Origin of the sequence: Gordonia crocea (genome assembly GCF_009932435.1) — a bacterium.
Lineage (GTDB): Bacteria > Actinomycetota > Actinomycetes > Mycobacteriales > Mycobacteriaceae > Gordonia > Gordonia crocea.
Genome location: NZ_BJOU01000001.1, coordinates 1,356,147 through 1,413,195, shown reverse-complemented (window position 1 = coordinate 1,413,195; position 57,049 = coordinate 1,356,147). Strand labels below are relative to the sequence as shown.

Sequence of the window (57,049 nt, the reverse complement as noted above, 5' to 3'; positions counted from 1 at the left end):
CTACCTGGACGGCACCCTGACGTTCCGCCGCAGCTGCGCCCACGGCGTCTGCGGCTCGGACGCCATGCGCATCAACGGCGTCAACCGCCTCGCCTGCAAGCTCCTCATGAAGGATCTGCTGCCCAAGGACGCGTCGAAGGAGCTGACCATCACCGTCGAGCCGATCAAGGGCCTGCCGGTGGAGAAGGACCTCGTCGTCGACATGGAGCCCTTCTTCGACGCCTACCGCGCCGTGAAGCCGTTCCTCATCACCAGTGGCAACGAGCCCACCAAGGAGCGCATCCAGAGCCAGACCGACCGCGCCCGCTTCGACGACACCACCAAGTGCATCCTCTGTGCCTGCTGCACCACGAGCTGCCCGGTGTTCTGGAACGAGGGTTCGTACTACGGCCCGGCCGCGATCGTGAACGCGCACCGCTTCATCTTCGACAGTCGTGACGAGGGTGCCGTCGAGCGCCTCGACATCCTCAACGACATCGATGGCGTGTGGCGCTGCCGCACCACCTTCAACTGCACGGATGCCTGCCCCCGCGGCATCCAGGTCACCCAGGCGATCCAGGAGGTCAAGCGCGCGCTGATGTTCTCGCGCTGACCCCCGTCGCCGTTTCGGACAACGAACCCCGTCGATTCTCCTTCTCGACGGGGTTCGTCCGTATCCGGGTCCGGGATCCGTTTGCCTCCCCCGTGCGTCTAAGGGATATGACCGCACACTTCGCACACCGCGCACACCTCGCGCGCCGCTTCCCACCCGTCCTGCTCGCCCTCTCGCTGTTACCCCTCGCGCTGATCACAACCCCCGGCGCCGCCTCGGCGGCACCGGTGACCCCGTCGGCCACCACCGGGGACCGGATCGCCGTCACCTTCGTCTCCGACCGCCGCGACAACGGGCCGTCGACGTGGTTCGACGCCGCGGGCCGGCCGCGCAGCCAAGCGCAGACCGTGCTCATGCAGCCGCTCGCCGACGCCGGGTTGTGGACCGCCACGCTGACGCTCGTCGTCCGGGCCCCCGCGCACCAGATCACCGCGGCCTTCACGACGACGGGCACTTTCGCCCGTTGCGTCGTCGCGGTGAACGACGAGATCCTCGACACCCAAACCTCCCTGTCCCCGGGCGGACGGGTCGCATGCGCCGAGCCCGGCCGCGTCAGCCGAAAGTGAACGTGTAGACCGAAATCCCCGGGGACAGGGACAGTTCCACCGTCCGCGGCGCGGGCTTCCCGTCGACGATCGGGTAGAGCCGCGGCACCCCGTCCACGGCGATCACCCGATCCGCGCCGGCTCCGGTGTGCACCGTGACCGACCCGTGGCCCGACAGCACTGTGAAGACCTTGGCACCGCGGGTCTGCACCCGTACCCGCGCCCGGTCGGCGGCGGTGACTGCCTCGTCACGGACGTCGAACACCCCGTCGAGGCCGAAGGTGTCCACCGGCTGGACGGCGCCGAGGCGAAACCGCTGCTGCCGCCCTGCCACCAGATCCCCGTCGCCCCGGTACGAGGTTCGCCCGCGAGCGGCGCCCAGGTAGACCTCCGGGGTCACCGACGTTGACCGCTCCGGGTCCGCGCCGGCGGTCACCGGCGCCGGCAAGGCGACGGCGGGCGCGGATTCCCGCAGCAGGTCCCGGATGGCGGACTCCATCGCCGCGTACTGACCCTCGCCGAACGACATTGCGCGCACGGTACCGGTCGCATCGATGAGATACTTCGCCGGCCAGTACCGGTTGCGGTAGGCATTCCAGATGGCGAAGTCGTTGTCCTGCACCACGGGATAGCCGATTCCCTCGGCCTTGACCGCCGCAGCCACATTCGCCGGGTCGTGCTCGAAGGCGAACTCCGGGGTGTGCACCCCGATGACGGCCAAACCGGCATCACGGTAGGCGGCATCCCATCGCTTCACGTATGGGGCGTCGCGCTGGCAGTTGATACACGAGTACGTCCAGAAGTCGATCAGGACCACGCTGCCCCGCAGCCCGCTGATCGACCGGGGCCTGTCACCGGTGTTGAGCCAAGGACCGGCCGACGCCAATTCCGGTGCGGGCCCGCAGGTGCCCAGCCGCGCCTGGTGATCGGCACAGGAGGCCCACCCGGCGGGCGCCGGACCGCCGGGCGCCACTGCGTCGAGGACCGACTGCTGACGGGCGATGGCCCGCTCCGCGCTCGCGGTGTAGCCGGGAATCGCCCGTTGGAGGGCGGCCGGTGCGTTGACCGCGATAGCCACCGCCATGACGAGCAGGACCACCCCTCCCCCGACGCGGAACGCCCGCTGCCGCTGCCGGTACGCCGCGAGCCGCTTGGCCATCGACGTTCCCGCCATGGCGAAGAAGGCCAAAGAGACTGCCGCGCCGAGAGCAAAGGATGCGGTGAGCACCACCGTGCGCCAACCGATCTCGGCGGTCGCGCCGGCCACCGAGATGGCTGCCAGGACCGGGCCGGCGCACGGGACATATAGCGTGCCGAGCCCAATGCCCATCAGCAGGGGACCGAGGACGCCGCGTTTGTCCCCCGGCGTCCAGGCCGGGATCCGGGCGAACGGCTTCTCAACGATGTGCGCCACCTGCGGAAACACGAGGCTCAGGCCGACCAGCGCCAGCAAGACGATCCCGGCCCACCGGAGCAGGTCCGTCGGCAGGCCCAACAGTGACAGCAGCAAGGTGCCCAGGAGTGCAATCGAACCGAAGCTCACCACGATTCCGACGATGATCATCGCCGGACGCAGCCATACCGCACGCCCTTCCGCCCGCCCGGTGTCGCCGGTACCGCCCGCGACGAACACGATCGGGATCATCGGCAGGACACAGGGGGACACCCCGGTGATGAGCCCGCTGACCAATCCCAAGAGCACCAAGGTGAGCATCGCCGACTACCTCCGCCGCGTCTGCGCCGGGCACCGGTCGTGCCCCGCATCCGAGGGTGATTCGGTGCCGCGCCGCGGAAGGATTGGCCACGAACAGGATCGGTCGCCCGGGCCTGGCGTCGCCGGGGCGGTGGTTCAGTGCACCGGGAAGCGAACCACCATCGGCGACGTGGGTTGCACCGAGCCCGCGGCCGGTTCGACGGACAGCCCCACCGCGGTGGGCCGGTCCATGTCGGTCATCACCACCATTGACTTGTCTGCCCGGCCACCCGGCACCATCCCGGCGCTCTTGACCCGGTCGCCGACGGTGATCCACACCTGGTACATCATGTCCGGCGCAATCGGCGGCAGTCCCGCGGTGGCGACCACCGTCGCCCGCTGCGACGGCGCGTACATCGCCGCCACGTCACCGCTGCTCATCGAGGCGGTGGCCTTGGTCATATCCGGGGCGGCCATCACCGAGCTCACCACCGCCGATTGCGCGATCTGCGGGGTCCGGGGCGATTCACCGGGCTGCCCGCTGCGCCAAACGACCAACGAGCCGACCATGGCGACGAGTGCACATGCCGCAGCCAACCAGGCCATGCTCCGCCGCCGCAACCGGACCACTCGCGCTGCTTCCTGGGTGTGGGCGAGGTCGTCCACCGCCGCGAGCACCCGATCCCGCAGTCCGGGTGGAAGGGGCGCATCCGCCGGCGCCAACACCGCCGCGGTCGACTGGAGATCGTCGAGCTCGGCTCGACACAGGGCGCAGGTGCGCAGGTGCGCGTCGAACGCGGCCCGCTCGTCGGCGGGCAGCGCACTGAGCGCCGCGAGTTCTGGCACACCGTCGAACTCGTGATCCTTCTCGTCCGTCATGTCCTCACCCACCTCCCAAACAGGTCCGCAGCGCCCGCAGCCCGTCGCGGATGCGCGTCTTCACCGTCGCCGGGTTCGCCTCCAGGGAATCGGCCACTTCTCGGTACGTCAGGCCTCCGTAGTACGCGAGGTCGATGGCTTCCCGCTGGAGCGCGGTGAGGCCCTCGAGGCACCGCCGCACCTGATGCGACTCGTCGGCGTCGACGACTTCCTCGCTCACCCGGTCGTAGTCGGGAACCCGACGCGCGTGGTAGCCGACGTCACGATTGATGGCCGCCTGGTCGTGGCGCACGGCGTCGACGGCACGACGACGGGTCAGCGTCATGATCCAGGCCGCGGCGCTGCCCCGCGAGGGATCGAACTGATCGGCGTCGCGCCACACCTGCAACCAGGCCTCCTGCACCACTTCCTCGGCCCGGGCGACACTGACCACGACGCGCACCGCGACCCGATAGGTCTGGGGCCCGAGGTCGTCGAAGAGGGAGGCGAACGCCGCGCGGTCGCCCTGACCGACGGCGCTGAGCAGCGCCGCCCGCTGCGCCGCTGTGACCTCTCCCGCGGAGGCCGACCGCACTCCACCACTCATCCTCACCAACGTACTTCGTCGCCGAACCGGACGCGGATGGGTTGCGGTGCCAAACTGCCACCAATCCACCGTGGTGCCGGCGGCGAATACCCGTCGGGTGCAATCCCGCGCCCGACGAAACCGGAGGTCACCGATGAACACCCACCCGAAACCGCCCATCCGCATGATCGTCGCCGCCGCGCTCGGCGCCGTCGGCATCGCCCTGCTCGGTGCCTGTGACGACACCGATGACACCCCGCCGCCGATGTCCAACCCGTCCATGACCCAGCCGTCCATGACCCAGCCGGCAATGTCGTCACCGGCAATGTCGTCACCGGCGATGTCGTCACCGGCGGCAATGTCATCACCGGCAATGTCCCAACCCACGATGACCAAACCCCGGATGCCCCAGGGCATGTCGCATGGGGGTTCGATGGGCCGGTAGTCGCCCACCGGCGCGGCCCCCGGCCGATCACCGCGCCCGCTTGTTAGGGTGAGGCCGTGATTGTCTCGGGGGCCCGCCATCGGTTGTCGACGGCAGTGTCGCGCACCCTCGTCGTAGTCTGCGCGGGAGTGGTTGCGGCGAGCCCGTCGGCCCTGTTCACCGGTCCGGCGGCCTGGGCCGACCCGAACGGCCCCGGCCATGTCGCCGGCGTCCATCCGGCGACCCCGCCGACCGATCACTGCCCGCACAAGTCGTCGACGCCGCCCGCCGTCGACGCGTCGGAGGTCCCCCGACCGGGTGCGACCACTCCCCGACCGTTGCCCGTGCAGATACCGCCGATCGGCGGTCCGCGTCTGTCGTCGTGCGGGGTGATCGTCGCCGATGGCATGGGCCACCCGCCGGCCAAACTGACCTCCGCGTCGTGGCTCGTCGCCGACATGGGCACCGGCGATATCCTGGCGGCGAAGGATCCCCACGGCCGCTACCGCCCCGCGTCGACGATCAAGGTGCTGCTCGCCCTCGTCGCGCTGGACGAGTTGGACCTGAATGAGTCGGTCACCGTGCAGAAGGCCGAGTACGAGACCGAAGGCGACTCCTGCGGTACCGGTCCGCGCGGGCGCTACACCAACCGGGACATGCTCACCGGTCTGCTGATGGTGTCGGGCAACGATTGCGCCATGGTGGTGGCCCGTCAAATCGGCGGGGTCGACGCGGCACTGAGCAAGATGAACGACCGGGCGAGGGAACTGGGGGCGCTCGACACCCGCGCCGCCTCACCGTCGGGGCTGGACGCGCCGGGGATGTCGGTGTCCGCCTACGATCTCGCGCTGATTTTCCGAGCGGCGATGCGCAACGCCACCTTCCGCGAGATCATCGGCAAGCGCCAGTACCGCTTCCCCGGCTACCCGGCGCGCCCGGAGATCCCCGGCGACAAGGACCATCCGGCCTATGACATGTTCACCAGCAACAATCTGCTGGTCGAGGGCTACCCCGGGATGCTCGGCGGCAAGACCGGATACACCGACGATGCATTGAAGACCTACGTGGGCGCCGCGCGCGCCGGTTCTCGCGACGTGCTGATCGTCCAGCTGTACGGGCTCTCGACCGAGACGTCGTCGTACTGGACCCAGGCCAAGGACCTCTTCGCCTGGGGCGGCCGGGCGCCCTCCGGCGCATCCATCGGCAGCCTCAACGCCAAGCAGTCCGACGACCAGAACGACGCGGCCCCCTCGTCGACGCCGGCCTCATCGACGCCGCGCCGCACCCCCGTTGCGGGTCCCGCGCCGGCGGTGGCGGACTCCCACCCGGGGATCTTCGACAACAGCCTGGTCCTCGGCCTGATCGCGGCGATCGTCGTCGGTGGTCTGGGCTACGCGGGGATCCGCACCCTGTCCAAGCAGCGCTGACCGCCGACTGGGCCCTCATCCCCGCCGACTGGGCCCTCAATCTCGTCGACTGGGCCCTACACCCGCTCGTCTTCGTCGACGGTGGCGTCCTCCTCTTCGGATTCATCGCCGTCGAGGAGGTACTGCTCGTTGATCGGATCGGTGGCACACCACGCCGTCGCATAAAACATGATCCGGGCGACGATGTTGATGAACATCATCACGGTGATGATCGATCCGAACGCCGCCCCGGCCGGCCCGCGGCTGGTGGCGCCGATGATCATCCCGGCCACCACCTTGAGCACCTCGAAAGCGACGGCCGCCAGCAGACCGGCCTTCCACGCGTTGCGCAGCGGGAGGTTGACCAGGGGGACCTTGGCCAGCACCACGGTCAGCAGCGGCCAGGTGATGAGGATCGAGACGAGTGGCGCCAGCAGTTGGAACAGACTGACGGCCACCGGCGACCAATCCAGGTTGAGCCACACCAGGACTCGATCGGCCAGTCTCGACGACCCGGCCAGGCTCAATACCAACGCCACCGCGAACCAGAGTCCGAGCAGGGCGAACTGGCCGAGATCGAAGACCTTCGACAACACGGGGTTGCGGTCGACGTTGCCGCCCCAAATCGCGGTCATCGCCTGCCGCGCACCCGACATCCAATTGATCCCAGTCCAGGCGGCGAAGAGCAGGCCGAGCGTACCGACCGTCGACCGCGAACGGATCGCCGAATCCATCGCTTTGGCGAGGGTCTCGCCCAAACCGCCCGGCGCGGCGTCGACGATCGTGCGACGGATGTCGTCGAGCAACTCGGGCTGGCGTGACAGGATGAAACCGGCGACGGCAAACGCCACCATCAACACGGGGACCAGCGCCATCACCGTGCGGAAACTCATCGCCGCGGCGAAGGCACCGCCATAGTGCTCGTCGTGGCGCTCCTGTGTCGCGACGACGCGGTCCAAACGGGGATATCGCTCGCGCAGCGCGGCAAACCCCTCGGTGATGGCCGTGATGAGCGCGGACACCCGGTCGACGATGCCGCGCACGACGGCCACGACCGTGTCGACGACGACGGCGATCGGTGGGGGTAGCGAAGCCATGGGCCAATCGTCGCAGACGCTACGACGACGCGGGCGCGAGGAACCCGACCTTGTCGTAGACGTCGCTCAGGGTCGTCGCGGCGATGGCCCGGGCCTTGTGCGCACCGGCCGCGAGGATGGCATCGAGATGGTCCGTGTCGGCGAGCAGTTCGTCGACCTTGCCGCGCAGCGGGGTGACGAAGTCGCTGAGCACCTCGGCGGTCTCGACCTTGAGGTGGCCGTACTGCTTTCCCTCGTACGAGGCGACCAGCTCGTCGATCGACCGGCCGGTCAGCGCCGACTGGATGGTCAGCAGGTTTGAGACGCCGGGCTTGTTCTCCCGGTCGAAAGCGACGACGGAATCGCTGTCGGTGACGGCCGACCGGATCTTCTTCGCCGAGCGCTTCGGCTCGTCGAGCAGGTTGATGAGCCCGGCGTCGGAGTCGGCGGACTTGCTCATCTTCGCCGTCGGGTTCTGCAGGTCGTAGATCTTCGCGAACTCTTTGACGATGTACGCGTCGGGCACGGTGAAGGTCTCGCCGAAGCGGGTGTTGAACCGGTTGGCCAGGTCCCGGGTCAGTTCGAGGTGCTGGCGCTGGTCCTCGCCGACCGGTACCGAATCGACCTGGAAGGCAAGGATGTCGGCCGCCATCAGGATGGGATAGGTGAAGAGGCCGACGGCGGCCCCCTCGGTCCCCTGCCTGGCCGCCTTGTCCTTGAACTGCGTCATGCGGCTGGCCTCGCCGAAGCCCGTGATGCAGGACAGCACCCACGTCAGCTGGGCGATCTCGGGAACGTGCGACTGCACATAGATCGTCGACTTGGCCGGGTCGACGCCGAGTGCCAACAACTGGGCAACGCTGCGCCGAGTCCGATCCCGCAGGGCTGCCGGATCAGTGGGAACGGTGATCGCGTGCATGTCGGGGATGAAGTAGAAGGCGTCGTCGAAATCATCCTGCAGCGCCACCCACTGCTTCACCGCGCCCAGGTAGTTGCCGAGGTGGAAGGAGTCGCTGGTCGGCTGGATTCCTGACAGCACCCGCGCACGTCGGGCGGGTACTTGTGTGCGCTCGTCAGTCATGGCCTCCAGTCTTTCAGACGAGGAGACGAACATCAGAACGGGGCGCGCGGCGGGGTTGCCGAGCACAATTTCTGCGCCTGTCAGAGATCGCGGGTATACTGAACACCAGTTCGATAATTGGAGTGTTTACGCAGTTCAGAGGAGGTGGATCCGATGACCGATACGACCCCGGTGTTGCCGGATTCGCCGGTGGAGTTGCTGGCGTTGATCGAGGCCGCCCAACACCGACTGACCACCGCGGTCTGGGCCGCCGAAACCGAGGACGACCTGTTGGCCGCGGCACGCACCCTCGAACGCACCCGCTGCCGCACCGAAGCCATCGACGCCCAATTGTTCACCGAAATCAACGACCGCTGCGCCTACGCCCGCGACGGCTTCACCCACCCGATGACCTGGCTGGCCAAAGGCCTGCGGCTGGGACGGCCCGAGGCCAAGAAGCGCTATCGGCGGGCGGAGAAGATCGCCCGGCTGACCTCTCCGACCGGGCAGACTCTAGATCCGCGGTTCCCGGCCACCGCTACCGCCATTGCTGATGGGGCGATCAGCGGGGCTCATGTCGATGAGATCCGTGATGTTATGCGCCGCCTGCCCTGGCGCCTGGCCGCCGACGTGATCGAACAGGCCGAGATCAATCTGGCTGCGATGGCCGGGGAGTTGACCCCGCAGGAGCTGCGCAAGGCCGGGATCGCATTGTTGGCCTATCTGGATCCGGATGGGGCCTTGTCGGATGAAAAAGACCGGCGCCGCCAGCGTTCGCTGCACCTGGGGCCGCAGGATCAACAGTTGATGTCGAAACTGACCGCCAACCTCACCCCCGCACTGCGCGCCAAGTTCGAGTTGGTCCTGGCGAACTGGGCCGCACCGGGTATGAACAATCCCGCCGATGAGCCCGCCGAGCGGCTGCACGGGTCGATCGGCGACCATGATCCTGATGATCCGAAACTCGCTGAGGCTCGTCAGCGTGATCACCGCGATACCGAACAGCGCAACCACGACGCCTTCGAAGCACTGTGCGACTATGTGACCGGTCACGGCGGCCTGGGCCCGGCCAGAAAGATCCCCGGCCAAATGATCATCACCGCGAGCGTGGCCGATCTCAAGGCCGGTTGTGGTCACGCGATCACCACCACCGGCACCCTGATCCCGATCAGCGAACTCATCGAGGTAGCCGCGCACTTCGACCCGCAGCTGGTCGTGTTTCAAGACCACACCCGCGAAATCCTCTATCACGGGCGGGCCAAGCGCGCCGCCACCTTCGCCCAGCGCTGCGCCCTGTTCGCCCGCGACCGCGGCGACAGCAATCCCGACTCCGATGTGCCGTTCATTTTCAATGAAATGCATCATCTGCCCGACTGGGCCAAAGGCGGAGCCACCGATATCGACAAACTGACCCCCACCACCGGTAGGAACAATCGAGCCGTTGGAGACAAGCCGTTGCAATGGGAGACGATCTACCAACGCCACGGACCCCACACCGGGCGCGTCGCCTGGAGACTGCGCTGCCACAACGGCCAAGCCGGCACCAGCCGCATCAACCAAACCCACCACGCCGACGACCTGGCCCGCGACACCATCGCGCGCATCCGAACCCGCAGCGAGCCAGAACCCACAAGCGAGGCCGCGACCAGCGACAGCGACGCCGACCCACCCTTGTCGCCCATCGAAAACCGACTCTGCACCCGCCTCGGCTACACCACCCTCTGACACCCCTTGAGCTCCAGCCGGGATGGCCGCTGCTCTACTCGAAGACGGTGGTAACAGCGCTGTGGTCCGACCAGCGCAGGTTGTAGGCGGCCGGCCGGTGCACATGGGACGTCGACGCCCGACCCGCCAACCCCGGGGTCACCAGGTGGTAGTCGATCCGCCAGCCGGCGTCGTTGTCGAAGGATTTCCCCCGCCACGACCACCAGCTGTAGGGGCCGGGCACATCACCGACGAGGGAGCGCGTGACGTCGACCCAGCCGTCATCGAGCAACCCGGCCACCCACTCGCGCTCGTGCGGGAGGAAGCCGGGGCTGCGGCGGTTGGTCTTGAACGCTTTGATGTCGTTCTCGGCGGGCGCAATGTTCCAGTCGCCGCCGACGACCGCGTGGCGGTCCGATGCCAGCAGGCCCCGCAGATAGGTGCCGAACTCGTCGAGGAAGCGTTTCTTCTCGGCGAACTTACGGGCGTCGGTCTCGGTCGCGGTGGAGGTCTGGTCCGGATCCACCGCCCCCTTGGGCAGATACAGACTGCCGGCGGTCAGCCCACCGGCCAGATCGGGCAGGTCCACCTCGATGTAGCGGCCCAGTGCGTCGAACTCATCGCTGCCGAACCCGACGCGCACCGCCGCGGGCGCTACGCGGGTCAAGAGCCCCACGCCCGCGTGGCCCTTCACCGTCGACTCAGCCATGCTCAGGTGCCAGCCCTCGTCGAGGGCCGGCGCCAATGCTTCCTCGGCCTGCTCGAGCGAAGCCCGGATCTCTTGCAACGCAACGACATCCGAATCAAGCTCGGCCAGCCACGGAAGGATCCCGAGGTTCTCCTCGGAACGCGACTTGGCCGCCGCGCGAATACCGTTGACGTTGACCGTCGTTACCGAAATGCTCACCCGGCCACGGTAGCCGGTGGCAGCGGTCAGGCCTTGAGCGCCTTCGCCAGATTCTCGTCGAGGGTCGCGAGGAACTCCTCGGTGGTCTGGTAAGCCTGGTCGCCGCCGACGAGCAGGGCCAGGTCCTTGGTCATCTTGCCCGACTCGACGGACTTGATGATGACGTCCTCGAGGGTGTTGGCGAACTCGCGCACCTCGGGGGTGTTGTCGAGCTTGCCGCGATGGTCGAGGCCACGGGTCCAGGCGAAGATCGACGCGATCGGGTTGGTCGACGTCGGCTTGCCCTGCTGGTGCTGCCGGTAGTGGCGGGTCACGGTGCCGTGGGCGGCCTCGGCCTCACAGGTCTTGCCGTCCGGGGTGAGCAGGACGGAGGTCATCAGGCCCAGCGAGCCGTAGCCCTGCGCGACGGTGTCGGACTGCACGTCACCGTCGTAGTTCTTACACGCCCAGACATAGCCGCCCTCCCACTTCAGGCTGGAGGCCACCATGTCGTCGATCAGGCGGTGCTCGTAGTGCAGACCGGCGGCATCGAATTCGCTCTTGAACTCGGAGTCGAAAACCTGCTGGAAGATGTCCTTGAACGCACCGTCGTATGCCTTGAGGATGGTGTTCTTGGTCGACAGGTACACCGGGTAGTTGCGCTGCAGGCCGTAGTTGAACGAGGCGCGCGCGAAGTCCTCGATGGACTTGTTGAAGTTGTACATACCCATCACGACCCCGCCCTCTTCGGGGATCTTGACGATCTCGTGCTCGATCGGCTCGGAGCCGTCGTCGGGCGTGTAGGTGATGGTGACGGTGCCGGCGCCGGGCACCTTGAAGTCGGTGGCGCGGTACTGGTCGCCGAAGGCGTGACGGCCGACGACGACCGGCTTGGTCCAGCCCGGCACCAGGCGGGGCACGTTCGAGATGAGGATGGGCGCACGGAAGATGGTGCCGCCGAGGATGTTGCGGATCGTCCCGTTGGGCGAGCGCCACATCTTCTTCAGGCCGAACTCCTCAACGCGGGCCTCGTCGGGGGTGATCGTCGCACACTTCACGCCGACGCCGTGCTTCTGGATGGCGTGGGCGGCGTCGACGGTGACCTGGTCGTCCGTCGCGTCGCGGTGCTCGATGCCCAGGTCGTAGTAATCGAGGTTGACGTCGAGATAGGGGTGGATGAGCCGCTCTTTGATGAACTGCCAGATGATTCGAGTCATCTCGTCGCCGTCGAGCTCGACGACCGTTCCCTCGACCTTGATCTTGCCCATGTGGCTGGTGCCCTCCTCGGCATCGGGCGCAGGTTGTGTCTGCGATGTCTGGCGTCAGGTTCGGGGCGCGGGTTTCGCGACGCCGACCTGCATTAAGTCAAACCTAGTACGCCCGCGGTCTGTACCGCGCGGGTGAACAAACATAACGGCCGTACTGTTTGGATAGTCTACCCGGCGGCACTGTTGCGCCCATCACTGGCTCCCCTCCGTCTCCGGCCGCGTCGCGGCACGTTTCCCACCGCTTCTCCCCGAATCGTCGCGACCCGACGATTCGGCGCGATGACACCCACATTTCGCCCAGATGACGGACTTCGCACCGCCCCGACCTGCATCGATGAGAGACAACGGCCCCCTGCATCATTGCTGGAACTCCCACCCGGGGAGGCCCTGCACCCTGAGGAGGATCGACATGACTGACGGCCACGGACAAATAACGCTGCGCTTTCTCGCGGCCCCGACCGACACCGCGTCGCTGGGCGGAGCCGTGCGCGGCGGGCGCCTGCTCAACTGGATCGACAAGGCCGCCTACGCCTGTGCTGCGGCGTGGTCGGGCGGCTACTGCGTCACCGCCTACGTCGGCAACGTCCGGTTCTCCCGGCACGTCTCGGCCGGCGACCTGGTGGAGGTGGCCGCACGCGTCGTCTACACCGGATCGTCGAGCATGCATTTGATGTGCACCGTCTCCTCGGCCGACCCGTGCACCGGCGAGTTCCGCGAAGTCAGCGACTGCCTGGTCGTCTTCGTCGCCCTCGACGAGCAGCGCCGCCCCCGCCCGGTGCCGCAGTGGCGCCCGACGACGATGGGCCAGATCGCCGACGCCGAGGCCGCCATCGCCCGGATCGGCCTGCGCAAGCGGATCGAACGGGAACTCGCCTCGGCCACCTACAGTGCCGCCGGTACCGCCCCGCGCGCGACCATGAAGTTCCTCGCCGCCCCCACCGACGTCAACTGGGGCGGCAACGCCCACGGCGGCCGCATCATGGAGTGGATGGACGAGGCGGCCTACCTGTGCGCCGCTCAGTGGGCCGCGGGCGACTGCGTATCCGCCTATGTCGGCGGCGTGCGGTTCTACGCCCCGGTCCACATCGGCGACATGGTCCGCACCCGGTCTCGCCTGTTGCACACCGGTCGCCAAACCATGCACATCGGCGTGGAGATGAGCGCCGCCGACCCGCGCACCGGTGTCTTCCGCGAGACCGGCCACGCGATCGCCATCGTCGCGGCCATTGACGCCGCCGGCGATGCCACCGACGTCCGGCCGTGGCACCCCGTCGACGACGAGGACATCGCCCTCGACGCCCACGCCCGCGAACTCATCCGGCTACGACGCGAGGTCCCCCGCGCGCCGCTGCACGTGCACTAGTTCTGGGTGCTCGGCGTCGAACCCTGATTCTGGGCGCCGAACCCGAAGCCGCCCGAGTTGCCGGACGGCGACCACGACGGTCCGCCGGACCCGCCGCGGTTGCCCCCGCCGTTGCCGTACCGCGGACTGGAGTCGGTGTTACCCGACTGCGGCGAGGCACCCTCGCCGCCGGTGGGCGGCTCCCACGGCCGGGATTGCGGCGAGGACGGCTGCTGGTATCGCTGCTGGTATCGAGGAGTCGGCGGCTGGTACTGCTGGGCCGGCGGGCTCTGCGGCGTCGTCTGCCCCTGCTCGGCAGGTTGATTCTGCTGGGCCGGTTGATTCTGCTGGGCCGGTTGATTCTGCTGGGCTGTATTACCCTGCGTTCCGAACTGCTGCGCGGGCCACCGATGGGGCCGCACGCCGTCACCGGCGTTGGTAGCGGCCCCACTCGGCGACGTGAACGGCGCTCCCGCCGACGAAGTGCCTCGTCGCTTCGCAGCGAACCCGGAGAACGTAGTCGACTTCTGCCCAGTCGCCACGCTGTTGGACTCCGCCAGCTGATTCACCTTCGACGCGTCGACAGTGGCGATCGCGGACTTGAATACCGCCTCCTGTCCGGTTGTCGTGCCATTGCCCGTGACGTTCTGGGTCGTGATTGGCGCAGGGAAGACCGTGAACGGGTTCGACGATGCCGAATCGCCCGGGATGTGACCCAAATTCTGCACCGTGGTCACCCACGAACCCTGGAAGATGTCCGCTCCACCCACGAGCTGACTCACCCTGTTGCCCCAGTAGATCGTTCCGTTGATCGGCACCAGCAAGATGCTGGCGAGGCTGCGCGCAAGGCTGGTCGCACCGTTCACAAACTGCGTCGTATCGCCGGAGATCGCCGGCACGATTCCCCCGACCAGATCGACAAAGGTGAACGCATCCGGCAGGTACCCGCCGGCGTTGTAGGTGATGTAGGGCAATTGCGGCAGCGCGCTGTATACGAGGTTGATGATGGGCTGCACACTCGAGATCCCGATATCGGGAAGAACCGAGTTGGCATTCAGAACACTTTGCACCTTGCGGTAGTAGTCTGGAATATTCGCCGCATCGGCCTCGGACATCCCCAAGGCGACCGCGGCCCGCCGAACAAGTAGGGATACCGAGGATTCGCGTGAGACGACACATACCGTGCCACCGTTGTTGGCCGCTTCGCCGCAGACCGCCCCCTGAGTCTCAGTTCCCACTTGACCCCAGGATTCCGGGTCATCGGTCATCCAGCCGAGAATTGGGTAGTCGCCGTGTTTGAGGAAGTATCCGAGCAACGAATCGATCGCCCCCAGCGGATCCTTGACCGGATCGGCGAGATAACAGATGCCGTCGCCTTGGCTGCAGATTGATCTGACCTCGACATCGCCAAATCCGCCGTCCCGGGAACCGTTCATGGTCAGCCCGGGCACGACTCCGAGAAAGCTCAGTTCGATCCCACGCCCGTCGAATCCTGCCAACCGCTCCTGCCGAGGATCGGAGTACAGGGTGCCGGTGACTCCGTCGCTGCTGACGCCTTCGACACGACCGTTGCCGATATCGGACAGCACGTCACCGGCCACCCGGGCCCCCTGGGAGTAACCGACGATCTCCACTGGGGCCTCGCTGCAATCGCCCCCACCGCCGCGGTAGTCCTTCACAGCGTCCACTGTCGCCTGCTTGCCGATCTCGACATCGCGGTTGTAGCCGACGGAACCCGCAGGCCATAGCGTCGTCGGGTAGTTGACGATGATGACGTCTTTGCCGTCGTGCTCCGCCCGCGCGATCACCTGCCCCATCGCCGCGGCGTCCACATCGTTCGTGCCCGGTACGACGACCACGGCGCCGTTGGGAGAGCATGTCGCTCGCGCCGCACCCGGCGGGACGAGCAGCGCCGCAGCCAAGGCCACGCCCCCGGCAATCGCGAGCAGCGTCAGCATGCGACGAATCCGACCCGGCCTCGCAGCCGGTTTCGTCGGGTCCGTCTCCTGCGGTGCGCCCAACAACTGAGTCATGTCGATGCCTTCCGAACATGGCCCCCATCGAGGCCCCCAACCACGTCTGCGCGATCGCGACGACCGGCTGTGACATCGCAATCTGAAAAGAACTGTTGTCACCTTAAGGCAATGTGAGCCGTGTTACATCTTTTACCCAGCCGTTGCCCAGGCCACGCTTAACCCGCCGGGCTCGACGAGGCCCGCGGCGCGGGAGCCGTACCGAATCCGGCACCACCCTGACGCGCCGACGGTGACCCAAAGCGCGAGCCGAAACCGCCGCGACCGCCCGCCCCGGCACCGCCGTCGGAGTCCGGCGCACCCGACCACGGGGCTTCCCCGCCACCGCCTTTGTCCTGCCGCGGTGGGGTCTGCCCTGCTGGGGTCTGCCCTGTTGGGGTCTGCCACGGTGGGATCTGCGCCGACGAGGGCGGAGACTGCGGCTGCTGGTGGCGGTAATCCCATTGCCCGAACCGCTGCGCGGGCGTGTTTTGCTGCGCAGGTGAGTTCTGCTGCGCAGGCGTATTCGTGCTTCCCGCGGTCTGCGGCACGACAACACTTCGCTGCGCGAAGCCCTGTTGCCCAACCCCCTGTTGCCCAACCACCTGTTGCCCAATCCCCTGCTGCGCCGCCTGGACGCCCGCAAGCAGCGTGGCGGACTGACCATTCCCCGGCGGTTGGTACGGCGTGAACCCATCCCATCCGTCCGGCCACAGGGTCGGATAGTTGCTCAGATCCTCCCCCGGCACGAATCCGAGGCCGAGGGTCTGCGTCGGCAGATCCAGGCCGAGCTTGTTGCCCCAGTACACCGTCGCATTGACGGGGATCAGCATCAGGCTGATGGCGCTGCGCCCGATCGCATTCACCGCATTGCGCAATTGCGTCGAATTGCCGCCGGTGGCAATGGTGACGACCCCGCCGATCAGTTCGCCGGCGGTGAGGATGTCGGGGAGGTAGCCGCCGACGTTATAGGTGACGTACGGCAGCTGCGGGAGTGCGCCGTTGATGATGTCGAAGATCGGCTGGAGATCGGAGATGGTCGCGCCGGGAAGGACGTTGTTGAGGTTGAGGACGTTGCCGACCTTCCCATAAACGTCGGGGATCGCCGACGGATCCTCCATCCCCACGAGCTTCGCGATCTCTCGGATCGCCAGGGTCACCGACGACACGCGCTGGACGATGCACACCGTGCCGCCGTTGTTGGCCGCCTGCTCGCAGACGGTCTGGCCTTCGGCCCCCGAGGGCTGGGCACCGTCGACGGCCCACGACTCGTCGGCCATCCACCCCTTGAGGGGATAGTCGCCGTGCTTGAGCGCGTAACCGACCAGTGAGTCGAGTGCGCCGAGGGGGTCCTTGAGCGGATCGGCCAGATAGCAAATCCCATCCCCCTGGCTGCACAGCGATGTCACGTGGTCGTTCAGCACGCCGAAGCCACCCTCGCGCGAGCCGGACATCGTGATGCCGGGGATCACCCCGAGAAAACTGAGTTCGATGCCGCGGCCGAAGAATCCGCTGATGCCCTCCTGCCGCGGGTCGGAGTACAGCACGCCCTCGACATTCTCCGCGGACACCCCGTCGGCCCGGCCGTTCCCGATGTCCGACAGCGCGTCGCCGGCGATCCGGGCCCCCTGCGAATACCCGATGATCGTGACCTTGGCGTCCTCGCCGCACTTGCTGCGATATTCCTTGACCGCTTCGATCGTCGCCGTTTTGCCCAGCTGGGCGTCCTTGTCGTACCCCACGCCGCCGAGGGGCCAGAGATTGGTGGAATAGCCGACGCGCACCTGGTCGTAGTCCTTGTACTTGTCGCCGGTCACCAACGCGGTCATCGAGTTGTTCTCGCGGTCGTTGGTGCCCGGGACCATGATCACTGCCCCCGACGCCGAGCACTCGGCGGCATGGGCCCCGCCCGACGGGACCAGCAGCGACGCGCACAGCGCCAGACCCGAGGCGATTGCGGCAATCGTGAGCGCCGTGAGTCTCCGTCCGCGACGCTCCCGCACTCCCCCGCGCGATGCTTCAGTAGAAGTAATCCCCATCACAATCATCCCCCCGTGTGACTTGTACTACACGGTAGGTTACTCCAGAGTCAGATAGGAATGGAAGAGTCTTCTGACGCGGCTTCGGCCGGTCCCAGAATTAACCCGCGTTGATTCCAGACCCCTCAAGCGTCCGATTCGCTGTGTTATATCCTTGGGAACAGGTCCAGAGAATCAGCGCCAAGCCCCGGCTCGCTGATCGGCAACCCTCCAACCGCGGTGGGGTGCTCCGGGTGATGACCTGGTCGTGTGGAGACACCGCACGGCAAGCGCGGGTCCGACGGTCGGACCCAAGAACGGGGCAACCCGAACCGTCCGGAAGGTGATTGAAGAACCATGTCGCAAACCCCCGACGATCCCACCGCAGCCTGGAGCTTCGAAACCAAGCAGGTCCACGCAGGTCAGGGTGTTGATTCGGCCACAAACGCTCGGGCGTTGCCGATCTACCAGACCACGTCGTTCGTCTTCGACAACACCACGCACGCGGCCAACCTCTTCGGCCTCGCCGAGCCGGGCAACATCTACACCCGGATCATGAACCCGACGCAGGACGTCGTCGAGCAGCGCCTCGCGGCCCTCGAGGGCGGCGTCGCGGCACTGCTGCTGGCCTCCGGTCAGGCCGCCGAGACCTACGCGATCCAGAACATCGTCGAGCAGGGCGGCCACGTCGTTTCCAGCCCGCGCCTCTACGGCGGTACCTACAACCTCTTCCACTACACCCTGCCGAAGTTCGGCATCGAGGTGTCGTTCGTCGAGAACCCCGACGACCCTGAGTCCTGGCAGGCCGCGGTCCGCCCGAACACGCGCGCCTTCTTCGGCGAGACCATCTCCAACCCGAAGACCGAGATCCTCGACATCGAGGCCGTTGCCGAGGTCGCACACCGCAACGGTGTGCCGCTCATCGTCGACAACACCGTCGCGACACCGTACCTGCTCAACCCGCTCAAGCACGGCGCCGACATCGTCGTGCACTCCACCACCAAGTGGATCGGCGGACACGGCACCACCATCGGCGGCGTCTTGATCGACGGCGGCAACTTCGACTGGCGCGTCCAGCGCGACGGCCAGGACCTGTTCCCCGGCTTCACCCAGCCGGACCCGAGCTACAACGGCGTCGTGTTCGCCGACCTCGGCGCCCCCGCGTACGCGCTGAAGGCCCGCGTCCAGCTGCTGCGCGACACCGGTGCCGCGGCCTCGCCGTTCAACGCCTTCCTCACCGCCCAGGGCATCGAGACGCTGAGCCTGCGCGTCGAGCGGCACGTCGAGAACACGAAGAAGGTCGCCGACTTCCTCACCAAGCACCCGCAGGTGGAGACGGTGTACTACTCGGGACTCGATTCCTCGCCGTACGCCGAGTTGGCCAAGAAGCTGCTCCCCAAGGGCACCGGCTCGGTCATCAGCTTCGAGTTGGCCGGCGGCGTCGAAGCGGGTAAGAAGTTTGTCGACGCCCTGACCCTGCACAGCCATGTCGCCAACATCGGCGACGTCCGCTCGCTGGTCATCCACCCGGCGTCGACCACGCACAGCCAACTCTCCGGCGAGGAACAGCTCAGCGCCGGCGTCACCCCGGGCCTGGTCCGGCTGTCGGTGGGCATCGAGGGGATCGACGACATCCTCGCCGACCTGGAGCAGGGCTTCGCGGCGGCGAAGAGCTAGGAGAACACGATCAGCGAGGCCGAAGTGACCATCCTGCACAGCCGCCGACCCGTCGCGGAACCCGTTTCCGCGACGGCGTCGGCGGCTGCGCCGGTCTGGGCGCAGACCCCCGACGGCTCGCTGCACCAGGTTCCCGTCGGAGACATCGCCCTCGACAACGGGGAGACCATCCCCGACGTCACGATGGCGTTCTCGCGCTGGGGACAGCCCAACGCGGCCCGGGACAACATCGTCCTGGTCCTCCACGCACTGACGGCCGACACCTACATCACCGGCCCGGCCGACGACCACCACCCGGCTGCCGGATGGTGGGACGGCCTGATCGGCCCCGGCGCCGCCCTGGACACCGACGAGTGGTGCGTGATCGCGGCCAACGTCCTCGGCGGTTGCAACGGGTCCACCGGCCCGTCGTCGCCGGCCGCCGACGGCAAGCCGTGGGGCTCGCGCTTCCCGCAGATCACCGTGCTGGACCAGGTCCGCGCCGAAGCCGCACTCCTCGACGAGATCGGCGTGACCTCGATCGCCGCCGCCGTCGGCGGATCGATGGGCGGGGCCCGCGCGCTGGAGTGGGCGGTCACCTACCCCGAGCGCACCCGCGCGGCACTCGTCCTCGCCGTCGGCGCCCGCGCCACCGCCGATCAGATCGGCACACAGGCCACCCAGATCGCCGCAATCAAGGCCGACCCCGCCTGGCAGGGCGGCGACTACCACGGCACCGGCATCACGCCGACGACCGGCATGGGCGTCGCCCGTCGGATCGCCCACCTGACCTACCGGCACGAGCTCGAACTCGACAACCGGTTCGCGAATTCGCCTCAGGGACAAGAAGATCCGCTGCACCACGGTCGCTACGCCGTGCAGAGCTACCTCGACCACCAGGCCGACAAGATCGTCGCCCGCTTCGACCCCGCCTCCTACGTGGCGCTGACCGAGGTGCTGAGCAACCACGACGTGGGGCGCAACCGCGGCGGTGTCCGCGCCGCATTGGCCGCCTGCCAGACCCCGGTCATCGTCGGCGGTATCGACACCGACCGGCTCTACCCGCTGCGACTGCAGGAGGAGTTGGCGCAATTCCTCGGCAACTGCGTCGGCGGGCTACGCGTCGTCGAATCCGTCTACGGCCACGACGCCTTCCTCATCGAGTTCGACGCGATCGCCGATCTCCTGCGCCAGACGGTCGCACTCGCCCGCTGACCGCCCGCTGCGGGTAATCCTGCGCTCAGCGCGTCCCCAACGGGTCGATGGTGATCGCCATCCACAGCACGACGGTGGCCAGGGTCGTCAGCGCCGCCACGTCGAAGGCGCGGCCGCGCACCTGGAGCAGCCCCGCCCGACTCGCCGGCAGCAGCGCCCGCAGCACCGCCCCGAAGGCCAACGACCCGCCGAACAAGAACGCGCCGCGGCGCCAGCGGTCGACGAACACCAGGATGCCCGCGACCGTCATGCCGCCCAGCACCAGGAAGAACGGGATCTGCATGACGTACCAGCGGCGCACCCGCGCGCGCCGCAGGGTCTGCGCACGCTCGAGATTCGTCGGGAGGTCCGCCACCTCGGGCACCAGGACCGAGGTGGCCGGGTCGACGCGTCGCGTCACATTGCGCTGCGTCACGTTGTGCTGGGTGACGTCGTGTTCGGCCTCGCCGTCGGGTCCGGTCACCTCAGGCCTCCCGGGCCGCCAACTGGGCCTCGGCGCGCTCGACGATGTTGACCAGGAGGAAGGCGCGGGTCAGCGGACCCACACCGCCCGGGTTCGGCGACACCGCACCGGCCACCTCCCACACGTCGGGGTGGACGTCGCCGACGAGTTTCCCGTCGTCGCCGCGGCTCACCCCGACGTCGACGACCGCCGCCCCCGGTGCGACCATGTCGGGCTTGATCAGGTGTCCGACGCCGGCCGCGGCGACGATGATGTCGGCCCGCCGCGTCTCGGCGGCCAGGTCGCGGGTGCCGGTGTGGCACAACGTCACCGTGGCGTTCTCGCTGCGCCGGGTCAGCAGCAGTCCGATCGGACGGCCGATGGTGACCCCGCGGCCGACGACGACGACCTTCGCGCCGTCGATCGGGATGTCGTAGCGCCGCAGCAGGTGGACCACGCCGCGCGGGGTACACGGCAGCGTCGACTCCTCGCCCAGGACCAGGCGGCCCAGGTTGATCGGGTGCAGGCCGTCGGCGTCCTTCGCCGGGTCGATCCGCTCGAGCGCCGCGTTCTCGTCGAGGTGGCGCGGCAGCGGCAGTTGGACGATGTAGCCGGTACACGCCGGGTCGGCGTTGAGATCGTCGATCGCCGCGTTCAGCTGCTCGGTCGTGATGTCGGCCGGGAGGTCCCGACGGATCGAGGTGACCCCGATCTTCGCGCAGTCGGCGTGCTTGCCGCGGACATAAGACTGCGACCCCGGGTCGTCGCCGACGAGGATCGTGCCCAGGCCGGGTTCGATGCCGGCGGCCTTGAGCCGCTCGACCCGCGCTGCGAGGTCGGTGAAAATCTCATCGCGCGTGGCGATGCCGTCGAGTCGTGTCGCTGTCACCCCGCCATTCTTCCACGTCCCCTCTTCCGCGCCGCCCGGGTCGCCCCCGGCGCGGCGCTGCTAACCTGCGAGCCGTGTTCCGCATCCTGTTCGTCCAGCCGTGCATCCCACCCAACACCGGCAACGCCATCCGCCTGGCCGCCAATACCGGATCCGAGCTGCACCTCGTCGAACCGCTCGGGTTCGACCTGAGCGATGCGCAGGTCAAACGCGCTGGCCTGGACTATCACGAGATGGCGCACGTGACCGTCCACCGCGACCTCGACGCCGCCTGGGAGGCGTTGGACCCGACGACGGTGTACGCGTTCACCGCCCACGCCTCGCGCTTCTACACCGATGTGGCCTACTCCCCCGGTGACGTGTTGATGTTCGGCCCGGAGCCGACGGGTCTCTCCGACGAGATGCTCGCCGACCCGCATGTTACCGACCGGCTGCGCATCCCGATGCTCCCCGAGCGCCGATCGCACAACCTGGCCAACTCGGCGACCCTCGCGGTCTACGAGGCCTGGCGCCAACACGGGTTCGACGGGGCGGTCTAGCGGTTTCTCGCGGCCGCCGGCTCTCCGGTTAATCGATCGACGCCCGGCACCGGCGTCCGTATCGTGGTCGATCGCCGCCGACCGGCGGCACCGCCACGAACACAGGAAGAACCATGAACACCGCATTCCCCGTACCCCTGACCGGCGCCACCGCGTCGACGCTGCTGTGGGCCGACGAGACCTCCATCGAGGCCGCCGCGCTCGACCAGCTGCGCCGGGTGTCGCGTCTGCCGTGGGTGCACGGGGTCCGCGTCATGCCCGACGTCCACGTCGGCAAGGGCGCCACCGTCGGATCGGTCATCGCCATGCGCGAAGCAGTCTGTCCGGCCGCCGTCGGAGTCGACATCGGTTGCGGCATGGCCGCGGTGAAGACCGACGTGACCGCTGCCGACCTGCCCGACGACCTGTCCGGCATGCGCAGTGCGATCGAGGCGAAGGTGCCCGTCGGACGCCACGGCCACGACTCCCCGGTCAACCCGGACCGCCTGCAGGCGGGCGGCGGCTGGGAGTCGTTCTGGCGTCGCTTCGGCGATCTGCACCGCGGGGTGCGCCAGCTCGACGGCCGTGCGCAGAAGCAGATGGGTTCACTCGGCGGCGGCAACCACTTCATCGAGATCTGCCTCGACGACGACGGCGCCGTGTGGATCATGCTGCATTCCGGCTCGCGCAACATCGGCAAGACGCTGGCCGACCGCCACATGTCGGTGGCGGCGAAATTGCCGCACAACGCCGATCTGCCCGACCCCGATCTCGCCGTGTTCGTCGCCGGGACACCGGAGATGGACGCCTACCGGCGCGACCTCGAGTGGGCCCAGGAGTACGCGGCGCGCAACCGCCGCGTGATGCTCGCCCTGGTGTCCGCCGCGTTCCGGGGGAGCTTCGGGGGCCGCCAGGTGCGGTTCGACGAGCCGATCAGCTGCCACCACAACTACGTGGCGACCGAGCAGATCGGCGGCGTCGAGCTGCTGGTCACCCGTAAGGGCGCGATCCGCGCGGGTGACGGCGACCTCGGCCTGATCCCCGGATCGATGGGCACCGGTTCCTACGTCGTGCGCGGCCTGGGATCGGAGCAGTCCTTCTACTCCGCGTCGCACGGTGCGGGGCGTCGGATGAGCCGGTCCAAGGCGCGTCGGACGTTCACCGCCGACGACCTGGTGGCACAGACCGCCGGCGTCGAGTCCCGCAAGGACCTCGGCGTGGTCGACGAGATCCCGGCGGCCTACAAGGACATCGACTCGGTGATCGCGGCGCAGACCGACCTCGTCGAGGTGGTCGCTCATCTGCGCCAGGTGGTCTGCGTCAAGGGCTAGCCGACTGCCAGGCCAGAAGGACACCCAGGATGAAGGCGATGACGGGGTAGGTCACCCACATGGAGAACCGGCCGGTGAAGCAGGCGGCCAACCAGCCCCGCTGGTCGCGGTCGTCGTCGCTCATCGGCCGGCCATCGTGCCGCCGACGAACAACCCCGCGATGAAGGCGACCAGGCTCGGCAAACTGATGAGGAGATTCCACAGCCTCCAGCTGAGTTCGTACCACAGGCCTTGGACGGTCCGCTCCGCCCACGACGACCAGGTCCACGGCACCGCATGGCGGGGCTGGTACCGAATACCGCTGCGCCGCTTCTCATCGGGGTCCACACCGCGAACCTAGCAGCCTCGCGGCTAACACCAGTCGCGCGACCGGGTGCCGATCCGCAGGTCCAGCTTCTGCATCCGGTCCGCGACCACGGTGACGGCGCCCTCGGCGTTCTGCACCTTGCCGCGGATCACCAGAGCCGTTGCGGTGTGGGCCAACTCGCGGTACTTGCGCCACAGGCCCACCGAGCAGACGACGTTGACCATCCCGGTCTCGTCTTCGAGGTTGATGAAGGTGACGCCCGACGCGGTGGCCGGCCGCTGTCGGTGCGTCACCGCCCCGGCGACCAGCACGCGCGCCCCGTCGTCGACGGCGAGCAGTTGGTCGGCCGGCACCACCCCGAGTGCCTGCAACCGCGGGCGCAGGTACTGCGTCGGGTAGCTCGTCGGGGTGATGCCGGTCGCCCAGGCGTCGGCGGCGGCCAACTCCACCGTCGACAACCCGGGGAGTTCCGGGGCCGGGGATCCCGCGCGCAGCGGCAGGTGGTCGCGTCGGCGCCGCGACGCCTCCCCCGCCGCCCACAGTGCCTGCCGTCGACTCATCCCGAACGAGTCCAGCGCACCCGCGGTCGCCAGCGCCTCCCACTGCGCCTGGGTCAGTTCGACGCGCCCGGCCGCATCGTCGAAGTCGGCGAACGGTCCGTGCGCCGACCGTTCGGCGACGATCCGCTGCGCCGCCTCGTCGCCGATGCTGCGCACCCCGGCCAGTCCCAGCCGCACCTGTGTCCCGGACGCCTCCAGGGTGGCGTCCGGCAAGGACGCGTTCAGATCGGGCCGGTGAACCTCGACGCCGTGGCGCCGGGCGTCGGCCACCAGCGACTGCGGCGAGTAAAACCCCATCGGCTGCGCGCGCAGCAGGGCCGCACAGAAGGCGGCCGGGTGGTGCAGCTTGAACCAGGCCGAATAGAACACCAACGACGCAAAGCTCTGCGAATGGCTTTCCGGAAAGCCGAAATTGGCGAAGGCGGCCATCTTCTCGTAGATCCGTTCCGCCGCTTCGCCGGTGATCCCGTGCAACCGTTCCATCCCGTCGAAGAAGCGCTGCCGCAGCGCGGCCATCTTCTCCGGGGACCGCTTGGAGCCCATCGCCCGGCGCAGCTGGTCGGCCTCGGCCGCGCTGAACCCGGCGACGTCGACGGCCATCTGCATGAGCTGCTCCTGGAACAGCGGTACGCCCAGCGTCCGGGCCAGGGAGCGCTCCAGCGCCGGATGGTCGTAGCGCACCGGCTCCAGACCGTTGCGCCGTCGGATGTACGGGTGCACCGAGCCACCCTGGATCGGCCCCGGACGGATCAGGGCGACCTCGACGACCAGGTCGAAGAAGGTGCGCGGCTTCAACCGCGGCAGCGTCGCCATCTGGGCGCGCGACTCCACCTGGAACACCCCGACCGAGTCGGCGCGGCACAGCATGTCGTAGACCGCGGCCTCGGTCAGGTCGATACGCGCCAAGTCGACGGTGATCCCCTTGTGCTCGGCTACGAGGTCGATCGCGTAGTGCAGCGCCGAGAGCATCCCGAGGCCGAGCAGGTCGAACTTCACCAACCCGATGGCCGCACAGTCGTCCTTGTCCCACTGCAGCACGCTGCGGCCCGGCATCCGCGCCCACTCGGTGGGACAGACGTCGGCGATCGGCCGATCGCAGATCACCATTCCGCCGGAGTGGATGCCCAGGTGCCGGGGCAGGCCGCCGATCTGGGCGGCGAGGTCCACCACGTCGTCGGGGGCCTCGTCGGGCATCCGGCTCCACGCGTCCTGCTGGCCGGTGGCATATCCCAGGGCGCGCGCGGTGTCGCGCACCGCCGACCGCCGCCGGTAGGTGATGACGTTGGCGACCTGGGCGCTGTAGTCCCGCCCGTATCGGGCGTAGACGTATTGGATCGCCTCCTCGCGTCGGTCGGATTCGATATCGACGTCGATGTCGGGCGGGCCGTCGCGCTCCGGGGACAGGAACCGCTCGAAGAGCAACTGGTTGGCCACCGGGTCCACCGAGGTGATCCCGAGCGCGAAGCAGACCGCGGAGTTCGCGGCGCTGCCGCGGCCCTGGCACAGGATGTCGTTGCGCCGGCAGAACTCGACGATGTCGTGGACCACCAGGAAATAGCCCGGGAAGTCGAGTTGGGCGATGATCGCCAGTTCGTGCTCGATCTGCCGGTAGGCCTGCGGGTGCTGCGACGGGCTTCCGTAGCGCCGCGCCGCGCCGGCCATGGTCAGTTCCCGCAGCCAACTGATCTCGGTGTGCCCGGCCCCGACGTCGAACGGCGGCAGCGCCGGCGCGATGAGCCCCAGCTCGAAGGCGCAGTCGGCCGCCAGGTTCACCGCGTTGTCGAGCGCCTCGGGGTGCGCCCGCACCAGCCGGGCCATCTCGTCGCCGCTGCGCAGATGGGCGCCGCCGACGCCGGGCATCCAACCGTCGATCGTCTCGATGTCGGTCCGGGCCCGGATCGCGGCCAGGGCTATCGCCAGCCGCCGCCGGTCCGGTCCGGCGAAGTGTGCGCCGGTCGCCGCGACGACGGGTACCCCGGCACCGGCGGCGATGTCGGTCAAGAGCGCGTTGCGCTCATCGTCGTCGGGCTGGGCGGTGGAGGTGAGTTCGACGGCGACGTTGTCATGGCCGAAACGGTCGATCAGCTCCGCGAGCGCGCGGCGGGCGGCTTCGGGGCCACCGCGGTCGAGCGCGCGGCGCAGCGCCCCTTTGCGGCAGCCGGTGAGGATCAGCCACTGTCCGGCACACTCGGACAACTCGTCGAGGTCGTAGCTCAGCAGTCCCTTCTCCCCGCCGCGCATGTGCGCCGCGGCCATCACCCGCGACAGGCGCCGGTACCCCTCCGGTCCGCGGGCGAGGACCAGCAGGTGTTCCCCCGGCGGATCGGCGACGCCGGTCCGGGTCGGGGTGAACCCGGTGTCGTACCCCAGGGAGAGCTCGGCGCCGAACACCGTCGGGAGCCCGAACTCGCGCGCCGCCTCGGCGAAGCGCACCACCCCGTAGAAACCGTTGTGATCGGTGAGCGCGAGCGCCTTCAGGTCCAGCCGGACGGCCTCCTCAACCATCTCCTCGGGAGTCGACGCCCCGTCGAGGAAGCTGAACGCACTGTGGGCGTGGAGTTCGGCGAACGGGACCGCCGAACGGACCGGGCGCACCGTCTCGTCGGCGAGGTAGGACTCCCGTTTGCGCGACCATGCCGGCGAGTCGCCACCGTCGGGCACCCCCTCGTCGTCGATGTGCTGATCGTCGATGTGCTGATCGGGGATCTGCCGGCCGTACGGCGGGGGAAAAGTCTCCCCGGGCCGCCCATCCGATGGGCGCGGGCGCCCGGAGAGCACCCGCTCCATCTCCGCCCAACTCGGCGGTCCGTTATGCCATCCCACCGCCCGAGTATATCGAACATACGTTCGTCTCGCGCGGTTCCGCCTATCCGGCTACGCGCCCATCACCTCGGGGCGCGGCGAGACGGTGAACAGGCTGCCCGGCGTCACCAGGTAGCGCCATTCGACACCGTCGCAGCGAACCTCGACGCGGTAGTGCCCGGGCACGGTGCCGCGCGTCTTCGCCGCGGCCCGACCCGGCTGAAGCTCGGCGCGCAACGAGAGGTAGTCCGAACGGACGGCCTGTCCGACCGCGGGGTCGGTCAGCATGGCCGCGCAGGTGATCGGATTCTCGCGGTCGAGGTTGACGATGCGCAGGGTCACCGTCTCGTCTCCGTTGTCGATCGCATCCACGCGGACCCAGGAGGTGCCCAACGTCAACGCATTGGCCACCGGGCCGCCCATCGCCATCGGTATGGCGGCCGCTGCCGCCCCCACTGCGATGATGCCCATCGTCCTCACCGCCCCTCACCGGCCGGGGGCTGGGGGTTGATCCGCGTCCAATCACGCCGACGCGGAAGGCGCTTGCGGTGGTTCATCATCGTGCCTTCGTCGTTGCTGCAGGCTGTCGGGATACCGTCTGCAGATATCAGGATCGCCGCCGCCGACCGCCGGGACACGAGTAGCGGACTACCCGATCCCCCGTGCCGACGAGGCGCCACCCGGCCGGCACTACTCGTAGACCCCCTCCACCCGCCATTGGCCGTCCGCGTCGAAACGCAGGAGCAAGGCGCGGTCGTCGTCGAGCAGCACTTGGGCGCGGGCGATGACCGCATCACCGGACAGGCCACACGGCCACGGCCCGGCCCACCACTGCACCGCCCAATTGCGCGCCTGCGCCGCCACCGACACCGGTTCCCTGGTGAACGCTCCGCGCGCGGTCACCCCGACCGGCCGGCCGGCGACATCGCACACCCCGATCGGGGCGTCCACCAGCACGGCCGGGGTGGGCTCGGGCAGCCGCGACGGCCACGGCGCGGCGACCGGGCGCGCCGGCACCACCGCCTCCCCGGCCGGGACCAGGGTGATCTGCTCGGCCGGCCCCCGGCCGCCGCTGCGGACCGGGACCATCACCGCGTCGGCACCGAGCAGCCCCTGGACCCGCACCAGCGCCCGGCGGATCCGGTCGGCACGCGGGCCGTCGGGCGGCAGCCCCCGATCCCCGTCGGCCCCGGCCGGCAGTTCGTACTGCACCCCGGCCCCGGCGGAGACCTCCACCGGCTCCAGGACCAACTCGACGATCGGAGAGTCGGGCCCCTCCCCGGGCCCCACCGCCCCTTCGGTCAACCACCCCTCCAGTTGCCAGCGGACGCGATCGGCGGTCGCCTCCGGGGTCAACGGGAGTGCGCAACACCACGTCCGCGAGTTCTCTTGTCCGCGTTCGGTTCTCGCGTGCACCGCCAACCTGGTGCAGGACACGGCCGCCGCGGTGAGGCGTTCGTGCAGCCGGGCCGCGAGACGCCTGGCCAGAAAGGCCGCGGCATCGATCCGCTCGACCGGCGGGTCACAGGGGTGGACGACGACGAGTTCTGGCGGAGCAGGTGCCGCCGACGGGATACGACCGGGCCTCCCCGACGCCTGCCGATGCGCGACAACGGCATCGGCATCAAATCGAGAGCCCACGTCGGCGGCGGGCAGGGCGGCGAATGCGCCAATCGTGCGCAGCCCCAGCCGCCACAGCAGGTCCACCAAATCGCCCCGGGACTCCCCGCCCAGGCTCGGCTCGACGGCCAGTTCCCGGATCGACAGCCCGGCCAGGAACTCCACGTCGCCCCCCACCGGGACCAGCCGCTCCCGGCGGGCGGCCAGTACCGCGGTGAACATCTCGTCGGCGATGCCGATCTGCACCTCGACTCCGACGTCGGCAACCGCCTCCACCACCGCGGCCGCAAGGTTCTCCTCCGATCCGAAGTACCGCAGCCCAGATGCCGGGGCCGCCACCAAGCCGGGACGCAGGACCTCGGCGGCGGGCAGGATCGCCGCCACCGCCGTGACCACGGGTGCGAACAGCCGGCCGTCCCGATCGGGGTCGGCGGGGACGATGACCAGCTCCGGACAGGTCGACTGGGCCTGCCGCTTGCGCATGCCCCGCCGGACACCGGTGCGCCGCGCCGGCAATGAGCAGGCGACGACCCGGTTGGCCGCCAGGACGGCAATCGGTGTGGCGGGCGGCAGGTCCCGCTCGGCGGCGGCGGCCACGGCCGGCCAGTCCGGGGCCCACAGGGCGAGCGTGCGACGGGACATCAGAGCGTCCCTGCCCCGGCCCGGCTCCCCCGCCCGGCGGCGAGGACGGCACTGCGCGGCGGGCGGCTGCGGGAGCGCAGCGACACCGCGAGGTCCCACCCGTCGATCCGGCCGTAGCCGCACCGCCGGGCATCCGACGGACCCGCCGACGACGTGCGGTACCCACTCACCCGGGCGGCCAGATGGGCGGCGGCCCCCGGCCACTGCCCGCCGACGACGAGCAGCACCGCCGAGTTCCGGCGCGCCCGCGCGGCGAGGACCTTGGCGCGCGACGGCGGGACCGCCATCCCGCGCAGTTCCAGCACCACCAGATCCATCCCGTCGAGCAGGACGGTCGCGATCTGCAGCGGGTCTGCCCCCGGGTCGGAGACCAGCGCGATCCGGTCCAGATCCGCCCCCATCTCCGCGGCGGCGAGCATGCTGAGCCGCGGGAGGCCGACTACCGCGACCTGGGCACCCGCACCGCTACTCGCCGCGATCATCGACAACAGCAACGAGCCGGCCCCCGAGGCCGACACCACGCTGCCGCGCACCAGCCCGCCGTGGGGGAACAACCCGATCAGCGCCTCGGGTACCGCCAGGGTCCTCGACGTCGCACCGTCTTCCCCCGGTCCGACGTCGGGATCTACCCGGGGGGCCGCCCCGCCCGCCGTCGTCGAGACCCGTTCCATCGCCTGGCGCAACTGCGCGATCGTCGGGTCAATAGCCGCTTCACCCATGTCTTCTCCGACCGTTTCACCATGTCCGCCGGACTTGTTTCACCAGGCCGGCAGACCCGTTGTGAAGCCGGTCGGGAAGTTACCGGGCCTCGTCGAACATTCATTCGATATAAGGACTGTAGACCCAAGGTCGGACAACGCGCAACAGCAACCTTTTACCCAGGTCAGAGAGCTACGGCGCATTAAAACAGGGTGGGTTCGCCCAGTGCCGCACCCACCGGTGCCGACGCCCGCGCCATCGTCGGCTCGGCCGGCAGATCGGGCCCCGATTGCCCCACCAAACCGTGGTGAGCGACCAGCGGCCGCAGCCGCTGCGCCAGCTTTGCCGAATACTCCCCCGACACGTAGGCGCCCCGCCCGTACAGCGCCCGGTAGCGCTTGAGGAGTGCCGGATGTTCCTCGGCCACCCACTGCAGGAACCAGCCCCGCGTCGACGACCGCAGATGCATGGGGATCGCCGACACGCTCACCGCGCCGGCGTCGGCGATGTCGCCCAGCAACGCGTCGAGCTGCGCGGTGGAGTCGGTGAGAAACGGGATCACCGGGGCCACCATCACATGCGGGGCGAATCCCGCCTCGGCGAGGGCGCGGATCAACTCCAACCGCGCCCGCGGCGACGGGGCACCCGGGTCCAACTGTTTGGCCAGTTCCTCGTCGCCCATCGCCAGCGACACCGACAGGGACACATCCACCACGTCGGCAGCCTGGCGCAGCAGCGGCAGGTCGCGCTGCAGCAACGTGCCCTTGGTGAGGATCGAGAACGGGGTGCCCGACGACGCGAGCGCCCCGATCACCGGCGGCATCAACCGGTAACGCCCCTCGGCACGCTGGTACGGGTCGGTGTTGGTGCCCAACGCGACGACCTCGCGCCGCCAGGACCGTCGTCGCAACTCCTTGCGCAGCACGGCCGCGGCATTGAGTTTCACGATGATCTGCCGGTTGAAATCCTCGCCGGCGTCAAAGTCGAGATACTCGTGCGTCGGCCGCGCGAAACAGTACCGGCAGGCATGGGTGCATCCGCGAAAGGTGTTGACGCTGAACCGGAACGGCATGCCCGACGACACCGGGACCGGGTTGAGCAGCGATCGGCACAACACCTCGTGGAAGGTCACCCCGGCGAACTCCGGAGTGGTGACCGTGCGCACCAGGTCGGACCGACCCAATCCCGGCAAGCCGCCGTCGTCGGCCTCGACCGCTTGATCCGCCCACCGCATGGTCCAATGCGAACACATGTTCTAAGCCGTGTCAATCCGACCCGCCGCCGATCGGCCTACGCCGACCCCATGGCGGTTCCGTTCTCCAGCCGTGTCGGCGATCCGGTCTGGCGAGACCAGGCGGTGCAGTGGTCGGCCCGGCAGTTGGGCCGAGACATCGACGAGGTCGTCCAACCGCGGATCCGCCCTTGGTCGACGCACCTGCGGTTGAGCACCGGCACGGATCGGTGGTGGTTCAAGGCGAACTGCACGTCGCAGGCCTTCGAACCGGCCCTGCGCGCAGCGCTGCACGAACTCCTCCCCGACCGTTTCGACGAGCCCGTCGCCGTCGACCCCGAACGCGGCTGGCGCCTGACCGCCGATCGCGGGCCGACGTGGGGCGAGCAGACCGGGCCCGTCCCCGCCGGGTGGGCCGAGTTGATCGGCATGGCCGCGTCGATCCAACGCCGCCTCGTCGACCACGGCCCCAGGGTGACAGGCCTCGGCGTGCCCGACTGCTCGCCGCCCACCGTCGTGGCACGGTACGACCGCCTCACCGCCCTGTTGGCCGGACTGCACGACGACCACCCCGCGCATCTGCCGCCCGAATTGCACGACCGCCTGCGTGCCGCGCGCCCGACGGTGGCCGCCGCAGCAGACACGCTGGCCGCCTCGCCGCTGCCGGCCACGTGGCAGCACGGTGACCTCCATCCGCGCAACGTCTTCCACATCGGCGGGATGCCCACGCTTTTCGACCTGGGTGACTCCCAATGGGCGCATCCCGTGGAGATCCTCTGCGTGCCCCACGACTGGATCGGCCACCACGCCGGCGACATCGCCTGGGAACCCCTCTTCGAGGCCTATGCCGACGCGTGGGGGCAGCCGGTATCGGTCCTCGCCCGGGAGTGGGTCGCGGCCCGGCTCACCTGGGCGGTGAACCGGGCAATGACCTGGTGGGACTGTCTCGCGGAAGCCGACGACGACGAATGGCGCCGGTGGGGCGACGCACCGCTGACGCTGTTGGCACGGGTGGCACGGCCATGACCACCCCGCACGCCGCCCGCGGTTGACGGCCACTTCAAATCACCTCGGCCACAAGGGTCGACCCCGTCGCACCGCCACGCTTGACTGGGCGCACCGACCACGACCAAAGGATTTCCACCATGAGCCGGCAGCTCCACCTCGGAGGCTTCCTCATCGCCTCGCCCGTCACCCACTCGCACGCCGCGTGGCGCCACCCGGGTTCGGAGACCGACTACTTCGGCCCCGAGCACTACCACCGTGTCGGACGCATCCTCGAACGCGGCACCTTCGACTTCGCGTTCTTCGCCGACTTGTTGGCCGCCCCGGTTCGCTTCGGCGGCGACCAGAGCGAGCCGTTCCGTCGGGGCACGCAGGCCGCGGCCACCATCGACCCCAGCCTGGTCGCCGCGAGCATCGGTGCCGCGACGTCGCGCCTGGGCATCGCCGTCACCAAGTCGACGACCTACTTCCACCCCTACGAGCTGGCCCGCGTGTTCGGCTCGCTCGACCATCTGACCCGCGGCCGGATCGCCTGGAACATCGTGACCTCGCTCTCCCAGGCCGAAGCGCAGAACTTCGGCTTCGACAACCACCTCGACCACGACGAGCGCTACGCCCGCGCCGAGGAGTTCGTCTCGACCGCGGTGAAGCTCTGGTCGAGCTGGGACGTCGACGCGGTCCGGGCCGACAAGGAGTCCGGCGTGTGGGCCGACCCGGACAAGATCCACGCCGTCGACCACGTCGGCACGCACTACCGGACCCGCGGACCGCTCAACCAGCCCCGATCGCCGCAGCACCGGCCGGTGCTGATCCAGGCGGGCTCCTCCGACGTCGGCAAGAACTTCGCCGCACGCTGGGCCGAGGCCATCTTCGAAATCGACCCGACCCCGGAGGGGCGCCGCGCCTACTACGACGACGTCAAGTCCCGGGCCTCGAACTTCGGCCGCAATCCCGACCATGTGAAGATCTTCCCGTCGTTCATCCCGTTCATCGGCGAGACCGAATCGATCGCCCGCGAGAAGCAGGCCTTCCACAACGAGCTGGCCGACCCCATCTCCGGCCTGATCACCCTGTCGGTGCACACCGACCACGACTTCTCCCAGTACGACCTCGACGCGCCGGTCGAGGACATCACGGTGAGCGGGACGCAGGGCTTGTTCGACGTGGCCCGGCGGCTCTCCCAGCGCGACAGCCTCACGCTGCGCGACATCGGCAAGCTCTACGCCCAGGGCGTGCTGCTGCCGCAGTTCGTCGGCACCGCCGCCGATGTCGCCGACCAGATCGAGGAGTCGTTCCGCGGCGGTGAGGCCGACGGTTTCATCGTCTCCAGCGCCCAGTCGCCCGGCACGTTCAACGAGTTCGTCGACTACGTCGTGCCCGAGTTGCGCCGACGCGGGTTGTTCCGCACCGAGTACCAGGGGTCGACGCTGCGCGAGCACCTGGGCCTGGGCGACCCGCACGACGACCTGCCCGCCGACATCCGCGGTGAGACGCTGCGCGTGAGCGCGTAGCCGGCAGTCCGACCGGGGGTGTCGATCCGGCCTGGGGCCTGGCGCAGGATCGACACCCCCTTCGGGTCTCCCTATTGACAGTTTTCGGTGACCCGAAGTTACAATATTGAAGTGACGAAACTCCTGGTGGCGACGATGGCCGTCGCACTCGCTCTGACGGGCTGCTCGACGGCCTCGCGCGACGATGCGGCCCACGGAAAGCCGCTGGTCGTCACCACCTTCACGGTGCTCGCCGACATTGCCGCCAACGTGGCCGGCGACCGCCTGGCCGTCGAGTCGATCACCAAGTCCGGGGCCGAGATCCACGGATACGAACCGACGCCGGGCGACGTCCGGCGCGCGGCCGGGGCCGCCCTCGTCGTCAAGAACGGCCTCGGCCTGGACGCCTGGTTCGACCGGTTCACCGACGACTTGCACGCCCCGCACGTCGTCGCCTCCGACGGGATCACCCCCATTCCCATCGCCTCCGACGCCTATGCGGGCAAGCCCAATCCGCACGCCTGGATGAGCCCGCTCAACGTCGTGGTCTATGCCGACAACCTGGCCGCCGCCTTCACCCGCATCGACCCCGCCGGCGCGGCCGTCTTCCGCGCCAACGCCGAGGCCTACAAGCAGCGGCTGCGCGCCGTCGCCCACGACCTCGTCGACTCGCTGCACGCCCTGCCGGCCAACGAACGGGCCCTGGTCACCTGCGAGGGCGCCTTCTCCTACCTCACCCGCGACGCGGGTCTGGCCGAGCGCTACATCTGGCCGGTCAACGCCGAACAACAGGCGGTGCCCCGCCAGGTCGCCGCCACCATCGACTTCGTCCGCACCGAGCGGGTGCCCGCCGTCTTCTGCGAGTCGACCGTGTCGGACAAGGCGATGCGACGGGTCGCCGCCGCCTCGGGTGCCCGCTTCGGCGGCATCCTCTACGTCGACTCGCTGTCGCGCGCCGACGGGCCGGTGCCCACCTATCTCGATCTGATCCGGCACGACTCGCGCACCATCGTCGCCGGCCTCACCGGAAAGGCCGTCCAATGACCAGCGCCCTGCACGTCGACGATGTCACCGTCCGCTACGGCGACGTCCTCGCCCTGGATCGGGTCGGCTTCGACGTCGCGCCCGGTTCGGTCTGCGCGTTGATCGGGATGAACGGTTCGGGCAAGTCCACCCTGTTCAAGACGATCATCGGGATGATCACCCCGCGCTCGGGTGTGGTGACGATCAACGGCACGACGCCGGCCCTCGCGCGGCGGTCCGGCCTGGTCAGCTACGTCCCGCAGGCCGAACAGATCGACTGGGCCTTTCCCCTGTCGGTGCGCGAAGTCGTGATGACCGGGCGGTACGGCCGCCTCGGATTCACCAAACGCCCGCGCCGCGAGGACCGCATCGCCGTCGACGAGGCGTTGGACCGCGTCGAACTGGCCGACTTGCACGACCGGCAGATCGGCAACCTCTCCGGCGGTCAACGCAAACGCGCCTTCGTGGCCCGGGCGATCGCGCAGAACGCCTCGATCCTGCTGCTCGACGAACCGTTCGCTGGCGTCGACAAGCGCTCCGAGGCGGCGATCACCGCCCTGTTGCGCGAGGAAGCGTCCCGCGGCGCGACGGCACTCATCTCCACCCACGACCTGCACTCGGTGCCCCGCCTCGCCGACCAGGCGGTCCTGTTGCAGCGCCGCGTCCTCGCCGAGGGGGATCCCGCCGAGGTCGTCACCCCCGACAACCTCGTCCGGGCGTTCGGCCTGGACCCGCTCGACCTGCAGATCGGGGTCGGCCGGTGAACGCGGTGTTCGATTTCCTGGCCGAGCCCTTCCGGTTCGGATTCATGACCAACGCGCTGGCCGCGACGATGATCGCCTCGGTGGTGTGCGCGCTGCTCTCCTGCTGGCTGGTGCTCATCGGCTGGTCCCTGATGGGCGACGCTGTCTCCCACGCGGTGCTGCCCGGGGTGGTCCTCGCCTACATCGTCGGCGCACCGTTCGCCCTCGGCGCGGTGGTGTTCGGCTTCCTCGCCGTGGCCCTGATCGGCGCCGTGCGGGACCGGGGGCGGATCAAGGAGGACGCGGCCATCGGCGTCGTCTTCACCACGCTCTTCGCCCTCGGTCTGGTACTCATCTCGGTGACCCCCAGCCAAACCGACCTGAACCACATCATTTTCGGCAACCTGTTGGGCGTCTCCACCTCCGACCTCGTCCAGATCGCCGTGCTGGGCGCGGTCGTCGCCGCGGTTCTGATCCTCAAGCGGCGCGACTTCACCCTGTACGCCTTCGATCCGATGCACGCCTTCGCCCTCGGCGCCAATCCCCGACTCATCGGCGCCACGCTGCTGGGCCTGCTGGCCCTGACCGCGGTGACCGCGCTGCAGGTCGTCGGGATCGTGCTCGTGGTCGCCATGCTCATCATCCCGGGCGCCACCGCCTACCTGCTCACCGACCGTTTCCGCCGAATGCTGGTGATCGCGCCCGTGCTGGCCGCCGCCTGCGGCGTCGTCGGGCTGTACGTCTCCTTCTACGCCGACACCTCGCTGGGCGGGATGGTCGTACTGACCCAGGGCGTGCTGTTCTTCCTCGTCTACCTGTTCGCACCCGCGCGCGGGGTGATCCCGGCCTGGCAGCGGTCCCGACGAGAATCCGACGAGCGCGCGCAAGAGCCCACGCCCGACGGACCTATACTCGCCAAGTGACCTCCAGCACAAGGATTCCCGCCCCCGACCTGCTTCTCGCGGGCCGCTATCGGCTGCGGTCCCGTATCGGCGAGGGCGGCATGGGATCGGTCTGGCTCGCCCGGGACCAGCGGTTGAACCGCGACGTCGCCGTCAAGCGCGTCGTCGCCCTCGACGGGGTGTCGGCGGAGGGGGCCGAACGGATCCGTGAGAAGGCCCTGCACGAGGGCCGGGTCGCGGTGAAGCTGGCCCACCGCAACGCGGTCGCCGTCCACGACGTCGCCCTCGATGCCGGGACTCCGTGGCTGGTCATGGAATACATGCCGTCGCGCAGCGTGGCGGAGATCCTGCACACGGTGGGGGCCCTCAGCGACGTCGACGCCGCACAGATCGGGGCCCAAGTGGCCGCCGCGATGACGACGGCACACGAGGCCGGGATCATCCACCGCGACATCAAGCCCGGCAACATCCTCGTCGCCGGCACCGAACCCGACGCCGGCACCGTCAAACTCACCGACTTCGGTATCGCCCACTTCAAAGGCGACGACGTCGACGAGGGGACCGACGTCATCACCGGCACCCCCGCGTACTTCGCGCCCGAAGTCGCGCGCGGCGGCGTACCCGCCGAGCCCTCCGACGTCTACTCGCTGGGATCGACCATCTACACGATGGTGGAAGGGCAGCCGCCGTTCGGCGCCGACGAGGACACCGCCGCACTCCTCGACCGCGTCGCGCGGGCCCAGATCCGGCCACCGAGCCGGGCCGGCGCCCTCCACCAGGTCTTGCTGGCGATGCTCACGCCCAGCCCGTCCAAGCGGCCGAGCATGGCCGAGGTCCGCGATTGGCTGGCCGCCATCGCCGCCGCCGCCACCCGGTCGACGCCCGACCGGATCCTGACCGGTCGCCTGCGACGGCCCGACGGGGCCATCCCGCTGTGGGCGCTGACCACCCCGCAGGCGCCGCGCATGAGCACCGGGTCCTACTCGCGCTCCCGCGTCACGACGCCGCTGCCGTCACAGACCTTCGCCGCCCCGCGACCGCTCGTGGCCCCGGTCCCGCCCGCCCCGGGCACACCGTCGGGCTGGCGCAAGCACCGGTCGCTGGTCATCTCCGGCGTGATCGTGCTGGGCCTCATCGCCATCTTGGCGCTGATCGTCGCGCTCTGAGACGGTCCTGCCTCAGCCGCGCAGGGGGCGCAACGCCTCGTCGAGTTGGACCATCTCGTCGAGCTGCGCGGCCAACACCGCATCCTGCTGTTCGTTGCCGATGAAGCGCCCCTCGGCGTCGAGCTGCTTCTGCGGGAAGTTGATCTCCACGTTGCCGCGGGTCATCACCAATCCGACTGCGCCCACCACCGGCCGCAGCGCGGCCTGCGCACGCGTGCCACCCGAGTTGCCACCCCAGTTCACGAAGCCGACCGGCTTGCGGGTCCACTCCGAGTGCAAGTAATCGATGGCGTTCTTGATGGCCGGCGCGAAGCTGTAGTTGTACTCGGGGAACGCGAACAGGAAGGCGTCGGCCGCCGCGACCCGCGCGCTCCACTGCCGCGTGTGCGGCTTCGTGTAGTCGCCCAGGCGCGGGTGGTTCGGCTCGTCCATCAGCGGCAGCGCCAGTTCCTTGAGATCGACGAAGTCGACGTCGAACCGGCCGTCGGCCTCCACCGCACGCCGGGCCCAGTTCGCGATCGGGAGAGCGATGCGCCCTTCCCGGACACTGCCGACGACGATCATCAAGGTGGGCATGGGCGCTCCTCGTTCTCCTGGTGTGCGGGACTTACCGATGTTCCGGGGGCTTTTGACGGTGTGCGACGCTGCGCGGCGTCGGTCACTCCCATTCGATGGTGCCCGGCGGCTTGCTGGTCACGTCCAGCACCACGCGGTTGACCTCGGGCACCTCGTTGGTGATACGGGTCGAGATGGTCTCCAAGACCTCGTAGGGCACGCGGGTCCAATCGGCGGTCATCGCGTCTTCGCTGGACACCGGGCGCAGCACGATCGGGTGGCCGTAGGTCCGTGAGTCACCCTGCACGCCAACGCTTCTCACATCGGCCAACAGGACAACTGGACACTGCCAGATCTGACCGTCGAGACCCGCCGCGGTCAGCTCCTCGCGCGCGATCAGATCAGCGCGGCGCAGCAGCTCGAGCCGGTCGCGGGTGACCTCGCCGACGATGCGGATCGCCAGGCCGGGACCCGGGAAGGGCTGCCGGTTGACGATCTCCTCGGGTAGCCCGAGCTCACGGCCCACGGCGCGCACCTCGTCCTTGAAGAGCAGGCGCAGCGGCTCGACCAGCGTGAACTCGAGGTCGTCGGGCAAGCCGCCGACGTTGTGGTGGCTCTTGATGTTGGCCGTGCCCGACCCGCCACCGGACTCGACGACGTCGGGGTACAGCGTGCCCTGGACGAGGAAGTCGACCTTCTTGCCCGACGCCGCCTGGTCGCCGACCACCCCGGATGCGGCATCCTCGAATGCCCGGATGAACTCGCGGCCGATGATCTTGCGCTTGGACTCCGGGTCGGAGACGCCCGCCAGGTCGGCGAGGAACTTCTCCTCGGCGTCGACGGTCACCAGCCGGGCGCCGGTGGAGGCGACGAAATCGGTCTTCACCTGCTCGCGCTCCCCCGCGCGCAGCAGGCCGTGGTCGATGAACACACAGGTGAGCCGGTCGCCGATGGCGCGCTGCACCAGTGCCGCGGCCACCGCGGAGTCGACGCCGCCGGACAGCCCGCAGATCGCCAGCCCGTCGTCGCCGACCTGGGCCCGGACATCGGCGATCAGGGCCTCGGCGATATTCGCCGCGGTCCACGTCGGCTCGAGGCCGGCGACGTCATAGAGGAACCGGGTGAGGACCTGCTGGCCGTGCGGGCTGTGCAGGACCTCGGGGTGGTACTGGACGCCGGCCATCTTCGCGTCGACGTTCTCGAACGCGGCCACCGGCGCACCCGGCGTCGAGCCGGTCACGGCGAACCCGTCGGGCGCGACCTGCACCGCGTCGTTGTGGCTCATCCACACCGGCTGCGACTCCCCCAGCCCGTCGTGCAGCACCCCGCCGGCGGTGCTCAACGTGGTGCGGCCGAACTCGCGGCCGCCGGTGTTGGCCACCGTGCCGCCGAGGGCCTGCGCCATCGCCTGGAACCCGTAGCAGATCCCGAACACCGGGATGCCCAGCTCGAGAATCGCCGGGTTGAGCGTCGCCGCACCGTCGGCGTAAACCGAAGCCGGGCCGCCGGAGAGGACGAGGGCGGCCGGGTTCTTGGCGGTGAACTCCTCGATCGGCGCGTCGTGCGCGATCACCTCGGAGTAGATCCGCGCCTCGCGGACCCGGCGCGCGATCAGCTGCGCGTACTGGGCGCCGAAGTCGACGACGAGGACCGGGCGCGGGTGGTCGGTGGAGGTTTCGGTCACCCTGAGAGTCTATCGGGGATGGTCGGCGCCGCTCGGCGCAGGCCCGGCACGGCTACCCTCGAGTCCGTGTTGCCCGCAGACTGGATCGAACATCGTCGTACCGACCGCGAACCGGTCGGCTGGATCTGCCCCGACGGCGAGGGATTCCGCGTCTTCGACCTGCTGGGCCGGGAGCGCACCGCCGAGCCGGTCGACTGGCTCGACGCCGAGGAGATGCTCGACGACCTCGGTATCGGCTATCTGGCCGATCAGTGGATCCTGCGGTTGTCCGACGGACGCGAGCGCCCCGTACGCATCGCCGAGACGAGCCCGCACGGCATCGTCGTCCTCGCCGACGAATACGGCGCCGCCTCGGCCGTCGGCGCCGATCCCGACCGCTTTGAGCTGCCATTCCCGGCGACCGACGAGTTACGGCCCCGCTGAACAGGTTTCAGCCGGCGGTCTTCTGCACCTCGGGTGCCACCGGGGTGATCGGGAGCCGCAGGCCACCGGGCGCGTCGGCGGGGACGACCGGGGACACCGGGGCCACCGGGTCGAGCCGGCGATACGGCTGCCCCTGCTCCGGACGCTGGTCGGCCTCCCCCTTGTTCGGCCAGAGCGATGCGGCCCGCTCGGCCTGCGCGGAGATCGACAGCGACGGGTTCACGCCCAGGTTTGCGGTGATCGACGCCCCGTCGACGACGTAGAGCGACGGATAGTTCCACACCCGGTGGTACGGGTCGATGACACCGCCGGACGGGTCGTCGGAGATCACGCAGCCGCCGAGGTAGTGGGCGGTCAGCGGGATGTTGAAGATGTCGCCCCAGGTACCGCCGGCGATGCCGCCGTGCAGTTTGTCGGCGATGCGTCGGGTCGCCTCGTTGCCCGCCGGGATCCACGTCGGGTTGGGCTCGCCGTGACCCTGACGGCTGGTGACGTAGCGGAACGGGCCGCGCTTGCGCACGAAGGTCGTCAGCGAATTGTCCGAGGACTGCATCACCAGCGCGATGACGGTCTTCTGGCTCCAGCCGCGGGGCACCATCAGGCGCGGCAGCCAGGTCGGGTGGCGGAGGAACTGCTTGAGCGCCTGCCCCATCCGGTTGACGCGGGATCCGCCGTCGGTCAGGACCGTCTGCAGGTAGGCCATCGCGTTGGATCCCTTGCCGTAGCGGACCGGCTCGATGTGGGTGGACTCGTCGGGATGGAACGACGAGGTGATGGCCACCCCCTCCGAGTAGTCGCTCGCCGGGTCGATCTTGGTGCTCATCGCCCCCAGGATCGACTCGGAGTTGGTGCGGGTGAGCACGCCCATGGCGTCGGAGATCTTCGGCAGGGTGGACAGCTTCGCCGCGTGCATGAGTTTCTGGGTGTTGAACGTCCCGGCGGCCATGATCACGTTGTCGGCGGTGAACGTCCGCTTGCGGGCGCCCAGCGGGCCCCACGACGACGAGCCGTGCGTCGACACCTCCCAGGTGCCGTCGGTCCGCTGGCGCAGCGCGTCGACGGTGGTCCGCTCGACCACCTGGGCGCCGGCCGACTCCGCGAGGCCGAGGTAGTTCTTGACCAGTGTGTTCTTCGCGCCGACGCGGCACCCGGTCATGCACGCGCCGCACTCGGTGCAGGCCGTGCGCTCGGGCCCCGCCCCGCCGAAGTAGGGGTCGGGCACCGTCTGCCCGGGCTTGCCCTGGCCGCCGGTCTTCTCGCCGAAGAAGACGCCGACCGGGGTCGCCACGAAGGTGTCGCCGGCCCCCATCTCCTCGGCAACCTCCTTCATCACCCGGTCGGAGTTGGTGAAGGTCGGGTTGGTGACGACACCGAGCATCCGGGCCGCCTGGTCGTAATACGGGGTGAGTTCGGACTCCCAGTCGGTGATGTGGGCCCACTGGCGGTCGCGGAAGAACGGCGTCGGCGGCTTGTAGAGGGTGTTGGCGTAGTTGAGCGAACCACCGCCCACGCCAGCGCCGGCGAGGATCATCACGTCTTTGAGCAGGTGGATCCGCTGAACGCCGAGCAGACCGAGCTTGGGGGCCCAAACGAACTTGCGGAGGCGCCAACTCGTCTTGGCGAACTGGTCGTCGGTGAAGCGGCGGCCGGCTTCGATGACTCCGACGCGGTACCCCTTCTCCGTCAATCGCAGCGCGCTGACGCTGCCGCCGAATCCGGAACCGATAATGAGCACGTCAAAATGACTGTCTTGTGGGCTGCGAGACATGCATCGATCATAGCCCTATGTCACATCGCTCATTGTCACACCCCGTGATGCCGGGCACACTCGACGAGATCGAGGGCCCAGTCGGCGAGATTGAGGGCCCAGTCGACGAGATTGAGGGCCCAGTCGGCGATCAGGCGCGCAGTGAGAGGCCGACCTTCTGGAATTCCTTCAGGTCGCTGTAGCCGGCCTTGGCCATCGACCGACGCAACGCGCCGACGAGGTTCAGCTCGCCGAACGGGTCGTCGGACGGGCCGGTGAGGATCTGCGCCATCGTCGGACGGTCGTCGGGCGTGGCGACCTGCAGCATCGCGCCGCGCGGGGTGTCGGGGTGGGCCGCCGAGGGCGTCCAGTACCACCCGCCGCCGGGGGCGGTCTCCGCCGACGCGAGCGGGATACCCAGGACGACGGCGTCGGCACCGCAGGCGATCGCCTTGGCCAGATCGCCCGAGGTGTTGATGTCGCCGTCGGCGAGCACGTGCACGTAGCGGCCGCCGGTTTCGTCGAGGTAGTCGCGTCGGGCGGCCGCCGCGTCGGCGATCGCCGTCGCCATCGGCACGCCGATGCCCAGCACGTCGTTGGTCGTCGTCGAGCCCTCGGTGGCGCCGTAGCCGACGATCACCCCGGCCGCCCCGGTGCGCATCAGGTGCAGCGCGGTGCGGTGATCGTGGACGCCGCCGGCGATCACCGGGATGTCGAGGTCGGCGATGAACGTCTTCAGGTTCAGCGGATCGCCGCCGCCGGAGGAGACGTGCTCGGCGGAGATGATCGTGCCGTGCACCACCAAGACCTCGGCACCGGCCTTCAGCAGGGCCGGGGTCAGTTCGGCGGCGTGCTGCGGGCTGACCCGCACCGCGGTGGTCACTCCGGCCTCGCGGATCCGCGAGACCGCCTCTGCCAGCAGGCCGGTGTCGATCGGCGCGGCGTGCAGATGCTGCAGGAAGCGCACCGCCGCACGCGGGTCCGGGTCGTTCTCGGCGACATCGCGCAGGGCGGCGAGCTTCTCCTCGGCGTCACGGTGTCGCGCCCACAGGCCCTCGCCGTTCAGCACGCCCAGTCCGCCGAGGCGGCCCAACTCGATCGCGGTCTCCGGCGACATCAGCGCGTCGGTCGGGTGCGCAAGGATCGGTGCGTCCAAGCGGTAGGCATCGATCTGCCAGGCCGTCGACACATCTTTCGACGAGCGGGTCCGCCGCGACGGCACGATGCTGATGTCTTCCAGCTCGTATGTCCGCCGAGCCGTCCGGCCCATCCCAAACTCCACGAGATCACGCACGACGCTTACGCCTTTCTGCCAGCCGGTGACACGGCATCACCCAAGAATTCCGGTCGGACCGGTCAGCGAGAATAGTAGTTCGGCGCCTCGGCCGTGAGGGTCACGTCGTGCGGGTGGGACTCTTTGAGGCCCGCCGCGGTGATCTGCACGAACTGCGCCTGCTGCAACTGCGGGATCGACGACGACCCGGTGTAGCCCATTGCGGCACGCAGCCCGCCCACCAGTTGGTGGATGACCTCGCCCAACGGGCCACGGAACGGCACGCGCCCCTCGATCCCCTCCGGGACCAGCTTCTCCTCCGAGAGCACGTCGTCCTGGAAGTAGCGGTCCTTCGAGTACGACTTGCCCTGGCCGCGGCCCTGCATCGCGCCCAGCGACCCCATGCCGCGGTAGCTCTTGAACTGCTTGCCGTTGACCAGGATCAACTCGCCGGGAGACTCTGCGGTGCCGGCGAGCAGCGAGCCCAGCATGGCGGTCGAGGCGCCGGCGGCCAGCGCCTTGGCGATGTCGCCGGAGTACTGCAGCCCACCGTCGGCGATCACCGGGGTGTCCGACGCCTGACACGCGGCGACGGCCTCGAGGATCGCGGTGATCTGCGGGGCGCCGACACCGGCGACCACGCGGGTGGTGCAGATGGAGCCCGGCCCGACGCCGACCTTGACCGCGTCGACGCCGGCCTCGATCAGCGCCTGCGCACCGGACCGGGTGGCCACGTTTCCGCCGACGATCTGCACGCGGTCGCCGATCTCGGCCTTGAGCTTGCCGATCATGTCCAGGACGCCGCGGGAGTGTCCGTGCGCGCTGTCGACGACGAGCACGTCGACGCCGGCGTCGGTCAGCGCCATCGCCCGGCTCCACGCCTCGTCACCGGCGCCCACCGCCGCACCGACGAGGAGTCGTCCGTCGGCGTCCTTGGTGGCGAGGGGGTGCTGCTCGGTCTTGACGAAATCCTTGACGGTGATCAGTCCGGTCAGCCGGCCGGCCCCGTCGACGATCGGGAGCTTCTCGATCTTGTGGCGGCGCAACAGGTTCAGTGCGGCGTCCGCGGACACGCCTTCCTGCGCGGTGATCAGCGGCGCCTTGGTCATCACGTCGGCGACCGGGCGCTTGAGGTCCACCTCGAACCGCATGTCGCGGTTGGTGATGATGCCGACCAGCTCACCGGTCTCGTCGACCACCGGCAGGCCGGAGATGCGGTAGCGCGCGCACATGGCGTCGACCTCGGCGAGGGTGTGCTCCGGGGTGCAGGTGACCGGATCGGTCACCATCCCGGCCTCGGACCGCTTCACCGTCTCGACCTGGGAGGCCTGCGCCTCGACCGACAGGTTGCGGTGCAGCACGCCCATCCCGCCGGCCCGCGCCATGGCGATGGCCATCCGCGCCTCGGTGACGGTGTCCATCGCCGAGGAGACGAGCGGGACCCGCAGGGAGATGCTCTTGGTCAACCGCGAGGCGGTGTCGACCTCCGAGGGGATGACGTCCGACGCCGCGGGCAAAAGCAGCACGTCGTCGAAGGTCAAACCGAGCATCGCCACCTTGTCGGGATCGTCGCCGCCTGTCCGCACATTCACCATTGCCCCATCGTACCGGTCGCCGGGAAGTCGCCGCCGCCGTCCCGATCGTCGAATGTCGCCGGTCACACCGCCTGCGCTGCGCGTCTACCGGGCCCCCATCGGCTACGGTGGAGGCGTGGCCAACCAGTATCCGCCCGGCCTACCGCCGGACCCGTTCGCCGACGACCCGAGCGATCCTGCCGCTGCGCTCGATTCCGTCGACCCCGGAATCCCGCTGGACCTCTCCGAGCGCATCGCCGTCGAGGAGGATTTGGCCGACCTCGCCGTGTACGAATCGCTCCTCTCGCCGCGCGGTGTCCGCGGCCTGGTGGTCATGTGCGACGACTGCAACGAAGACCACTACCACGACTGGGACATGCTCCGCGCCAACCTGCAGCAGCTGTTGGCCGACGGGACCGTCCGTCCGCACGAACCCGCCGTCGACCCGCGTCCCGAGGACTACGTGACATGGGACTACTGCCGCGGCTATGCCGACGGTCGGGCACACCGCGCCCGCCGCGAGCCGCGCCGGTAAGCCGGCGCCGCCCGGTCAGTTCGGCAGGATGGTGATCGGCGGTCGGGGTGCCGGCCGCTGGGGCGCCTCCGGCTGGGGCTTCGGCCGTGGCGTGTAGCGCGGCGCCTGCTCCTGGTTCTGCTGCGGCGGCGGTGTCCACCGCGGAGCCGGCGGCACATACTGGGGCATGTCGTCGGTGACCGGCGGCTTCGGTGCCGGCTTGGGCGCCTTGCGCTCGGCCTTGGTGGGCGGGGCCACCGGCGTGGCCGCCTTGATCGCCGACTCCGCCGACGCGGACAACCGGTCGATCCACTGGTCCATCGGCTCGCGCGCCGAGTCGTCACTCACCGGCGCCAGGTCGGCCTGGGCGCGCCGGACGTATTCCTTGGCCTTCTGCGGATCCCCGGCGGCGAGAAGCTTCTCGGCCTGTTCGAGGTTGATCTGCGCCGAGTACGTCGCCTGCGTCTGCACGGCGCGTTCGGCGAACACCACCTTCTTGACGCCCCACAGGGGATCGTCGGGGTTCGCCCCTTCGGAGAGCACGACCAAGCTGCCGAGGGCCACGCCGATGACCGCCGCGGCACCGGCGACCAGCCGCAGGTGCCGACGCGCCCGCCGGTCCGAGTCGTGCTTCGCGGCGGCGATGGCCTTCTCGACGTCGTCGACGGTGATCGTCCCGTCCGCCGGGCGTGCATGGACCTCCGTGCGCCATTCGGCGAGCAGCGTGGCCAGGTCGAATTCCTCGTCGGTCTGCGCCACGACGGGCAGTCCGCGGCCGAGCGTCTCGACCAGCTCGTCGTCGCGGGTGATCGCCGCGAGTTCGAGGCCGGCCGTGTCTTCGCGGGTGGTCGCCGACTCGTCAAGGCCGGTGGTGTCGTCGCGGGCGCCGTGGGGTTGGGGAATGCTCATCGGTGGTCCTTCTCGTCGCGCCGGTCCTCGAGCTCGCCACGCAGCTTGGCCAGCGCACGGTGCTGGGCCACGCGCACGGCCCCCGGGGTGGAGTCGACGGCGGCCGCGGTCTCCTCGGCGCTGAGGCCGACGATGAGACGCAGCACCAAGATCTCGCGCTGCTTGTCCGACAAGGTGTCGAGCAGAGCCGAGACGCGTCGGTTGCCCTCGGCGTCGACGGCAGATTGCTCGGGACCGTCGGCGGCGGTGGTGGTCTGCTCGGGAAGGTCGTCGGTGGGATCGGCCTTCGACCGCCCGGCGACGCGCATGGCGTCGGCCACCTTGCGCGAGGCGATGCCATAGGCAAAGGCGAGGAAGGGTCGTCCCTCGTCCCGATACCGGGGCAGCGCGGTCATGACCGCCATCAGCGCCTCCTGTGCGATGTCGTCGGCGGAGAACAGGTGGCGTTCTCCGACTCCGATCCGTCCCCGGCAGTAGCGCAGGAGAGGCTCCTGCACACTTTCCAGAACGGAGGCGAGGGCCTCTCGGTCACCCTGGCCGGCAGCCAGGACGGCCGCGTCGAGCGCGTCGCCTGTGAGTTTCATCGTCTGCAGTAGTCCCCGTGTTACACAGTGATCAGCGCGCCATGAGACCGGCACGCGTCCACCACCCTATCGAGCGGCGGCACCGGGCCCGAAACCCGCCACCGGGAAGAAGCCGCGGCGCCGCAGGATGTCTGCGGTGTCAGCGCTCCCGGCGTCGGCGTCACGCCCCGGTGCGACGCCGCCAAGGAGCTGCCACCCGGCCCATTGCAGCGGCACCAACCCGGCCTGCGCGGCCTCGTCGACGACGGCGCGCGCTTCGGCGGCCGCACCCCCCGGATCGTCTCCGGCACGGGCGGCGGCCGCGATCAACCGGGTCTTGATCCGATGGTGCGGCGACGGGCAGCCGCGGGCCAGGCGCACGGCCTCGGCGGCCCACCGCCGGCCGGCTTCGCCGTCTCCGCGGTACAGGGCGTTCTCAGCGCGGACCCAGTGCCACCGCAGCACGACGCGGCCGTCGAGCAGCCACTCGTCGGGCTCGCGTTCGGCGCCGATTTCGGCCCAGGCCCGGCCCAACAGGTCCGACGAGGCATCGAATCGCCCGAGCCCGAGGTTGTCGGCGGCCAGTCCGATGAGCGCATCGCCCAACGCGGCTCGACGCCACGGGCTCGGCTCGTCGTCGTGGATGGTCGTCGCGATGAGCGCGGCGCGACCGTCGGGGCCCAGCGCGCTGCCGTGCCGGCCGGATTGGCGGAGCCACGAGGCACGGGTACTGGTGATCAAGGACAACAGCGCACGGTCGCCGGGGTCCTGCGAGCTGCCGATCGCCGCCTCAGCGGCGTCGAGGACCGCGCGGCCCCCCGCCACCGCGCCGCGGGCGCCGAGGGTGACGGCGTGCTGCCACCGGTCCCGCTGCGACGCCGTCTTCCCCACCCGGAACAGGCTAGTCGACCGCAGAATGCAGACCCACCCACTATCAGGTCGAAACGCTTCTGACCAGTAACGGGAGCGTTAAATCTGGAGGAATTTTTACTATTGATCATTTGTGATTCAGGAAATTGACTTATGTCCGTCGGGCTGTTTAGTGTGGCCGCAACGGGCTCTGCACAGGGCGCGGACAAGGACCCGCAAGGGTCTGTCGGACCCACGAGGAGGACGGCCGATGTCACTACCCGAGCTACCCGGGCCGAATGCCGACATCTGGGATTGGCAGCGTCTGGGGACGTGCCGCGGCGAAGCGTCGTCGGTGTTCTTCCACCCCGACGGCGAACGCGGAAACGCACGCCTGCGACGCGAACAGCGCGCCAAAGAGCTGTGCCACTCCTGCCCCGTCTTGGCCCAGTGTCGCGAGCATGCGCTGCGCGTCGGGGAGCCGTACGGGATCTGGGGCGGCCTCGGCGAAGCCGAACGGGCGATGATCCTGAAGGGTCGCGGACGGCGGGGCAACCTCGCCGGCTGACCGCCCCCCGGACAGACGAAATCCGCCCCGGCTCCTCACGGAGCCGGGGCGGATTTCTCGCTTGCGGTTCGGCCTTAGCCGATGACGGCGAGCACGTCGCGCGCCGACAGGATCAGGTAGTCCTGACCGTCGTACTTGATCTCGGTCCCGCCGTACTTGCTGTAGACCACGGTGTCGCCTTCCTTGACGTCCACCGGGATCCGCTTCTCACCCTCGTCGTCCCAACGACCAGGGCCCACTGCGATGACCTTGCCCTCCTGGGGCTTCTCCTTCGCCGTGTCCGGGATCACCAGGCCGGAAGCGGTGGTGGTCTCGGCCTCGATCGCCTGGACCAGGATCTTGTCCTCGAGCGGCTTGATGTTCACACTCGCCACGATGTGAGTCCTCTACTTTCATTCCTGAACGAAATACGATGACGTATGCGGCTCTGCTCGGGCAAACCCCTCGTCGTCGCGGGTGAACGAGGAACTCTCACAGTGCCAACTAGCACTCTATACCGGAGAGTGCCAGCACTCAAGGTCGCCCGGTGCCGCCCTGCCCGGGACGCACCACCAGCATGGCCGACGTACCGTTCTGCGTGCCGTACACCCATCCGGTACGGGGGTCGATCGCCAGCGTGTGGACCTCGCTGGGGATCCGCATGGTCGCGACCGGCGCCAGGGTGTCCGCGTGGAGAACGATCAGCGTCTTCTTCTTCAACGTGGTCGCGTAGACCAGGCGCCGCTGCGCGTCGACGACGATCGACGACGGCGTCGACCCCGTCGACACCGAGCGGGTGACGGTCAACGTCGAGGGATCGACAACCGCGACTCGCCCGCTGATGAAGCTCGCTGTGTAGATCCGCCCGGTGGACGGGTCAACGGCGGGCCGCGCGTTCTGCGTCATCGGGATCCGCTTGACCACGGTGTTGGTCGTCGTGTCGACGACGGTCAGGAAGTTGCGCTTCTTGCCGTAGTAGTCGTTGTTGCCGACGTAGAGGCGGTGGCGCGCGGCGTCGTAGGCGACCAGCGTCGGGTGGAAGCTGCTGATCGTCGAGACGATCCGCCGGGCCGCGGTGTCGATCACCGCGATCTTGTCCTGGCTGTACAGCGAGACCCAGGCGCGCCCGGCATTGTCGGTGGCCGCGCCCATCGGGTGGCCACCGGGAACCCGGATGAGATTGGCCGGCCCCACCGAACGGGCGTCCATGCCGAACACCGAGATGGAATCGGTGTGGGCGTTGGTCGTCACCACCCGCGAGTGGACCGTGTCCAGCGCAATGCCGTCGGGGATCTGCGCCATCGGGACCCGCAGCGGGCCGACCTTGGCCGTGCCGTCGGGCTGCCCGCTCAGGTCGATGGTCCGCACCGGTCGCTGCGCGCGCGTGCTGAACACCCCCACCCGCGGCCGGGCGTCGGGGAAGGAGATCCCACGCTCGGTGTCCACCGGATAGGTGTTGTTGGTGATGAAGAAGGCCGACCGGCCCTCGTCGAGCGCGAGTTGCCCGCCGGTGGTCAGCCCGGTCGGCGCCTGCCCGAGGGCGAACTGCCACGACGGCGCGGCGATCGCCTCACCCGCCGAGGCCGCCACCGCCCCGACGACGAGCACACCCGACACCAATCCGGCGATCATTCGTTGCTTCATCGACTCACTCCCGTTCTGCCGGTCCGTGTGCGGAGGGCCGCTGAGCGGACCTGCGTTGGTTCTGGGGCTTGGTCTGCGCCCGCTTGGCCTGTGCCCGCTTGGCGCGGGCGCGCTGGGCACGGAGTTGCTTCTGCCACTCGCGCTGCTCGGCGGGGGTCAGCGCCTTCGGCAGTTTCGCGTTGTCCTTGCGGTATTCCGCACCGCGGCCGGTTCCGGTGGTGTCGTCCTCGCGGAAACACATCGACCGCACGACGTTGTGGAAGTTCACCAGTCCGTGCACCAGCGGCAGGTTCATCGTCACGACGAGCATGCGCGTGAACGAGACCGCGCCCAGCTCACCGCCGCCGGGCAGACCCAGCGCCGAGGCGATCGGCGCCTCGATGTAGCCGCCGACGAATCCGATCAGCCATAGCGTCACGTAGTAGACGTAGTAGGCCGCGGTCAGGGACTTGGTCACGGTCAGATCGGACAGCGCTACGGTCTCGCCGAAGTCGAGCCCCTGCTCGCGGTTGTTGTTCAACCCGATGAGCACGTCGAACGGCGCGCCGCCGACGAAGGGGATCGCCAGGCCGGCGAGCAACGAGACCATCTGCTCGGTGAAGGTGAAGTCCGCCGGGTCCGCCGGGATCAGGTTGTGCGGGATGCGCGTCGTGCGCATGATCCGCATCAGATCGCGCTCGGCCACCCGCACGTGCTTCTTGTGCGCCGGGTTGGGCACCGACTTCTCCACGTAGTCCGCGGTCCGGGTCACGATGCGGCTCAACGGCAGGCTGCTGACCGGCTTGCACGTCTCGGCGTCGGCCAGCGCCAACTGGTCGGCCGCCTCCTGGATGATCGGCGCGATGGGGATGTCGTAGGTGACGGTGTCGCTGGGCTTGCCGGCGGCATCGCGCTGCTCCTCGGTCACCCGGGCCACACACTGGTTGATGAAGGCGTTGGAAATGGCCTGGTAGACGTAGGTCGCGAGGATCTGCCAACCGGAGAACCCGAGGTTGAGCAGGGCGTTGTAGGAGGTCGTCCCGGTGATGAAGCTGGCGAAGAAGCTCCACAGCGACGCCGGGATGGCACCGGCCGGGTTGGTCAGCGGGATCAGCGAGTGCTCGTTGCCGCCGATCAGCGACCCGGTGTACGGGAGGAAAGCCGCGGTGAGCCGCAGCGGCGCGACCACCGTCGCGAAGATGTAGAGCCACGCGGTCTCGACCGCCTGCTGGAGGGAGATGTTCTCCAGCGCGATGGCCTCGTTCTGCTTGCCGTCGCGGACCTTGAGCAGGCTCTCGACGACCCACGCCGACGTTGCCGTGCGGTACCGCGCACCGCCCTGCTTGCTGCGGTCCGCACCGCGCGCCATGGGGTTGTTGGACACCGCCAGGGTCGAGACGTGGATGCGCTTCATGTCCCGGTGGGCCGCAACCTTCGCCGCCTTGGCGTTCTCGCGCAACGGCGCGGGAAGAAGGGGGAAGATCGACTCCCACAGGGAGTCGTAAACGACGCCCAACGTGGTGAACTCGCCCGAGACGCAGACCGTCGCCTTGTCCTTGTTCTCCTGCAGCGGTCGCAGCAACGAGCGCGGCGACTCGGCGATCCGGTCGAGGCGCTCTTGGTAGGTCTCGACCTTCGGCTCGGCCTTCTTCGCGACCGGGTTCCGGTAGACGAATGCCGGATTGCCCGTGACCGCAGCAGCGGACCCGTTGCCCGAACCGAAGGCCACCGCGACCAGGGTCAGAGTGACGACGGAAATGATGCGCACCCAAACTGGGATCCGCGATCCGGACCCGGTCGCAGTGGACCCGCTTCCGCTGGACTCCTTCTTCGCGCGCACAAACTCCCCCAAATCGCCCAAACTGATAGTGAGGTGAGCCTAAGCTACGTAGCGTTACCGCTTCCAGTCGCGTGGTGAGCATCACAGCGACGGCGCGTAACGCGGGGGCTGAACCGCACAGACCCGGGATACCAGGTTAGGCTATCCTCCATGACGAATCGAGCCATTCGTATCGCGACCACCGCCGCCGTTGCCGTTGCCACGGGAGCCGGCGCCCTTCTGGTCCCCGGTTCCGCGCACGCCGCGCCGACCTACCGGGTCTCCAGTACCCCGGCCGGCGTGGTCAGCGGTGGCGAGCTCGCCATCGACCAGGGGCGCAAGCGGCTCTTCATCGCCGACAACAACGCCTCGATGCGCACCACCGGCAAGGACTTCATCCCCAGCAACGATCCGGTGCGCCCCGCGGTCTCGGTGTTCGACACTGCGACGCAGCGCCCGGTCCGCCGCATCGACCTGTCCAACCAGCCGGGTGGATTGATGATGATCGGCTCGGTTCCGCTGATCCCGACGGCCCAGGTCCCCGACGGAATCGCCATCGACCCCAAGCGCGGTCGAGTGCTGGTCACCAACGCCCACGCGAGCGGGCTCACCGTCTTCAACATGAGCGCGACGAAGGTCGGCCCCGGCAACCTGATCGATCTGCCGACGTCGCACCCGATGGGGGCGGTCGCCAACACCGATAGCGGCCGCTTCTACGTCGGCCTCAACGGCACCAACAAGGTGGCCATCGTCAACACCGCCACCGGGCGCCTCGTCGGCGAGATCCCCAACCTCTACAAGGCGTCCTTCCTCGACGTCGACCTGTCGCGCAACCGCCTCTACGTCGGCAATGCCGACTACGAGGCCAAGAAGAACAACTTCGTAGCCGTCATCGACATGCGCACCAATCGGGTCATCAAGAAGATCACGACGCCGTCGAACTCGCGGCCCAAGGTCGACCCGACGACGGGCAAAATCTGGGCGAGCAGCTTCGATACCGGCAAGATCTCGATCATCGATCCGGTCTCGCTGCGCATCGTCAAGACGATCAACACCGGAACGACTCCAGCCAAGCTCGCCATCGACGCCCAGCGCCGCCTCGTCTACACCGCGAACCTGCAGAAGAAGTCGATCACCGTCATCAACGCCGATACCGGGGCGATCCTCGCCACGATCCCCACCGGCAAGGCGATCCACACGGTCGTCGTCGACCAGTCGACCGGCGTCGTCTACGGCACCCAGCACATCGGGCGGAACCTGACGATCCTCACCCCGCGGTAAGGGCCCAGTCGGCAGGATTGAGGGCCCAGTCGGCGAGATTGAGGGCCCAGTCGGCGAGATCGAGGGCCCAGTCGGCGGGGATCAGGGCCCAGTCGGCGGGGATCAGGGCCCAGTCGGCGGGGTGCGGAGATCCGCAAGGGCCTCGAGCGCAATCGCGGCGAGATAGCGTGAACCCGGCTCGATGACGTCGTCGTTGAAGTCATAGGCCGGGTTGTGCACCGGCCCGCGCTCCGGGGTGATCGGGCCGTTGCCGATGAAGGCGTAGGCGCCGGGCACCTCGTCCAAGAAAAAGGCGAAATCCTCGGCGGCCAGGATGCCGGCGCAGTTGGGATCGACCCGGTCGGCGCCGACCACCTCGGCGGCAACCCGCGCGGACCGGGCCGCGGCGGTCGCGTCGTTCACCGTGCACGGATAGCGGTGTTCATAGCCGACTTCCACGTCGACGCCGTGGGCGGTGGCCACCGACGCCGAGATTTCCCGGACCAGCTTCTCGATCTCGTCACGGGCCTGCGGCGACAGGCACCGCGCCGTCCCGCGCAGCCGGGCCGTCGGCGGCATCACGTTGTTCGTCGACCCCGCGTTGAAGGCGGTGATCGACACGACCGCCATCACCGACGGGTCCAGCCGGCGCGCCACGATCGTCTGCAGGGCCGTCACCAAGGCGGCACCCGCGACGACGACGTCACCGGTGAGGTGCGGCGCCATCGCGTGGCCGCCGGCCGCGCTCAGCACGATGTCGAGGTCGTCGAAAGAGGCCAGCTGCGTGCCGGGGCGCACCGCGAAGTGCCCGGCCTCGATACCCGGGATGTTGTGGATGCCGTAGATCTCACGGATACCGAAGTCGGTGAGCACCCCGTCGGCGATCATCGCCGGCGCACCGCCGGCCCCTTCCTCGGCCGGTTGGAACACGACGACGACGGTGCCGGCGAAATTCCTGGCGCCGCTGAGGATTTCGGCCGCCCCCAGCAACATCGCGGTGTGTCCGTCATGCCCGCAGGCGTGCATGACGCCGGGGGTTTGCGAGGCGTGCGGGCGCGGCAGTTCCTCGGTGATCGGCAGCGCGTCCATGTCCGCGCGCAACGCGACCGTCGGCCCGTCGGCGCTGCCCCGGATCACCCCGACCACCCCGGTCCCGCCGATGCCGGTGGTGACCTCGATGCCCAGGCCGCGCAGGTGCTCGGCGACCAGGGCGGCCGTCCGGTGTTCGGCAAAGGCCAGCTCCGGATGCGCATGGATGTCGCGCCGGATGTCCCGGAGCCGGTCCCAGTCGATGCCACTCACCCCAGCGACACTATCGGCCGGCACGGCTCAGCGCCCCGAAGTCATGCGCGGGATCACCAGCGGCGTGGCCGATTCCGGATCCTCGATGATCCGGCAGGACAGGCCGAAGACCTCCTCGACGACGGCCTCGGTGACGACGTCGGCCGGTGCACCCTGGGCGACGATCCGCCCGTCGCGCATCGCGACGACGTAGTCGGCGTAGCGGCAGGCCTGGTTGAGATCGTGCAGCACCGCGACCACCGTGCGCCCCTGCTCCCGGTTGAGGGAGCGGCACAGTTCGAGCAGCTCCACCTGGTGGGCGATGTCGAGGAAGGTCGTCGGCTCGTCGAGCAGGATCAACGGCGTCTGCTGGGCCAGCACCATGGCCACCCAGACGCGTTGGCGCTGCCCGCCGGAGAGCTGGTCGACGCGGTGGTCGGACAGCCCGGTGGTGCCGGTGGCGGCCAGCGCCTCGGCGACGACCTGCTCGTCGGTGGCCGACCAGTTCCGCAGGAACCCCTGGTGCGGGAAGCGGCCGCGGGCAACGAGTTCGGCCACCCGGATGTCCTCCGGCGGCGTCGACGACTGCGGCAACAGGCCCAGGATCCGCGCGACCTCGCGCGGCGGGTAGTCGGCGATCACCCGGCCGTCGAGCACGACATCGCCGCTGAGCGGGGACAGGATCCGCGCCAGCGCCTTGAGGAGCGTCGACTTGCCACAGGCGTTGGGACCGATGATGACGGTGAACCGGTCATCGGGGATCGCCAGGCTCAACCGGTGGACGATCGTCGTGTCGTCGCCGTACCCCAGGGTCACGTCCCGGGCGACCAGCCGGTCGGTTGACGGGGTGTCCACGGTGTCATCCACGTACGCGCCTCATTTCGGTGAACAGCAGGTAGCAGAGGTAGATACCGCCCAGGCACACGGTGACGACGCCGACGGGCAGCGTGGCCCCGGTGACGGCGGCCGACACCCGTTGGGCGATGACGTCGCTCACGAGGAACAACAACGCGCCGACGAGGGAGGTCACGATCCACGGCGTATGCCCGGATCGGCACAACCGGCGGGCGATGTGCGGCGCGGACAGGGCGACGAAGGCGACCGGGCCGGTGATCGTGGTGGCCACGGCGATCAGCGCGACGCCGATGACGAGAAGCGCGACCGCGGTCAGCGGCGTCTGTGCGCCCAGCGCCCGGGCCAGGTCGGGGCCGAGGTCGAGGATGCGGGTCCGCGGGCTGAGCAGGGCCAGCGCGAACAGGAGGACCCCGACGAGGGCAAACGCCGGGCCGAGGTAGGCCCAGTTCCGCGCCGGCGCGGTGTCGAGCGTGCCGGCCCCCCACTGGGCCGCGGCCATCGCGTCGTCGAGGTCGGACCGCAGGATCAGCCAGTAGTTGACCGCGGCGAGCATCGCGCTGATGGCCACACCGGTGATCACCAGCCGAAAGCCGCCGACACCGCCGCGGAAGGCCAGCAGATACACGATCCCCGCCGTCACCAAACCGCCCACCAGGGCGAAGCCCGACATCCCGGCGAATCCGAGGCCCAGGACCAGCGAGGCCACGAGCGCCCCGGTGTAGGAGCCGACGCCGAAGCCGATGAGGTCCGGGCTGCCCAGCGGATTGCGGGTCAGCATCTGGAAGATGCCACCGGAACAGGCCATCGCGGCACCCAACACGATCACGGCGAGCACGCGGGGCAGTTGCAGTTCGCGGACCGCATACTCCGCGACCGGGTCCGCGCCGCCGAACAGCGCGCCGGGCAGCGCCGACAAGCCCACCCCGTCGTCCGCGGCGACCAGCCCGCCCACGAAGGCGACGGCCAGCGCCACGACCACGACGGCGCCGACGGTGGCGCTGCGGGCGTCGATGCGCCCGGAGAACCGGCCGCCCGCCCGCAGGACCCACTGGCGGCGGCCGAAGTCGATCGGCGCGCTCATCGTGCGGTCCCCGCGGAGTTGCGGATCAGCAGGATCAGGATCGGTGCCCCGATGAAGGCGGTGACGATGCCCACCGGCATCTTGTCCTGGTCGAACAGCCGGGCCACGATGTCGGACCCCAGCACGATCAGTCCACCGGCCACCGCGGCAAAGGCCACCGCCCAACGCCCGGTCACCCCGAGGGCCAACCGGATGGCGTGGGGCACCATGAGGCCGACGAAGCCGATCGGGCCGGCCGCCGCCGTGGCGGCCCCGGCGAGCACGGTGGCGACGACGAGCGCGGCCACCCGGATCCGGCCGACCCGCACCCCGAGTGCGGTGGCCATCTCGTCGCCCATCCCGATCACGTCGACAGCGTGGGCGATAACGAAGGCCACGGCGATGCCGACGACGATGAACGGGGCCACCCAGGCCGCCACCGTCACACCGCGGCCGGTGACCGAGCCGACCTCCCAGATCCGCAACTGGTCGAAGGCATGGGGCCACACCAGGGTGATGCCGCGCACCGCGCCGCTCAGCACGGCGGCGACCGCGATACCGGCCATCGTGATCCGCAGCGGTGTCAACGGTCCGCGCCCGGCGGTGGCCAGCGCGTAGACGATCACCATCGCCACCGCCGCACCGGCGAAGGCGAACCACACGTAGGCCCACACCTGGGTGAATCCGCACAGCCCGATGGCGATCGTGATCGCCAGTGCCGCACCGGAATTCACCCCGAGGATCTGCGGATCGCCGAGCGGGTTGTTCATCAGGCGCTGGATCAGCAGCCCGGCCACGCCCA

52 protein-coding genes and 1 riboswitch (2 of these 53 only partly in view) are annotated in these 57,049 nt (G+C 69.2%); of the genes, 19 read left to right on the top strand and 33 right to left on the bottom strand.

Annotated features, from left to right (window positions below; translation table 11 throughout):
• Together nbrcactino_RS06690 and nbrcactino_RS06685 are read left to right on the top strand one after the other, a co-directional pair.
• On the top strand, positions 1-592 hold the 3' portion of the coding sequence (locus tag nbrcactino_RS06690) for a succinate dehydrogenase iron-sulfur subunit (RefSeq protein WP_161926649.1). Its footprint begins 194 nt before the window's first position; only the last 592 of its 786 coding nucleotides appear in the window; the start codon falls outside the window, past its left edge; the stop codon is at positions 590-592.
• 107 nt (positions 593-699) lie between these two features.
• Positions 700-1,158, top strand: a complete 459-nt coding sequence (locus nbrcactino_RS06685; RefSeq protein ID WP_161926648.1) for a hypothetical protein — start codon at positions 700-702, stop codon at positions 1,156-1,158.
• Here nbrcactino_RS06685 and nbrcactino_RS06680 read toward each other — a convergent pair.
• From nbrcactino_RS06680 to nbrcactino_RS18130, 3 genes are all read right to left on the bottom strand, one after another.
• Complete coding sequence (locus tag nbrcactino_RS06680) at positions 1,145-2,851, bottom strand: cytochrome c biogenesis protein DipZ (protein ID WP_161926647.1); 1,707 nt, start codon at positions 2,849-2,851, stop codon at positions 1,145-1,147. The two genes, nbrcactino_RS06685 and nbrcactino_RS06680, sit on opposite strands and share 14 nt — an antisense overlap.
• Before the next feature lie 135 nt (positions 2,852-2,986).
• Positions 2,987-3,709 (bottom strand): anti-sigma factor, encoded by a 723-nt coding sequence (locus nbrcactino_RS06675; protein WP_161926646.1) that lies wholly within the window; start codon positions 3,707-3,709, stop codon positions 2,987-2,989.
• A gap of 4 nt (positions 3,710-3,713) precedes the next feature.
• Positions 3,714-4,661 (bottom strand): sigma-70 family RNA polymerase sigma factor, encoded by a 948-nt coding sequence (locus tag nbrcactino_RS18130; protein ID WP_228460714.1) that lies wholly within the window; start codon positions 4,659-4,661, stop codon positions 3,714-3,716.
• A gap of 114 nt (positions 4,662-4,775) precedes the next feature.
• Between nbrcactino_RS18130 and nbrcactino_RS06665 the strand changes: the two genes are divergently transcribed.
• Positions 4,776-6,125: a D-alanyl-D-alanine carboxypeptidase family protein gene (locus tag nbrcactino_RS06665; protein WP_228460713.1), complete on the top strand. Its 1,350-nt coding sequence runs from the start codon at positions 4,776-4,778 to the stop codon at positions 6,123-6,125.
• A 56-nt stretch (positions 6,126-6,181) separates the two neighbouring features.
• On the opposite strand, the gene nbrcactino_RS06660 is transcribed toward nbrcactino_RS06665, so the two are convergent.
• Together nbrcactino_RS06660 and trpS are read right to left on the bottom strand one after the other, a co-directional pair.
• Positions 6,182-7,201 carry a YhjD/YihY/BrkB family envelope integrity protein gene (locus nbrcactino_RS06660; protein WP_161926645.1) on the bottom strand — a complete coding sequence of 340 codons (1,020 nt, stop codon included), beginning with the start codon at positions 7,199-7,201 and terminating at the stop codon, positions 6,182-6,184.
• A gap of 19 nt (positions 7,202-7,220) precedes the next feature.
• Positions 7,221-8,261 carry a tryptophan--tRNA ligase gene (trpS, locus tag nbrcactino_RS06655; RefSeq protein WP_186343314.1) on the bottom strand — a complete coding sequence of 347 codons (1,041 nt, stop codon included), beginning with the start codon at positions 8,259-8,261 and terminating at the stop codon, positions 7,221-7,223.
• Positions 8,262-8,414: 153 nt separating this feature from the next.
• Here trpS and nbrcactino_RS06650 point away from each other — a divergent pair, with 153 nt between their 5' ends.
• Positions 8,415-9,965 (top strand): DUF222 domain-containing protein, encoded by a 1,551-nt coding sequence (locus nbrcactino_RS06650; protein WP_161926644.1) that lies wholly within the window; start codon positions 8,415-8,417, stop codon positions 9,963-9,965.
• 34 nt (positions 9,966-9,999) lie between these two features.
• On the opposite strand, the gene nbrcactino_RS06645 is transcribed toward nbrcactino_RS06650, so the two are convergent.
• A complete protein-coding gene (locus nbrcactino_RS06645) occupies positions 10,000-10,851 on the bottom strand; it encodes an exodeoxyribonuclease III (RefSeq protein WP_161926643.1) in 852 nt (283 codons plus the stop codon).
• Positions 10,852-10,877: 26 nt separating this feature from the next.
• Entirely contained in the window at positions 10,878-12,098 is a 1,221-nt protein-coding gene (locus nbrcactino_RS06640) for an NADP-dependent isocitrate dehydrogenase (protein WP_161926642.1), read from the bottom strand.
• 409 nt (positions 12,099-12,507) lie between these two features.
• Between nbrcactino_RS06640 and nbrcactino_RS06635 the strand changes: the two genes are divergently transcribed.
• Positions 12,508-13,461: an acyl-CoA thioesterase gene (locus nbrcactino_RS06635; protein ID WP_161926641.1), complete on the top strand. Its 954-nt coding sequence runs from the start codon at positions 12,508-12,510 to the stop codon at positions 13,459-13,461.
• Here nbrcactino_RS06635 and nbrcactino_RS06630 read toward each other — a convergent pair.
• Together nbrcactino_RS06630 and nbrcactino_RS06625 are read right to left on the bottom strand one after the other, a co-directional pair.
• Positions 13,458-15,398, bottom strand: coding sequence for a PE-PPE domain-containing protein (locus tag nbrcactino_RS06630; RefSeq protein WP_161926640.1), 1,941 nt, complete (start codon positions 15,396-15,398; stop codon positions 13,458-13,460). The two genes, nbrcactino_RS06635 and nbrcactino_RS06630, sit on opposite strands and share 4 nt — an antisense overlap.
• Positions 15,399-15,631: 233 nt before the next feature.
• Positions 15,632-17,455 (bottom strand): cutinase family protein, encoded by a 1,824-nt coding sequence (locus nbrcactino_RS06625; RefSeq protein WP_161926639.1) that lies wholly within the window; start codon positions 17,453-17,455, stop codon positions 15,632-15,634.
• A 199-nt stretch (positions 17,456-17,654) separates the two neighbouring features.
• Positions 17,655-17,769: riboswitch (SAM riboswitch) on the top strand.
• 58 nt (positions 17,770-17,827) lie between these two features.
• Here nbrcactino_RS06625 and nbrcactino_RS06620 point away from each other — a divergent pair.
• Together nbrcactino_RS06620 and metX are read left to right on the top strand one after the other, a co-directional pair.
• Complete coding sequence (locus nbrcactino_RS06620; protein WP_161926638.1) at positions 17,828-19,147, top strand: bifunctional o-acetylhomoserine/o-acetylserine sulfhydrylase; 1,320 nt, start codon at positions 17,828-17,830, stop codon at positions 19,145-19,147.
• Positions 19,148-19,177: 30 nt separating this feature from the next.
• Positions 19,178-20,341 (top strand): homoserine O-acetyltransferase MetX, encoded by a 1,164-nt coding sequence (gene metX / locus nbrcactino_RS06615; RefSeq protein WP_228460823.1) that lies wholly within the window; start codon positions 19,178-19,180, stop codon positions 20,339-20,341.
• Positions 20,342-20,366: 25 nt separating this feature from the next.
• Here the strand turns inward: metX and nbrcactino_RS06610 are convergent, their stop codons facing one another.
• Together nbrcactino_RS06610 and nbrcactino_RS06605 are read right to left on the bottom strand one after the other, a co-directional pair.
• Positions 20,367-20,804, bottom strand: coding sequence for a DUF3017 domain-containing protein (locus tag nbrcactino_RS06610; protein WP_308470335.1), 438 nt, complete (start codon positions 20,802-20,804; stop codon positions 20,367-20,369).
• Position 20,805: 1 nt separating this feature from the next.
• Positions 20,806-21,672 (bottom strand): bifunctional methylenetetrahydrofolate dehydrogenase/methenyltetrahydrofolate cyclohydrolase, encoded by an 867-nt coding sequence (locus nbrcactino_RS06605; RefSeq protein WP_161926636.1) that lies wholly within the window; start codon positions 21,670-21,672, stop codon positions 20,806-20,808.
• A gap of 74 nt (positions 21,673-21,746) precedes the next feature.
• On the opposite strand from nbrcactino_RS06605, the gene nbrcactino_RS06600 reads away from it, so the two are divergent.
• Positions 21,747-22,211 (top strand): tRNA (cytidine(34)-2'-O)-methyltransferase, encoded by a 465-nt coding sequence (locus nbrcactino_RS06600; protein WP_161926635.1) that lies wholly within the window; start codon positions 21,747-21,749, stop codon positions 22,209-22,211.
• Positions 22,212-22,324: 113 nt separating this feature from the next.
• Positions 22,325-23,521, top strand: coding sequence for an RtcB family protein (locus tag nbrcactino_RS06595; protein ID WP_161926634.1), 1,197 nt, complete (start codon positions 22,325-22,327; stop codon positions 23,519-23,521).
• On the opposite strand, the gene nbrcactino_RS18345 is transcribed toward nbrcactino_RS06595, so the two are convergent.
• From nbrcactino_RS18345 to nbrcactino_RS06565, 7 genes are all read right to left on the bottom strand, one after another.
• Entirely contained in the window at positions 23,511-23,645 is a 135-nt protein-coding gene (locus tag nbrcactino_RS18345) for a hypothetical protein (RefSeq protein ID WP_267130397.1), read from the bottom strand. The genes nbrcactino_RS06595 and nbrcactino_RS18345 overlap by 11 nt on opposite strands.
• Entirely contained in the window at positions 23,642-23,848 is a 207-nt protein-coding gene (locus nbrcactino_RS06590) for a hypothetical protein (protein WP_161926633.1), read from the bottom strand. Before nbrcactino_RS06590 ends, nbrcactino_RS18345 begins: the two co-directional genes overlap by 4 nt.
• 24 nt (positions 23,849-23,872) lie before the next feature.
• Positions 23,873-27,211 (bottom strand): error-prone DNA polymerase, encoded by a 3,339-nt coding sequence (locus nbrcactino_RS06585; protein ID WP_161926632.1) that lies wholly within the window; start codon positions 27,209-27,211, stop codon positions 23,873-23,875.
• Positions 27,212-27,262: 51 nt separating this feature from the next.
• Positions 27,263-27,661 (bottom strand): hypothetical protein, encoded by a 399-nt coding sequence (locus nbrcactino_RS06580; RefSeq protein WP_161926631.1) that lies wholly within the window; start codon positions 27,659-27,661, stop codon positions 27,263-27,265.
• A 219-nt stretch (positions 27,662-27,880) separates the two neighbouring features.
• Positions 27,881-29,452: a DNA polymerase Y family protein gene (locus nbrcactino_RS06575; RefSeq protein WP_161926630.1), complete on the bottom strand. Its 1,572-nt coding sequence runs from the start codon at positions 29,450-29,452 to the stop codon at positions 27,881-27,883.
• Positions 29,452-30,171, bottom strand: a complete 720-nt coding sequence (imuA', locus tag nbrcactino_RS06570) for a DnaE2-dependent mutagenesis accessory factor ImuA' (protein ID WP_161926629.1) — start codon at positions 30,169-30,171, stop codon at positions 29,452-29,454. Before imuA' ends, nbrcactino_RS06575 begins: the two co-directional genes overlap by 1 nt.
• Before the next feature lie 182 nt (positions 30,172-30,353).
• Positions 30,354-31,385: an Rv2578c family radical SAM protein gene (locus tag nbrcactino_RS06565; protein ID WP_161926628.1), complete on the bottom strand. Its 1,032-nt coding sequence runs from the start codon at positions 31,383-31,385 to the stop codon at positions 30,354-30,356.
• A 69-nt stretch (positions 31,386-31,454) separates the two neighbouring features.
• Here nbrcactino_RS06565 and nbrcactino_RS06560 point away from each other — a divergent pair, with 69 nt between their 5' ends.
• The 6 genes from nbrcactino_RS06560 to nbrcactino_RS06535 all read left to right on the top strand — a co-directional run bounded on the left by nbrcactino_RS06560 (position 31,455) and on the right by nbrcactino_RS06535 (position 37,711).
• Positions 31,455-32,408, top strand: a complete 954-nt coding sequence (locus tag nbrcactino_RS06560) for a phosphotransferase (RefSeq protein ID WP_161926627.1) — start codon at positions 31,455-31,457, stop codon at positions 32,406-32,408.
• Positions 32,409-32,527: 119 nt separating this feature from the next.
• Positions 32,528-33,898 carry an LLM class flavin-dependent oxidoreductase gene (locus tag nbrcactino_RS06555; RefSeq protein ID WP_161926626.1) on the top strand — a complete coding sequence of 457 codons (1,371 nt, stop codon included), beginning with the start codon at positions 32,528-32,530 and terminating at the stop codon, positions 33,896-33,898.
• Positions 33,899-34,033: 135 nt separating this feature from the next.
• Entirely contained in the window at positions 34,034-34,921 is an 888-nt protein-coding gene (locus nbrcactino_RS06550) for a metal ABC transporter substrate-binding protein (protein ID WP_161927630.1), read from the top strand.
• The gene (locus tag nbrcactino_RS06545) at positions 34,918-35,664 is read left to right on the top strand and encodes a metal ABC transporter ATP-binding protein (protein WP_161926625.1); all 747 of its coding nucleotides are present in this window, start codon (positions 34,918-34,920) and stop codon (positions 35,662-35,664) included. Before nbrcactino_RS06550 ends, nbrcactino_RS06545 begins: the two co-directional genes overlap by 4 nt.
• A 44-nt stretch (positions 35,665-35,708) precedes the next feature.
• Positions 35,709-36,566, top strand: a complete 858-nt coding sequence (locus nbrcactino_RS06540; protein ID WP_186343362.1) for a metal ABC transporter permease — start codon at positions 35,709-35,711, stop codon at positions 36,564-36,566.
• Positions 36,563-37,711, top strand: a complete 1,149-nt coding sequence (locus nbrcactino_RS06535; protein WP_228460712.1) for a serine/threonine-protein kinase — start codon at positions 36,563-36,565, stop codon at positions 37,709-37,711. Before nbrcactino_RS06540 ends, nbrcactino_RS06535 begins: the two co-directional genes overlap by 4 nt.
• Positions 37,712-37,723: 12 nt before the next feature.
• On the opposite strand, the gene nbrcactino_RS06530 is transcribed toward nbrcactino_RS06535, so the two are convergent.
• Entirely contained in the window at positions 37,724-38,287 is a 564-nt protein-coding gene (locus nbrcactino_RS06530) for an NADPH-dependent FMN reductase (RefSeq protein WP_161926623.1), read from the bottom strand.
• A gap of 82 nt (positions 38,288-38,369) precedes the next feature.
• Positions 38,370-39,950: a glutamine-hydrolyzing GMP synthase gene (gene guaA, locus nbrcactino_RS06525; RefSeq protein ID WP_161926622.1), complete on the bottom strand. Its 1,581-nt coding sequence runs from the start codon at positions 39,948-39,950 to the stop codon at positions 38,370-38,372.
• A gap of 66 nt (positions 39,951-40,016) precedes the next feature.
• Here guaA and nbrcactino_RS06520 point away from each other — a divergent pair, with 66 nt between their 5' ends.
• Positions 40,017-40,373, top strand: a complete 357-nt coding sequence (locus nbrcactino_RS06520) for a hypothetical protein (protein WP_186343313.1) — start codon at positions 40,017-40,019, stop codon at positions 40,371-40,373.
• Positions 40,374-40,380: 7 nt separating this feature from the next.
• On the opposite strand, the gene nbrcactino_RS06515 is transcribed toward nbrcactino_RS06520, so the two are convergent.
• The 3 genes from nbrcactino_RS06515 to guaB all read right to left on the bottom strand — a co-directional run bounded on the left by nbrcactino_RS06515 (position 40,381) and on the right by guaB (position 44,988).
• Positions 40,381-42,141 carry a GMC family oxidoreductase N-terminal domain-containing protein gene (locus nbrcactino_RS06515; RefSeq protein WP_161926620.1) on the bottom strand — a complete coding sequence of 587 codons (1,761 nt, stop codon included), beginning with the start codon at positions 42,139-42,141 and terminating at the stop codon, positions 40,381-40,383.
• A 130-nt stretch (positions 42,142-42,271) separates the two neighbouring features.
• The gene (locus nbrcactino_RS06510; protein WP_161926619.1) at positions 42,272-43,414 is read right to left on the bottom strand and encodes a GuaB3 family IMP dehydrogenase-related protein; all 1,143 of its coding nucleotides are present in this window, start codon (positions 43,412-43,414) and stop codon (positions 42,272-42,274) included.
• A 62-nt stretch (positions 43,415-43,476) separates the two neighbouring features.
• Positions 43,477-44,988: an IMP dehydrogenase gene (gene guaB / locus nbrcactino_RS06505; RefSeq protein ID WP_161926618.1), complete on the bottom strand. Its 1,512-nt coding sequence runs from the start codon at positions 44,986-44,988 to the stop codon at positions 43,477-43,479.
• Between the two features lie 115 nt (positions 44,989-45,103).
• On the opposite strand from guaB, the gene nbrcactino_RS06500 reads away from it, so the two are divergent.
• Positions 45,104-45,502 carry a DUF5319 domain-containing protein gene (locus tag nbrcactino_RS06500; protein ID WP_161926617.1) on the top strand — a complete coding sequence of 133 codons (399 nt, stop codon included), beginning with the start codon at positions 45,104-45,106 and terminating at the stop codon, positions 45,500-45,502.
• Between the two features lie 15 nt (positions 45,503-45,517).
• Here the strand turns inward: nbrcactino_RS06500 and nbrcactino_RS06495 are convergent, their stop codons facing one another.
• The 3 genes from nbrcactino_RS06495 to nbrcactino_RS06485 all read right to left on the bottom strand — a co-directional run bounded on the left by nbrcactino_RS06495 (position 45,518) and on the right by nbrcactino_RS06485 (position 47,844).
• Positions 45,518-46,390 carry an anti-sigma-D factor RsdA gene (locus nbrcactino_RS06495; RefSeq protein WP_161926616.1) on the bottom strand — a complete coding sequence of 291 codons (873 nt, stop codon included), beginning with the start codon at positions 46,388-46,390 and terminating at the stop codon, positions 45,518-45,520.
• Complete coding sequence (gene shbA / locus nbrcactino_RS06490; protein WP_161926615.1) at positions 46,387-46,974, bottom strand: RNA polymerase sigma factor ShbA; 588 nt, start codon at positions 46,972-46,974, stop codon at positions 46,387-46,389. Before shbA ends, nbrcactino_RS06495 begins: the two co-directional genes overlap by 4 nt.
• A 66-nt stretch (positions 46,975-47,040) precedes the next feature.
• Entirely contained in the window at positions 47,041-47,844 is an 804-nt protein-coding gene (locus nbrcactino_RS06485) for a hypothetical protein (protein ID WP_161926614.1), read from the bottom strand.
• Positions 47,845-48,073: 229 nt separating this feature from the next.
• On the opposite strand from nbrcactino_RS06485, the gene nbrcactino_RS06480 reads away from it, so the two are divergent.
• Complete coding sequence (locus nbrcactino_RS06480; RefSeq protein ID WP_161926613.1) at positions 48,074-48,370, top strand: WhiB family transcriptional regulator; 297 nt, start codon at positions 48,074-48,076, stop codon at positions 48,368-48,370.
• 74 nt (positions 48,371-48,444) lie between these two features.
• Here the strand turns inward: nbrcactino_RS06480 and groES are convergent, their stop codons facing one another.
• The 3 genes from groES to nbrcactino_RS06465 all read right to left on the bottom strand — a co-directional run bounded on the left by groES (position 48,445) and on the right by nbrcactino_RS06465 (position 51,740).
• Positions 48,445-48,744 carry a co-chaperone GroES gene (gene groES / locus nbrcactino_RS06475; RefSeq protein WP_161926612.1) on the bottom strand — a complete coding sequence of 100 codons (300 nt, stop codon included), beginning with the start codon at positions 48,742-48,744 and terminating at the stop codon, positions 48,445-48,447.
• 139 nt (positions 48,745-48,883) lie between these two features.
• The gene (locus tag nbrcactino_RS06470; protein ID WP_161926611.1) at positions 48,884-49,993 is read right to left on the bottom strand and encodes a YncE family protein; all 1,110 of its coding nucleotides are present in this window, start codon (positions 49,991-49,993) and stop codon (positions 48,884-48,886) included.
• Positions 49,994-49,997: 4 nt separating this feature from the next.
• A complete protein-coding gene (locus nbrcactino_RS06465; protein WP_161926610.1) occupies positions 49,998-51,740 on the bottom strand; it encodes a hypothetical protein in 1,743 nt (580 codons plus the stop codon).
• 222 nt (positions 51,741-51,962) lie between these two features.
• On the opposite strand from nbrcactino_RS06465, the gene nbrcactino_RS06460 reads away from it, so the two are divergent.
• Positions 51,963-53,072, top strand: a complete 1,110-nt coding sequence (locus nbrcactino_RS06460) for a YncE family protein (RefSeq protein ID WP_161926609.1) — start codon at positions 51,963-51,965, stop codon at positions 53,070-53,072.
• A gap of 102 nt (positions 53,073-53,174) precedes the next feature.
• Here the strand turns inward: nbrcactino_RS06460 and nbrcactino_RS06455 are convergent, their stop codons facing one another.
• The 4 genes in view from nbrcactino_RS06455 to nbrcactino_RS06440 are tightly spaced (at most 27 nt apart) and all read right to left on the bottom strand, a layout consistent with a single transcriptional unit that may run on beyond the window.
• Positions 53,175-54,353: an amidohydrolase gene (locus nbrcactino_RS06455; RefSeq protein ID WP_161926608.1), complete on the bottom strand. Its 1,179-nt coding sequence runs from the start codon at positions 54,351-54,353 to the stop codon at positions 53,175-53,177.
• 27 nt (positions 54,354-54,380) lie between these two features.
• On the bottom strand, positions 54,381-55,199 hold the full coding sequence (locus tag nbrcactino_RS06450) for an ABC transporter ATP-binding protein (RefSeq protein WP_228460711.1): 819 nt from the start codon (positions 55,197-55,199) through the stop codon (positions 54,381-54,383).
• Positions 55,192-56,268 (bottom strand): FecCD family ABC transporter permease, encoded by a 1,077-nt coding sequence (locus nbrcactino_RS06445; RefSeq protein WP_161926607.1) that lies wholly within the window; start codon positions 56,266-56,268, stop codon positions 55,192-55,194. Before nbrcactino_RS06445 ends, nbrcactino_RS06450 begins: the two co-directional genes overlap by 8 nt.
• Positions 56,265-57,049, bottom strand: the 3' portion of a protein-coding gene (locus nbrcactino_RS06440; RefSeq protein ID WP_228460710.1) for a FecCD family ABC transporter permease. It continues 265 nt past the right edge of the window; the window shows 785 of its 1,050 coding nt (coding positions 266-1,050); its start codon lies beyond the right edge, outside the window; the stop codon is at positions 56,265-56,267. Before nbrcactino_RS06440 ends, nbrcactino_RS06445 begins: the two co-directional genes overlap by 4 nt.

Bases quoted from the DNA above. Each gene is read 5' to 3' on its own strand.
- nbrcactino_RS06460 (WP_161926609.1), top strand. From the start codon at position 51,963: ATGACGAATCGAGCCATTCGTATCGCGACCACCGCCGCCGTTGCCGTT.
- imuA' (WP_161926629.1), bottom strand. From the start codon at position 30,171: ATGGGTGAAGCGGCTATTGACCCGACGATCGCGCAGTTGCGCCAGGCG.
- nbrcactino_RS06540 (WP_186343362.1), top strand. From the start codon at position 35,709: ATGACCAACGCGCTGGCCGCGACGATGATCGCCTCGGTGGTGTGCGCG.
- nbrcactino_RS06620 (WP_161926638.1), top strand. From the start codon at position 17,828: ATGTCGCAAACCCCCGACGATCCCACCGCAGCCTGGAGCTTCGAAACC.
- nbrcactino_RS06445 (WP_161926607.1), bottom strand. From the start codon at position 56,268: ATGAGCGCGCCGATCGACTTCGGCCGCCGCCAGTGGGTCCTGCGGGCG.
- nbrcactino_RS06640 (WP_161926642.1), bottom strand. From the start codon at position 12,098: ATGGGCAAGATCAAGGTCGAGGGAACGGTCGTCGAGCTCGACGGCGAC.
- trpS (WP_186343314.1), bottom strand. From the start codon at position 8,261: ATGACTGACGAGCGCACACAAGTACCCGCCCGACGTGCGCGGGTGCTG.
- nbrcactino_RS06675 (WP_161926646.1), bottom strand. From the start codon at position 3,709: ATGACGGACGAGAAGGATCACGAGTTCGACGGTGTGCCAGAACTCGCG.
- nbrcactino_RS06530 (WP_161926623.1), bottom strand. From the start codon at position 38,287: ATGCCCACCTTGATGATCGTCGTCGGCAGTGTCCGGGAAGGGCGCATC.
- nbrcactino_RS18345 (WP_267130397.1), bottom strand. From the start codon at position 23,645: ATGAGCGACGACGACCGCGACCAGCGGGGCTGGTTGGCCGCCTGCTTC.
- shbA (WP_161926615.1), bottom strand. From the start codon at position 46,974: ATGAAACTCACAGGCGACGCGCTCGACGCGGCCGTCCTGGCTGCCGGC.
- nbrcactino_RS06650 (WP_161926644.1), top strand. From the start codon at position 8,415: ATGACCGATACGACCCCGGTGTTGCCGGATTCGCCGGTGGAGTTGCTG.
- nbrcactino_RS06565 (WP_161926628.1), bottom strand. From the start codon at position 31,385: ATGCGGTGGGCGGATCAAGCGGTCGAGGCCGACGACGGCGGCTTGCCG.
- nbrcactino_RS06575 (WP_161926630.1), bottom strand. From the start codon at position 29,452: ATGTCCCGTCGCACGCTCGCCCTGTGGGCCCCGGACTGGCCGGCCGTG.
- nbrcactino_RS06480 (WP_161926613.1), top strand. From the start codon at position 48,074: ATGTCACTACCCGAGCTACCCGGGCCGAATGCCGACATCTGGGATTGG.
- nbrcactino_RS06660 (WP_161926645.1), bottom strand. From the start codon at position 7,201: ATGGCTTCGCTACCCCCACCGATCGCCGTCGTCGTCGACACGGTCGTG.
- nbrcactino_RS06495 (WP_161926616.1), bottom strand. From the start codon at position 46,390: ATGAGCATTCCCCAACCCCACGGCGCCCGCGACGACACCACCGGCCTT.
- nbrcactino_RS06680 (WP_161926647.1), bottom strand. From the start codon at position 2,851: ATGCTCACCTTGGTGCTCTTGGGATTGGTCAGCGGGCTCATCACCGGG.
- nbrcactino_RS06550 (WP_161927630.1), top strand. From the start codon at position 34,034: ATGGCCGTCGCACTCGCTCTGACGGGCTGCTCGACGGCCTCGCGCGAC.
- nbrcactino_RS06685 (WP_161926648.1), top strand. From the start codon at position 700: ATGACCGCACACTTCGCACACCGCGCACACCTCGCGCGCCGCTTCCCA.
- nbrcactino_RS06595 (WP_161926634.1), top strand. From the start codon at position 22,325: ATGAACACCGCATTCCCCGTACCCCTGACCGGCGCCACCGCGTCGACG.
- nbrcactino_RS06630 (WP_161926640.1), bottom strand. From the start codon at position 15,398: ATGCTGACGCTGCTCGCGATTGCCGGGGGCGTGGCCTTGGCTGCGGCG.
- nbrcactino_RS06580 (WP_161926631.1), bottom strand. From the start codon at position 27,661: ATGGGCATCATCGCAGTGGGGGCGGCAGCGGCCGCCATACCGATGGCG.
- guaB (WP_161926618.1), bottom strand. From the start codon at position 44,988: ATGGTGAATGTGCGGACAGGCGGCGACGATCCCGACAAGGTGGCGATG.
- nbrcactino_RS06635 (WP_161926641.1), top strand. From the start codon at position 12,508: ATGACTGACGGCCACGGACAAATAACGCTGCGCTTTCTCGCGGCCCCG.
- nbrcactino_RS06470 (WP_161926611.1), bottom strand. From the start codon at position 49,993: ATGAAGCAACGAATGATCGCCGGATTGGTGTCGGGTGTGCTCGTCGTC.
- nbrcactino_RS06545 (WP_161926625.1), top strand. From the start codon at position 34,918: ATGACCAGCGCCCTGCACGTCGACGATGTCACCGTCCGCTACGGCGAC.
- nbrcactino_RS06555 (WP_161926626.1), top strand. From the start codon at position 32,528: ATGAGCCGGCAGCTCCACCTCGGAGGCTTCCTCATCGCCTCGCCCGTC.
- nbrcactino_RS06560 (WP_161926627.1), top strand. From the start codon at position 31,455: ATGGCGGTTCCGTTCTCCAGCCGTGTCGGCGATCCGGTCTGGCGAGAC.
- nbrcactino_RS06515 (WP_161926620.1), bottom strand. From the start codon at position 42,141: ATGTCTCGCAGCCCACAAGACAGTCATTTTGACGTGCTCATTATCGGT.